At 44.2% G+C, this 55,208-nt stretch carries 71 protein-coding genes, 1 pseudogene and 2 other annotated features (1 of these 74 running past the window's edge); of the genes and pseudogenes, 1 reads left to right on the top strand and 71 read right to left on the bottom strand.

Annotated features, from left to right (window positions below; translation table 11 throughout):
- A protein-coding gene (locus AXI59_RS06040) for a YbaK family protein (protein WP_061521266.1) crosses the window boundary here: on the bottom strand, window positions 1-153 show its 5' end (the start). 291 nt of this gene lie to the left of the window's left edge; only the first 153 of its 444 coding nucleotides appear in the window; its start codon is at window positions 151-153; its stop codon lies off the left edge, out of view.
- Window positions 154-283: 130 nt separating this feature from the next.
- On the opposite strand from AXI59_RS06040, the gene AXI59_RS06035 reads away from it, so the two are divergent.
- Window positions 284-757, top strand: a complete 474-nt coding sequence (locus AXI59_RS06035) for a DinB family protein (protein ID WP_061521267.1) — start codon at window positions 284-286, stop codon at window positions 755-757.
- Between the two features lie 15 nt (window positions 758-772).
- Here AXI59_RS06035 and AXI59_RS06030 read toward each other — a convergent pair whose 3' ends face one another.
- From AXI59_RS06030 to ctsR, 70 genes and pseudogenes are all read right to left on the bottom strand, one after another.
- On the bottom strand, window positions 773-1,540 hold the full coding sequence (locus AXI59_RS06030) for a class I SAM-dependent methyltransferase (RefSeq protein ID WP_061521268.1): 768 nt from the start codon (window positions 1,538-1,540) through the stop codon (window positions 773-775).
- Window positions 1,541-1,678: 138 nt separating this feature from the next.
- Window positions 1,679-2,071: a 30S ribosomal protein S9 gene (rpsI, locus tag AXI59_RS06025; protein ID WP_061521269.1), complete on the bottom strand. Its 393-nt coding sequence runs from the start codon at window positions 2,069-2,071 to the stop codon at window positions 1,679-1,681.
- Between the two features lie 20 nt (window positions 2,072-2,091).
- Entirely contained in the window at window positions 2,092-2,529 is a 438-nt protein-coding gene (gene rplM / locus AXI59_RS06020) for a 50S ribosomal protein L13 (protein WP_013350824.1), read from the bottom strand.
- 159 nt (window positions 2,530-2,688) lie between these two features.
- Window positions 2,689-3,432: a tRNA pseudouridine(38-40) synthase TruA gene (truA, locus tag AXI59_RS06015; RefSeq protein WP_061521270.1), complete on the bottom strand. Its 744-nt coding sequence runs from the start codon at window positions 3,430-3,432 to the stop codon at window positions 2,689-2,691.
- 12 nt (window positions 3,433-3,444) lie between these two features.
- On the bottom strand, window positions 3,445-4,242 hold the full coding sequence (locus AXI59_RS06010; RefSeq protein WP_061521271.1) for an energy-coupling factor transporter transmembrane component T family protein: 798 nt from the start codon (window positions 4,240-4,242) through the stop codon (window positions 3,445-3,447).
- Window positions 4,239-5,108, bottom strand: coding sequence for an energy-coupling factor ABC transporter ATP-binding protein (locus tag AXI59_RS06005; RefSeq protein ID WP_061527652.1), 870 nt, complete (start codon window positions 5,106-5,108; stop codon window positions 4,239-4,241). The genes AXI59_RS06010 and AXI59_RS06005 overlap by 4 nt, the downstream gene beginning before the upstream one ends.
- Window positions 5,084-5,929 (bottom strand): energy-coupling factor ABC transporter ATP-binding protein, encoded by an 846-nt coding sequence (locus AXI59_RS06000; RefSeq protein ID WP_061521273.1) that lies wholly within the window; start codon window positions 5,927-5,929, stop codon window positions 5,084-5,086. The genes AXI59_RS06005 and AXI59_RS06000 overlap by 25 nt, the downstream gene beginning before the upstream one ends.
- 131 nt (window positions 5,930-6,060) lie before the next feature.
- Window positions 6,061-6,423: a 50S ribosomal protein L17 gene (gene rplQ / locus AXI59_RS05995; protein ID WP_003156550.1), complete on the bottom strand. Its 363-nt coding sequence runs from the start codon at window positions 6,421-6,423 to the stop codon at window positions 6,061-6,063.
- Window positions 6,424-6,500: 77 nt separating this feature from the next.
- The gene (locus AXI59_RS05990; RefSeq protein ID WP_003156549.1) at window positions 6,501-7,445 is read right to left on the bottom strand and encodes a DNA-directed RNA polymerase subunit alpha; all 945 of its coding nucleotides are present in this window, start codon (window positions 7,443-7,445) and stop codon (window positions 6,501-6,503) included.
- Window positions 7,446-7,621: 176 nt separating this feature from the next.
- The gene (gene rpsK, locus AXI59_RS05985; RefSeq protein WP_003156547.1) at window positions 7,622-8,017 is read right to left on the bottom strand and encodes a 30S ribosomal protein S11; all 396 of its coding nucleotides are present in this window, start codon (window positions 8,015-8,017) and stop codon (window positions 7,622-7,624) included.
- 20 nt (window positions 8,018-8,037) lie between these two features.
- Window positions 8,038-8,403, bottom strand: coding sequence for a 30S ribosomal protein S13 (rpsM, locus tag AXI59_RS05980; RefSeq protein ID WP_061521274.1), 366 nt, complete (start codon window positions 8,401-8,403; stop codon window positions 8,038-8,040).
- A gap of 22 nt (window positions 8,404-8,425) precedes the next feature.
- Entirely contained in the window at window positions 8,426-8,539 is a 114-nt protein-coding gene (gene rpmJ, locus AXI59_RS05975; RefSeq protein WP_003156543.1) for a 50S ribosomal protein L36, read from the bottom strand.
- Window positions 8,540-8,572: 33 nt separating this feature from the next.
- A complete protein-coding gene (infA, locus tag AXI59_RS05970) occupies window positions 8,573-8,791 on the bottom strand; it encodes a translation initiation factor IF-1 (RefSeq protein WP_003156508.1) in 219 nt (72 codons plus the stop codon).
- Window positions 8,769-9,089 (bottom strand): annotated as a pseudogene (locus AXI59_RS20305) (KOW domain-containing RNA-binding protein). Before AXI59_RS20305 ends, infA begins: the two are co-directional and overlap by 23 nt.
- Window positions 9,090-9,112: 23 nt before the next feature.
- The gene (gene map / locus AXI59_RS05965; RefSeq protein ID WP_061521275.1) at window positions 9,113-9,859 is read right to left on the bottom strand and encodes a type I methionyl aminopeptidase; all 747 of its coding nucleotides are present in this window, start codon (window positions 9,857-9,859) and stop codon (window positions 9,113-9,115) included.
- Window positions 9,856-10,509: an adenylate kinase gene (locus tag AXI59_RS05960; RefSeq protein ID WP_061521276.1), complete on the bottom strand. Its 654-nt coding sequence runs from the start codon at window positions 10,507-10,509 to the stop codon at window positions 9,856-9,858. Before AXI59_RS05960 ends, map begins: the two co-directional genes overlap by 4 nt.
- Window positions 10,510-10,562: 53 nt before the next feature.
- A complete protein-coding gene (secY, locus tag AXI59_RS05955) occupies window positions 10,563-11,858 on the bottom strand; it encodes a preprotein translocase subunit SecY (protein ID WP_061527651.1) in 1,296 nt (431 codons plus the stop codon).
- Between the two features lies 1 nt (window position 11,859).
- Window positions 11,860-12,300, bottom strand: a complete 441-nt coding sequence (rplO, locus tag AXI59_RS05950) for a 50S ribosomal protein L15 (RefSeq protein WP_061521278.1) — start codon at window positions 12,298-12,300, stop codon at window positions 11,860-11,862.
- 30 nt (window positions 12,301-12,330) lie between these two features.
- Window positions 12,331-12,510 carry a 50S ribosomal protein L30 gene (gene rpmD, locus AXI59_RS05945; protein WP_003156497.1) on the bottom strand — a complete coding sequence of 60 codons (180 nt, stop codon included), beginning with the start codon at window positions 12,508-12,510 and terminating at the stop codon, window positions 12,331-12,333.
- A gap of 13 nt (window positions 12,511-12,523) precedes the next feature.
- Window positions 12,524-13,024 (bottom strand): 30S ribosomal protein S5, encoded by a 501-nt coding sequence (gene rpsE / locus AXI59_RS05940; RefSeq protein ID WP_003328273.1) that lies wholly within the window; start codon window positions 13,022-13,024, stop codon window positions 12,524-12,526.
- Between the two features lie 24 nt (window positions 13,025-13,048).
- On the bottom strand, window positions 13,049-13,411 hold the full coding sequence (rplR, locus tag AXI59_RS05935) for a 50S ribosomal protein L18 (protein ID WP_061527650.1): 363 nt from the start codon (window positions 13,409-13,411) through the stop codon (window positions 13,049-13,051).
- A 32-nt stretch (window positions 13,412-13,443) separates the two neighbouring features.
- Window positions 13,444-13,983: a 50S ribosomal protein L6 gene (gene rplF / locus AXI59_RS05930; protein ID WP_061527649.1), complete on the bottom strand. Its 540-nt coding sequence runs from the start codon at window positions 13,981-13,983 to the stop codon at window positions 13,444-13,446.
- Between the two features lie 30 nt (window positions 13,984-14,013).
- Window positions 14,014-14,412: a 30S ribosomal protein S8 gene (gene rpsH / locus AXI59_RS05925; RefSeq protein WP_003156489.1), complete on the bottom strand. Its 399-nt coding sequence runs from the start codon at window positions 14,410-14,412 to the stop codon at window positions 14,014-14,016.
- Window positions 14,413-14,443: 31 nt separating this feature from the next.
- Complete coding sequence (gene rpsN / locus AXI59_RS05920; protein WP_003156488.1) at window positions 14,444-14,629, bottom strand: 30S ribosomal protein S14; 186 nt, start codon at window positions 14,627-14,629, stop codon at window positions 14,444-14,446.
- A gap of 22 nt (window positions 14,630-14,651) precedes the next feature.
- A complete protein-coding gene (gene rplE / locus AXI59_RS05915) occupies window positions 14,652-15,191 on the bottom strand; it encodes a 50S ribosomal protein L5 (RefSeq protein ID WP_061521281.1) in 540 nt (179 codons plus the stop codon).
- 26 nt (window positions 15,192-15,217) lie between these two features.
- Window positions 15,218-15,529, bottom strand: a complete 312-nt coding sequence (gene rplX, locus AXI59_RS05910) for a 50S ribosomal protein L24 (protein ID WP_003156486.1) — start codon at window positions 15,527-15,529, stop codon at window positions 15,218-15,220.
- Window positions 15,530-15,565: 36 nt separating this feature from the next.
- Window positions 15,566-15,934, bottom strand: coding sequence for a 50S ribosomal protein L14 (gene rplN / locus AXI59_RS05905; RefSeq protein ID WP_017695830.1), 369 nt, complete (start codon window positions 15,932-15,934; stop codon window positions 15,566-15,568).
- Between the two features lie 40 nt (window positions 15,935-15,974).
- Window positions 15,975-16,238: a 30S ribosomal protein S17 gene (gene rpsQ / locus AXI59_RS05900; RefSeq protein ID WP_016935900.1), complete on the bottom strand. Its 264-nt coding sequence runs from the start codon at window positions 16,236-16,238 to the stop codon at window positions 15,975-15,977.
- A gap of 22 nt (window positions 16,239-16,260) precedes the next feature.
- Window positions 16,261-16,461: a 50S ribosomal protein L29 gene (gene rpmC / locus AXI59_RS05895; RefSeq protein ID WP_003156482.1), complete on the bottom strand. Its 201-nt coding sequence runs from the start codon at window positions 16,459-16,461 to the stop codon at window positions 16,261-16,263.
- Window positions 16,451-16,885: a 50S ribosomal protein L16 gene (rplP, locus tag AXI59_RS05890; protein ID WP_003225801.1), complete on the bottom strand. Its 435-nt coding sequence runs from the start codon at window positions 16,883-16,885 to the stop codon at window positions 16,451-16,453. The genes rpmC and rplP overlap by 11 nt, the downstream gene beginning before the upstream one ends.
- A gap of 1 nt (window position 16,886) precedes the next feature.
- A complete protein-coding gene (gene rpsC, locus AXI59_RS05885; protein WP_003328281.1) occupies window positions 16,887-17,543 on the bottom strand; it encodes a 30S ribosomal protein S3 in 657 nt (218 codons plus the stop codon).
- A gap of 3 nt (window positions 17,544-17,546) precedes the next feature.
- Window positions 17,547-17,888, bottom strand: a complete 342-nt coding sequence (gene rplV / locus AXI59_RS05880) for a 50S ribosomal protein L22 (protein WP_003156475.1) — start codon at window positions 17,886-17,888, stop codon at window positions 17,547-17,549.
- Between the two features lie 16 nt (window positions 17,889-17,904).
- Window positions 17,905-18,183 carry a 30S ribosomal protein S19 gene (gene rpsS, locus AXI59_RS05875; protein WP_061521282.1) on the bottom strand — a complete coding sequence of 93 codons (279 nt, stop codon included), beginning with the start codon at window positions 18,181-18,183 and terminating at the stop codon, window positions 17,905-17,907.
- A 57-nt stretch (window positions 18,184-18,240) separates the two neighbouring features.
- Window positions 18,241-19,074, bottom strand: coding sequence for a 50S ribosomal protein L2 (rplB, locus tag AXI59_RS05870; RefSeq protein WP_061521283.1), 834 nt, complete (start codon window positions 19,072-19,074; stop codon window positions 18,241-18,243).
- Between the two features lie 31 nt (window positions 19,075-19,105).
- Entirely contained in the window at window positions 19,106-19,393 is a 288-nt protein-coding gene (rplW, locus tag AXI59_RS05865) for a 50S ribosomal protein L23 (RefSeq protein ID WP_003156467.1), read from the bottom strand.
- On the bottom strand, window positions 19,393-20,016 hold the full coding sequence (rplD, locus tag AXI59_RS05860) for a 50S ribosomal protein L4 (RefSeq protein WP_007615239.1): 624 nt from the start codon (window positions 20,014-20,016) through the stop codon (window positions 19,393-19,395). The genes rplW and rplD overlap by 1 nt, the downstream gene beginning before the upstream one ends.
- A gap of 27 nt (window positions 20,017-20,043) precedes the next feature.
- Window positions 20,044-20,673, bottom strand: coding sequence for a 50S ribosomal protein L3 (gene rplC, locus AXI59_RS05855; RefSeq protein WP_061521284.1), 630 nt, complete (start codon window positions 20,671-20,673; stop codon window positions 20,044-20,046).
- Window positions 20,674-20,712: 39 nt separating this feature from the next.
- On the bottom strand, window positions 20,713-21,021 hold the full coding sequence (gene rpsJ / locus AXI59_RS05850) for a 30S ribosomal protein S10 (protein WP_003156464.1): 309 nt from the start codon (window positions 21,019-21,021) through the stop codon (window positions 20,713-20,715).
- Between the two features lie 248 nt (window positions 21,022-21,269).
- Complete coding sequence (locus AXI59_RS05845; RefSeq protein WP_061527648.1) at window positions 21,270-22,235, bottom strand: alpha/beta fold hydrolase; 966 nt, start codon at window positions 22,233-22,235, stop codon at window positions 21,270-21,272.
- 102 nt (window positions 22,236-22,337) lie between these two features.
- Window positions 22,338-23,528, bottom strand: a complete 1,191-nt coding sequence (gene tuf, locus AXI59_RS05840; protein WP_061521286.1) for an elongation factor Tu — start codon at window positions 23,526-23,528, stop codon at window positions 22,338-22,340.
- Window positions 23,529-23,647: 119 nt separating this feature from the next.
- Window positions 23,648-25,726, bottom strand: coding sequence for an elongation factor G (gene fusA, locus AXI59_RS05835; RefSeq protein WP_061527647.1), 2,079 nt, complete (start codon window positions 25,724-25,726; stop codon window positions 23,648-23,650).
- Between the two features lie 53 nt (window positions 25,727-25,779).
- Window positions 25,780-26,250, bottom strand: coding sequence for a 30S ribosomal protein S7 (rpsG, locus tag AXI59_RS05830; protein WP_003156447.1), 471 nt, complete (start codon window positions 26,248-26,250; stop codon window positions 25,780-25,782).
- 43 nt (window positions 26,251-26,293) lie between these two features.
- Window positions 26,294-26,710 carry a 30S ribosomal protein S12 gene (rpsL, locus tag AXI59_RS05825; RefSeq protein ID WP_003156445.1) on the bottom strand — a complete coding sequence of 139 codons (417 nt, stop codon included), beginning with the start codon at window positions 26,708-26,710 and terminating at the stop codon, window positions 26,294-26,296.
- A gap of 116 nt (window positions 26,711-26,826) precedes the next feature.
- On the bottom strand, window positions 26,827-27,075 hold the full coding sequence (locus AXI59_RS05820; protein ID WP_061521288.1) for a 50S ribosomal protein L7ae-like protein: 249 nt from the start codon (window positions 27,073-27,075) through the stop codon (window positions 26,827-26,829).
- A gap of 169 nt (window positions 27,076-27,244) precedes the next feature.
- Entirely contained in the window at window positions 27,245-30,844 is a 3,600-nt protein-coding gene (gene rpoC / locus AXI59_RS05815; protein ID WP_061521289.1) for a DNA-directed RNA polymerase subunit beta', read from the bottom strand.
- 61 nt (window positions 30,845-30,905) lie between these two features.
- On the bottom strand, window positions 30,906-34,487 hold the full coding sequence (gene rpoB, locus AXI59_RS05810; protein ID WP_061527646.1) for a DNA-directed RNA polymerase subunit beta: 3,582 nt from the start codon (window positions 34,485-34,487) through the stop codon (window positions 30,906-30,908).
- A gap of 243 nt (window positions 34,488-34,730) precedes the next feature.
- Window positions 34,731-35,336 carry a class I SAM-dependent methyltransferase gene (locus AXI59_RS05805; RefSeq protein ID WP_061521291.1) on the bottom strand — a complete coding sequence of 202 codons (606 nt, stop codon included), beginning with the start codon at window positions 35,334-35,336 and terminating at the stop codon, window positions 34,731-34,733.
- Between the two features lie 91 nt (window positions 35,337-35,427).
- A complete protein-coding gene (rplL, locus tag AXI59_RS05800) occupies window positions 35,428-35,799 on the bottom strand; it encodes a 50S ribosomal protein L7/L12 (protein WP_061521292.1) in 372 nt (123 codons plus the stop codon).
- A gap of 42 nt (window positions 35,800-35,841) precedes the next feature.
- Window positions 35,842-36,342 carry a 50S ribosomal protein L10 gene (gene rplJ / locus AXI59_RS05795; protein ID WP_061521293.1) on the bottom strand — a complete coding sequence of 167 codons (501 nt, stop codon included), beginning with the start codon at window positions 36,340-36,342 and terminating at the stop codon, window positions 35,842-35,844.
- Window positions 36,343-36,405: 63 nt separating this feature from the next.
- Window positions 36,406-36,548: a sequence feature (ribosomal protein L10 leader region), on the bottom strand.
- Window positions 36,549-36,596: 48 nt separating this feature from the next.
- Entirely contained in the window at window positions 36,597-37,295 is a 699-nt protein-coding gene (gene rplA / locus AXI59_RS05790) for a 50S ribosomal protein L1 (RefSeq protein WP_061521294.1), read from the bottom strand.
- Window positions 37,296-37,389: 94 nt separating this feature from the next.
- Window positions 37,390-37,815 (bottom strand): 50S ribosomal protein L11, encoded by a 426-nt coding sequence (gene rplK / locus AXI59_RS05785; RefSeq protein ID WP_156476233.1) that lies wholly within the window; start codon window positions 37,813-37,815, stop codon window positions 37,390-37,392.
- Between the two features lie 167 nt (window positions 37,816-37,982).
- Window positions 37,983-38,516, bottom strand: coding sequence for a transcription termination/antitermination protein NusG (gene nusG / locus AXI59_RS05780; RefSeq protein WP_061527644.1), 534 nt, complete (start codon window positions 38,514-38,516; stop codon window positions 37,983-37,985).
- Window positions 38,517-38,681: 165 nt separating this feature from the next.
- Window positions 38,682-38,861 carry a preprotein translocase subunit SecE gene (gene secE, locus AXI59_RS05775; protein ID WP_061521295.1) on the bottom strand — a complete coding sequence of 60 codons (180 nt, stop codon included), beginning with the start codon at window positions 38,859-38,861 and terminating at the stop codon, window positions 38,682-38,684.
- A 34-nt stretch (window positions 38,862-38,895) separates the two neighbouring features.
- Complete coding sequence (gene rpmG, locus AXI59_RS05770; RefSeq protein ID WP_003156421.1) at window positions 38,896-39,045, bottom strand: 50S ribosomal protein L33; 150 nt, start codon at window positions 39,043-39,045, stop codon at window positions 38,896-38,898.
- Between the two features lie 89 nt (window positions 39,046-39,134).
- Window positions 39,135-39,791 (bottom strand): RNA polymerase sporulation sigma factor SigH, encoded by a 657-nt coding sequence (gene sigH / locus AXI59_RS05765; protein WP_061521296.1) that lies wholly within the window; start codon window positions 39,789-39,791, stop codon window positions 39,135-39,137.
- A 62-nt stretch (window positions 39,792-39,853) separates the two neighbouring features.
- Window positions 39,854-40,366, bottom strand: a complete 513-nt coding sequence (gene rae1, locus AXI59_RS05760; protein ID WP_061527643.1) for a ribosome-dependent mRNA decay endonuclease Rae1/YacP — start codon at window positions 40,364-40,366, stop codon at window positions 39,854-39,856.
- A gap of 6 nt (window positions 40,367-40,372) precedes the next feature.
- Complete coding sequence (gene rlmB / locus AXI59_RS05755) at window positions 40,373-41,122, bottom strand: 23S rRNA (guanosine(2251)-2'-O)-methyltransferase RlmB (protein ID WP_061527642.1); 750 nt, start codon at window positions 41,120-41,122, stop codon at window positions 40,373-40,375.
- Window positions 41,106-41,537: a Mini-ribonuclease 3 gene (locus tag AXI59_RS05750; protein WP_061521299.1), complete on the bottom strand. Its 432-nt coding sequence runs from the start codon at window positions 41,535-41,537 to the stop codon at window positions 41,106-41,108. Before AXI59_RS05750 ends, rlmB begins: the two co-directional genes overlap by 17 nt.
- 4 nt (window positions 41,538-41,541) lie before the next feature.
- A complete protein-coding gene (gene cysS, locus AXI59_RS05745) occupies window positions 41,542-42,942 on the bottom strand; it encodes a cysteine--tRNA ligase (protein WP_061527641.1) in 1,401 nt (466 codons plus the stop codon).
- Window positions 42,939-43,592: a serine O-acetyltransferase gene (gene cysE, locus AXI59_RS05740; protein ID WP_061521301.1), complete on the bottom strand. Its 654-nt coding sequence runs from the start codon at window positions 43,590-43,592 to the stop codon at window positions 42,939-42,941. The genes cysS and cysE overlap by 4 nt, the downstream gene beginning before the upstream one ends.
- A gap of 75 nt (window positions 43,593-43,667) precedes the next feature.
- Window positions 43,668-43,899, bottom strand: a binding site (T-box leader).
- A gap of 1 nt (window position 43,900) precedes the next feature.
- Window positions 43,901-45,352: a glutamate--tRNA ligase gene (gene gltX / locus AXI59_RS05735; RefSeq protein ID WP_061521302.1), complete on the bottom strand. Its 1,452-nt coding sequence runs from the start codon at window positions 45,350-45,352 to the stop codon at window positions 43,901-43,903.
- 91 nt (window positions 45,353-45,443) lie between these two features.
- Window positions 45,444-45,920, bottom strand: a complete 477-nt coding sequence (gene ispF, locus AXI59_RS05730) for a 2-C-methyl-D-erythritol 2,4-cyclodiphosphate synthase (RefSeq protein ID WP_061521303.1) — start codon at window positions 45,918-45,920, stop codon at window positions 45,444-45,446.
- Window positions 45,913-46,611 (bottom strand): 2-C-methyl-D-erythritol 4-phosphate cytidylyltransferase, encoded by a 699-nt coding sequence (gene ispD, locus AXI59_RS05725; protein WP_061521304.1) that lies wholly within the window; start codon window positions 46,609-46,611, stop codon window positions 45,913-45,915. Before ispD ends, ispF begins: the two co-directional genes overlap by 8 nt.
- 12 nt (window positions 46,612-46,623) lie before the next feature.
- Complete coding sequence (locus tag AXI59_RS05720; protein ID WP_061521305.1) at window positions 46,624-47,724, bottom strand: PIN/TRAM domain-containing protein; 1,101 nt, start codon at window positions 47,722-47,724, stop codon at window positions 46,624-46,626.
- A gap of 118 nt (window positions 47,725-47,842) precedes the next feature.
- Window positions 47,843-48,925 carry a DNA integrity scanning diadenylate cyclase DisA gene (gene disA, locus AXI59_RS05715; protein ID WP_061521306.1) on the bottom strand — a complete coding sequence of 361 codons (1,083 nt, stop codon included), beginning with the start codon at window positions 48,923-48,925 and terminating at the stop codon, window positions 47,843-47,845.
- 3 nt (window positions 48,926-48,928) lie between these two features.
- Complete coding sequence (gene radA / locus AXI59_RS05710) at window positions 48,929-50,308, bottom strand: DNA repair protein RadA (protein ID WP_061521307.1); 1,380 nt, start codon at window positions 50,306-50,308, stop codon at window positions 48,929-48,931.
- 94 nt (window positions 50,309-50,402) lie between these two features.
- Window positions 50,403-52,835, bottom strand: a complete 2,433-nt coding sequence (gene clpC, locus AXI59_RS05705) for an ATP-dependent protease ATP-binding subunit ClpC (protein ID WP_061521308.1) — start codon at window positions 52,833-52,835, stop codon at window positions 50,403-50,405.
- On the bottom strand, window positions 52,832-53,923 hold the full coding sequence (locus tag AXI59_RS05700; protein WP_061527640.1) for a protein-arginine kinase McsB: 1,092 nt from the start codon (window positions 53,921-53,923) through the stop codon (window positions 52,832-52,834). The genes clpC and AXI59_RS05700 overlap by 4 nt, the downstream gene beginning before the upstream one ends.
- Window positions 53,923-54,480 (bottom strand): protein-arginine kinase activator protein McsA, encoded by a 558-nt coding sequence (locus AXI59_RS05695; protein ID WP_061527639.1) that lies wholly within the window; start codon window positions 54,478-54,480, stop codon window positions 53,923-53,925. Before AXI59_RS05695 ends, AXI59_RS05700 begins: the two co-directional genes overlap by 1 nt.
- Window positions 54,481-54,493: 13 nt before the next feature.
- Window positions 54,494-54,958: a transcriptional regulator CtsR gene (gene ctsR, locus AXI59_RS05690; RefSeq protein WP_061521311.1), complete on the bottom strand. Its 465-nt coding sequence runs from the start codon at window positions 54,956-54,958 to the stop codon at window positions 54,494-54,496.
- Window positions 54,959-55,208 lie beyond the last annotated feature (250 nt).

Genomic DNA, 55,208 nt, shown 5'->3' with positions numbered 1-55,208 from the left:
TCCTTTTTCGTCTTGCAGAAAGGGGAATAACGGGGTCAGACACGCTTTAACGGATTGGATAATTTGCGTAAGTGAAAGTTCCTTGAGTAAATTTTTCTCAAGCTCAAAATCCTTCTGCCGTTTCACATCTGAAAAAGATAATACCTCTGCCATTGCCATGCACGCTCCTTTTTACTGTTATTTTGAAGTAAAAAGGAAAAAGCATGCTTTGTTGATAGTGGAAATCCTCCCAAATGAAGGAGTTTCATCATATATAACAGAATGAAGAGCGGAGGTGATGGTTATGAAAAAGCTGTTTCAATACAATTGGACGGTGCGTGATGAATGGTTTACGGTATGTGAGGAGCTGAGCCGAGAAGAGCTGACGAAACCGCGGACAGGCGGCATGGGCAGCATTTTGCGGACTTTGTTTCATATTATCGATGTGGAACTCAGCTGGGCGCGCGCGATTTTAGGTAAAGATGATGTTTCATTCGTTGAATCTGATTTTACAACCATTCAGGATCTCAGAAAGCTTTCTGAACAGTATCGGGAAGATGTCATTGATGCAGTTTCCGGGAGGGGAATTGATCTCGTGAAGCCGGGTTGGATGAATCAAACCTTTCCTAAAGAAGACATTCTCCGCCACATTCTTGCACATGAGATTCACCATATTGGACAGCTGTCGGTTTGGGCAAGAGAAATTGGCATAGAGCCGATTTCAGCTAATGTGGTCAGCCGCTCGCATCATAAAGCCGCAAAAAAACAGCACCTCTGAAGGGATGCTGTTTTTTTACATTTTTAAGCTTCTTGTCACGGAATACGTATTAATGTATTCATCCAATACAAAACCGCCCTTGTCCTCATAAAATCCGGAGACGATGAAGCCCGCATCAATTTGCCCCTTTATTTGATCTTCTAATGAATGGCCGAATTCAAGCGCTTCTTTATTTTCAATGAGTTCTTTTACTTTATCCTCAGTCAGATCCTTTTCGTCAGCAAATGGAATGGAATACTTTACTTTTAAAACACCTTCCTGCTCCAGGTCCATATCGAATAAAAACACGACTGGATTCACAAAACCGGAAACCAAAGTGCCGCCTTTTTTCAGCACACGATAGGCTTCTTTCCAGACGGGAAGAATATTGTCAATAAAGCAATTTGATACCGGGTGCACGATAAAATCAAATGTCTCATCATCAAAACAGCTGAGATCATTCATGCTGCCTTTCACAGTCCGGAGAGTAAGCCCGTCCCGCTCAGCGACCTTTCTGTCCTGCGCAAGCTGCTTCTCCGAATTATCGAATACGGTGACATCAGCTCCCGCAGCAGCCAGCACCGGGCCTTGCTGTCCTCCTCCGGAAGCGAGACAAAGAACTTTCAAACCATCTACAGAAGGGAACCACTCCATCGGAACATCCTTTCCGGGAGTCATTCTGATGCTCCAATTTCCCATTTTCGCATTTTCAATAATGTGCGAATCAACAGCAACCGTCCATTCATTGCCCAATTCCACTTTCTTATCCCACGCCTTGCTGTTATGTATGACTAACTTATTCATTTATAACTGCGCTCCTTAATCTTAATGAATAGGGTATAACAAACAATTCTAGAAAAACGTTGAATACCCTTTATGAAATGAGAAAAATATACAAAAAAAGCCACAACAATGAAGTTGTGGCTTTTGATTCCAAAACGATTAACGTTTTGAGAATTGAGGTGCGCGACGAGCGCCTTTAAGACCGTATTTTTTACGTTCTTTCATTCTTGAATCACGAGTAAGAAGTCCAGCGCGTTTAAGCGTCAAACGGTACTCCGGATCTGCTTCAAGAAGCGCACGAGCGATACCGTGACGGATAGCGCCAGATTGTCCGGCGAAGCCGCCGCCTTTAACGTTTACTAAAACATCATAGCTTCCAGCTGTTTCAGTAAGTGTTAACGGTTGTTTAATATCTTCGATTAATGCTTCAGATGGAATGAAATCAGTGATTTCACGATTATTAACGACGATACGGCCTTCTCCTGGAACTAAGCGAACACGCGCTACAGAGCTTTTACGACGGCCAGTACCGTAATATTGAACCTGTGCCAAATTGGTAACCTCCCTTTTAATTAACCGCGAAGTTCGTAAACTTCAGGCTGTTGTGCTTGGTGTGGATGCTCAGAACCACGGTATACGTTCAATTTCTTGAACATTTGACGACCTAGAGAACCTTTTGGAAGCATGCCTTTGATAGCAAGCTCAAGCATTTTCTCAGGGTAGTTTGTACGCATTTCAAGAGCAGTTCTTGATTTCAGACCGCCTGGGTGCATAGTGTGACGGTAGTAGATTTTATCAGTTAACTTTTTACCAGTTAACTCGATTTTTTCAGCGTTGATGATGATCACATGATCTCCAGTATCAACGTGCGGTGTGTAAGTCGGTTTGTGTTTTCCGCGAAGGATAGATGCAACTTCTGTAGAAAGACGTCCTAAAGTCTTGCCTGCTGCATCAACAACTAACCACTTGCGTTCAATAGTACTTGCGTTAGCCATAGGTGTTGTACGCATTTAATTCCCTCCTAAATGATCTGTCATTTTTTCATAAACTTCTGTTACGTTCTATTTCACAACACAATAAGTTCCGGGGCTTATCGTGGGGTTGAAATACATACCATATGATATCTTATAACTTTATGCAGACTCTGTCAAGAAAATGTTACACCTGGTTTAGTTGTCATAACAAACGCTCCATAAATACAGCCCGTGTCCCGGTGCGGTGCGCCCTGCGGCTTCACGATCCTTCGCTTCCAGCATCGCTTTTACGTCCTCAGGAGAAAATTTTCCAGCTCCTGTTTCCAGTAAAGTTCCGGCAATAATTCTGACCATATTATAGAGAAATCCGTTTCCCGTGATCCGCATTTGCAGGCCGTCCTCCGTTTCGGTCCAGTCCAGCTCATAAATTGTCCTGACTTTATCCTGAACCGCAGTGTCAGCCGCGCAAAAGCTTGTAAAATCATGTGTTCCTATGAGATAGCCCGAAGCCTCTCTCATTTTCTGCACATTGAGCTGATATGCAAAATGGTAAGCGTAATGCCGTTTAAATACGTCCGGGTGTTTCTCCGTATATACAAAATAGCGATATTCCTTTTGGACTGCGCTAAATCGTGCATGGAACCCATCATCCGCAATTTCTGCTGTTTTGACGGCAATATCATCAGGAAGCAGTGCATTCAGCGCAAACGGCCATTTCTCAGCCGGAATAGACAGCGGCGTATCAAAATGAATGACCTGTCCTTCTGCGTGAACATCGCTGTCCGTCCGCCCTGACGAGACGACAGGCACTCTGTCATCTGATTTGTGAATCACGGCCAGCGCCTTTTCGAGTTCATTCTGAACGGTCCGTTTTCCGGGCTGAATCTGATATCCGTTAAATAAATGCCCGTCATAAGCAATGGTACATTTCATTCTCATACAGCAGCACCTCTAACTTCTTAAGAAAAACAATAAAGCGGCTAATACAATAAAGATCAGGATCGCTCCGGTATCCTTTCCGCTCCAGACAAGCTTTCTGTACTTCGTTCGTCCTTCGCCGCCCTGATATCCTCTCGCCTCCATGGCGACCGCAAGTTCTTCCGCCCGTTTAAAGGCGCTGACAAAAAGCGGGACCAGCAGCGGAACAACCGCTTTTATCCTGTCTTTCACCGGGCCGCTGGTGAAATCTGCTCCCCTCGCCATTTGCGCTTTCATGATCTTATCTGTTTCTTCCATCAGCGTCGGGATAAACCGCAATGAAATCGACATCATCAGAGCGAGCTCATGAACGGGAAGCTTCACCTTTTTAAAAGGGTTCAACAGCTGTTCCATACCGTCGGTGATCTCGATCGGCGTCGTTGTTAACGTCAGCAGCGTGGTCATGAAAATGAGGTAAACAAAACGGAGAGAAATAAATATCCCCTGAACAAGTCCTCCCTCATATACTTTAAACCAGCCAAACTGAACAATCACGGGACCTTCATGCGTCATGAAAATATGCAGTAAAAACGTAAACGCTACAATCCAGATAATCGGCTTAAGCCCCTTCAGCAAAAATCCGAACGGCACACGTGTTAAAGCGATAACTCCGAATGTGAATAAACCAAGCAAGGCGTACGTCTGCACATTGTTTGCCAAGAAAACGATACATACAAACAGAAAAATGCTGACAAGTTTTGTTCTCGGGTCCAAGCGGTGAATAAGCGATGATCCGGGAACATACTTACCGATAATCATGCTATCCATCATTGGTCTTTTTCCTCCTGAAAGAGAGCCTTAATTTGAGCCGCAGCATCTTGAAGCGTCAGCATGGGCTCCTTAAATGTCATTCCCAGAGAGGCCTCCAGCCGTCTCTGAAATTTGATCGTTTCAGGGAGATCCAGACCCATCTCAGCCATTTCTTCATCATTGGCAAACAAATCACGCGGACTTCCCGTCGCTTTAATGGTTCCTTTATGCATGACAATCATCTCGTCAGCGTAGCGGGCCGCGTCCTCCATACTATGGGTAACGAGGACGGTTGTCAGATTGCCTCGCTGATGAAGCTCATAAAACATGTCCATAATCTCCTGGCGCCCTCTCGGATCAAGGCCTGCCGTCGGCTCGTCCAAAACCAGAACTTCCGGTTCCATCGCGAGAACGCCGGCGATCGCAACTCTGCGCATCTGCCCTCCGCTTAATTCGAACGGAGACCGATCCAAGATCTCAGCAGGAAGACCCACAAGCTGCAGCATCTCTTTTGCCTTCCGTTCAGCCACTTCTTTTTTTACTCCGAAATTAATAGGGCCGAACGAAATGTCCTTCAGTACGGTTTCCTCAAACAGCTGATGTTCGGGGAATTGGAAAACGATTCCGACTTTTTTTCGCAAAGCCTTCAGGTCTTTATTCTTTTTACCGGCTTCCAGCGTCGTGCTGCCAAGCTCAAGCTGTCCTTTTGTAGGTCTCAGCAAACCGTTTAAATGCTGCAGAAGCGTTGATTTACCCGACCCTGTATGGCCGATGACGGCAACATAGCTGCCCTCTTTGATTACGGCATTGATATCATACAAAGCGAGACGTTCAAACGGCGTCTTGATTTGGTAGCGGTGTTCTACATCTTTGATTTTAATGTCCACAGCTCATTCACCAGCCCTTCCTGAGTCAGATGGTTTTCTTTCAAAGCCAGTCCGCTTTCTTTCAAAAGCAGGCTGAGCTGGAATGAGAAAGGCAAATCAAGACCGATTCGAACCAGGTCTTCATTTAATTGAAAAATCTCTTCAGGCGAACCCTCGGCATACTTCCTGCCGCCATTCATGACAATGATTCTGTCCGCCTTTGCGGCTTCATTCAGGTCGTGTGTAATCGAAATGACGGCGGCCATGCCCTGATCCTTTAAGCGTCTTACAGTATCAAGGACTTCTTCTCTCCCGACCGGGTCAAGCATTGATGTCGCTTCATCCAAGATGATAATATCAGGACGCGCAGCAATAACTCCTGCAATCGCAACTCTTTGTTTTTGGCCCCCGGAGAGATGGTGCGGCTCTTGATCGAGAAAATCCTGCATATTTACTTGTTTGATTGCCCAGTCTACTCTCTCAATCATTTCTTCGCGCGGGACACCATTGTTTTCTAAACCAAAAGCCACATCATCGCGAACCGTTGTTCCGACAAATTGGTTATCGGGATTTTGGAAGACCATCCCTATCTTTTTCCGGACATCCCATACGGAATCCTCCGTCAGTTTGATGCCGCCGACCTGGATGTCTCCCGCCTCAGGCAGAATCAAGCCGTTCAGCGCCCGGGCCAGTGTCGACTTCCCTGAACCGTTATGACCTACGATGGCAAGCCATTCTCCTTCATATACCTGCAAAGATACACCGTCAAGCGCCGGTCTTTCTGCGTCTTTGCGGTATCGGAATATGATGTCCTTTACTGATATGAGCTGTTTTTGATCCATGGGTGCCTGACCTCCTCTCAGCTATAGCTCTGCTTTTCTATCTCTTTATAAAAAGTTCTTGTATCTAAAAAAAGGGCATAGATCCAGTTAGAAACTGTCCCGCCCTTCTTTAGATACACAAAAATATGTGATTAAACCAATTCGATGATTGCCATTGGTGCACCGTCACCACGGCGAGGACCAAGCTTCATAATACGTGTGTATCCGCCTTGGCGCTCCTCGTAACGAGTTGCAATGTCAGAGAATAATTTTTGAAGTGCATCTTGGTTATTTTCTTCATTAGCAACCTCGTTGCGAATGTATGCAGCTGCTTGACGACGAGCATGCAAGTCACCGCGCTTACCAAGAGTGATCATCTTTTCAACAACAGAGCGAAGTTCTTTCGCACGTGTTTCTGTTGTTTCGATTCTTTCGTTGATGATCAAATCTGTTGTAAGATCACGAAGCATAGCTTTACGCTGTGAACTCGTACGTCCTAGTTTTCTGTATGACATGTGATGTCCCCTCCTTTAATGGAATGCTGTTTCTAAATAAAAAACACACGAAAATCCTAGTTCACATGGAAACTAGATCAATCGTCTTTGCGAAGGCCGAGTCCAAGTTCTTCAAGTTTCGCTTTCACTTCTTCAAGTGATTTGCGTCCCAGGTTGCGAACTTTCATCATATCTTCTTCCGTCTTGTTCGCAAGTTCTTGAACCGTGTTAATGCCCGCACGCTTCAAGCAGTTGTAAGAACGGACAGAAAGATCGAGTTCCTCAATCGTCATTTCAAGAACTTTTTCTTTTTGATCCTCTTCTTTTTCAACCATGATTTCAGCATGCTGAGCTTCGTCAGTTAAACCAACGAATATATTAAGGTGTTCAGTTAAAATCTTTGAACCGAGTGCAATTGCTTCCTTCGGTCCAGTGCTTCCGTCAGTCCAAACATCAAGTGTAAGTTTGTCATAGTTTGCAACCTGGCCTACACGAGTGTTTTCTACTTGATAAGATAAACGAGAAACTGGCGTAAAGATTGAATCGATCGGAATCACGCCGATTGGCTGATCGTCTCTTTTGTTTGAATCAGCAGGTGTATACCCACGTCCTCTTTGAGCGGTAAGGCGAACTCGGAAACTCGCATTCTCACCAAGAGTCGCAATATGAAGATCCGGATTCAGGATTTCCACATCACTATCGTGTGTAATATCAGCTGCTGTTACAGTTCCTTCGCCCTGTACATCAATTTCAAGCGTCTTCTCTTCATCAGAGTAGATTTTCAATGCAAGCTTTTTAATGTGCAAGATAATCGTTGTAACATCTTCCACAACGCCTTCGATTGTCGAGAATTCGTGCAGTACACCATCTATCTGGATCGATGTTACAGCGGCACCAGGGAGTGAGGATAAGAGGATACGACGTAAGGAGTTACCCAGAGTTGTACCATATCCACGCTCAAGCGGCTCTACGACAAACTTACCAAATTTGGCATCGTCGCTGATTTCAACCGTTTCGATTTTTGGTTTTTCAATCTCGATCATTACTTAAAACCCTCCTTCAAAACGTCGAAACCTCGAATAGAATCATATGAGATTCCATCCGAAATTCCCCATTGTTTAGTCCCGTATGTGCTCAGGCAACGAGTCGGTGCATTCGTTTCATAAATAACTGTATCATAACCCATTATTGACAGGGACACAAAATCTATACAAACAAATTACACGCGGCGACGTTTTGGTGGACGGCATCCATTATGAGGAACAGGAGTTACGTCTCTGATAGCTGTAACTTCAAGTCCGGCAGCTTGTAGAGCGCGGATTGCAGCTTCACGGCCAGAACCTGGTCCTTTAACAGTTACTTCAAGAGTTTTAAGTCCGTGTTCGATTGAACCTTTAGCAGCAGTTTCAGCAGCCATTTGCGCAGCGAAAGGAGTAGATTTACGAGAACCTCTGAATCCTAGAGCTCCGGCACTTGACCAAGAAATAGCATTACCATGAGTATCAGTGATCGTAACGATCGTGTTGTTGAAAGTTGAACGAATATGAGCGATTCCAGACTCAATATTCTTTTTCACGCGGCGTTTACGCGTGTTTTGTTTACGAGCAGCAGCCATTGTTTAGGTACCTCCCTTACTTATTTTTTCTTGTTAGCTACAGTACGACGCGGACCTTTACGAGTACGCGCATTGTTTTTAGAGTTTTGTCCGCGAACAGGTAAGCCGCGACGATGACGGATTCCGCGGTAGCTTCCGATTTCGATCAGACGCTTGATGTTAAGAGAAACTTCACGGCGAAGGTCACCTTCTACTTTCAGTTTGTCAATAACATCACGGATTTTACCAAGTTCTTCTTCAGTAAGATCACGCACACGAGTATCTTCTGAAACACCAGCCTCTTTCAAGACTTGCTGAGCCGTTGTGCGGCCAATTCCGAAGATATATGTTAAAGAAATAACAACACGTTTGTCACGTGGGATATCTACACCAGCAATACGAGCCATTCTCTGGGCACCTCCTTATTAATTATCCTTGTTTTTGTTTATGCTTTGGATTTTCACAGATCACCATTACTTTTCCTTTTCTGCGAATAACTTTACATTTTTCGCAGATTGGTTTAACTGATGGTCTCACTTTCATGTGTTTCCAACCTCCTTCAGTTTCCGGAGTGCTTTATTTGTAACGGTACGTAATCCTGCCACGAGTTAAGTCATATGGAGATAATTCTACCGTAACTTTGTCTCCAGGTAAAATGCGAATGAAGTGCATGCGGATTTTACCAGATACGTGAGCCAAAACCGTATGGCCGTTTTCAAGTTCAACTTTGAACATCGCGTTCGGCAACGTTTCGACTATCGTACCTTCCACTTCAATTACATCGTCTTTCGCCATTCAAGTGTTCTCCCTTCTTCAAATCAGTAACTTGCTCTCTGACAAATTTCAAAAGAGAAAATCTCAGTTATCCGTTTGTCACACGCCCTGTTTCGTTTATACTGTTCTGAACTTCCGGAGATACGCAATCATAAGGGTTAATGATTGATATTCTTTTTCTAAGGAGAATGAAATGTACGCTTTTCTCCGTCTGCTATTAGTACATGCGATGAATATACATTCCAATGACAGCAGCTAGCTGATTTTTCTTCCGACCAATTGTAAATGTACAATCTGCCCCGGTGCGGAGAGAAAACATGTGTCATGGAAATCATTCATCACCTAGACTTTTGTCAGTATATCAAAACCCGTTTCCGTAATCGCAATCGTATGTTCAAAATGAGCACACTTTTTCCCATCTACCGTTACAACCGTCCAGTTATCAGCCAATGTTTTCACATAACGGCTGCCAGCGTTAACCATCGGTTCTATAGCGAGAACCATACCAGGCTTCAGCCTAGGTCCTTTGTTTGGCGGACCGTAATGAGGAATTTGCGGATCCTCATGCAAGTCTTGACCAACACCATGTCCGACATACTCCCTAACAACTGAAAACTGCTCATTTTCGACATACGTTTGTATTGCGTGGGAAATATTCGACAAACGTTCACCTGGTTTTGCTTCCTTCAAGCCTTTATATAAAGACTCCTCTGTCACTTCCAGCAGTCGTTTATCATCATCACTGATGTTTCCTACCGGATAAGTCCAAGCAGAGTCACCATGATAACCATTTAATTTAGCACCGATATCAATGCTGATAATGTCACCGTCACGCAAAACCCGTTTACCGGGAATTCCGTGAACGAGCTCTTCATTAACTGATACACAGATGCTCCCGCGAAACCCATTATACCCCTTAAAAGATGGGATTGCACCCTGCTTCTGAATAAAACGTTCGGCAATTTGATCCAATTCTTTTGTCGAGATTCCTGGTTTAATGTGCTTTTTCATCTCTTCATGAGTCAAAGCTACGATTCGCCCTGCTTCCCGCATGATACCAAGCTCACGAGGGGTCTTACAGATAATCATTTGCTCAATCCTCCAAGAAGCTCCTTCACATCTTTATAAACGTCATTAATGTCCTGCTGGCCATTGACGTTGACAAGATACCCTTTCTCAGAATAGAAATCGAGTAAAGGCTGAGTTTGCTTCATGTTGACCTCAAGCCGTTTTGAGACGGTTTCCTCATTATCATCTGCCCGTTGATAAAGGTCTCCTCCGTCTTTATCACAAATACCCGGCGTTTTCGGCGGATTAAAGACTAAATGATAGGTTGTGCCGCAAACACTGCAAATTCTGCGTCCAGTCAAACGTTCCATTAAAGAGTCTTTATCTACTTTAATGTTAATGACATAATCAATCGGTTTGCCGTATTCCTCAAGAATTGCTTCAAGAGCTTCAGCTTGAGCGACTGTTCGCGGAAATCCGTCCAGAAGAAAACCTCTTTCACAATCATCTTTGCCAAGTCTTTCTTTGACAATGCCGATTGTGACTTCATCAGGTACGAGCTCTCCCTTATCAATATAAGATTTTGCTTCGAGTCCGAGTGGCGTTTCTTCTTTCATAGCAGCACGGAACATATCTCCTGTTGAGATATGAGGTATCCCATAATCCTCAACAATTCGTTCTCCCTGCGTGCCTTTGCCGGCTCCAGGAAGTCCCATTAAGACTAAGTTCATTTCGGATTTCCCCCGTCCTCTCTTATTTAGAGGAATGGATAAAACCAGTTCCTCTAATTTTTCATAAATCCTCGGTAATTACGTTTCACCAACTGGCTCTCCAGCTGCTTCATTGTCTCCAAGGCTACCCCGACGACAATTAACAATGATGTTCCGCCAATTTGTGCACTTTGAGGCAATCCAGCGAATTGAATGAAAAAGATAGGAAGAATGGAAATCACGGCTAAGAATATAGAACCCACAAACGTAAGTCGATACAAAATGCTCGTAATTCTATCTTGAGTCATTTTCCCTGGACGAACCCCCGGGATATAGCCACCCTGTTTTTTAAGGTTATCAGCCATTTGTTCAGGATTTACCTGCACAAAAGCATAGAAGTACGTAAAGGCAATAATTAAGACGACATAAACCGTCATACCCACCGGATGTGTGTTGTCAAAGTTGGCTTGAATCCACTTTGTCACATCGTTTGTTCCGAAAAATGACGCGATCGTACGCGGCGTTATAAGAAACGCAACCGCAAAGATTACCGGAATAACCCCTGCCGGATTCACTTTAAGCGGAAGGTGTGTTGACTGGCCTCCGCCAGCAGGTGAACGACCTGTGCCTTTTGCATATTGAATTGCGATTTTACGGACGGCTTGCTGAATGAAAATAACTCCAACAATAACGGCCAGGATCGCAATCACCAATAAAGCGACTTTTACAATATGAATAAACAGCTGATCGCTGCTGCCGACAAACTGAGTCTCATAAATTTGCCCAACAGTTTTCGGAATACTAGCCACAATCCCCGCGAAGATGATGATCGAAATTCCGTTACCTACTCCATTAGAAGTAATTTGTTCTCCAAGCCACATTAAAAAAGCAGTTCCGCCAGTGAGTACTAAAGCAATAATCAGATATGTCGATATGCCGGATTTTTCAATCAGCATACCGTTCGCCAGGTTGTTAAACCCGTATGACATACCCAACGCCTGGATAAATCCAAGCACAATCGTAAAATATCTCGTGAACTGAGCTAATTTACGGCGGCCTACTTCACCTTGCTTAGACCACTCGGTAAACTTCGGCACCACATCCATCTGAAGCAGCTGAATGATGATGGAAGAAGTGATGTAAGGCGTAATTCCCATTGCGAAAATGGAGAATTGATAAAGCGCACCGCCGCCAAATGTATTAAGGAGATCAAAAACCCCCATTGAACTCTGTGTCTGTAACGCCTGAGCGTTAACGTAAGGCACAGGGATAAACGCACCTATGCGAAAGACGATAAGCATGAGTAATGTAAATATGATTTTATTCCGAATATCACTCACACGCATAAAGTTGGAGATTGTCTTAAACAAGTTAGATCACCTCAGCTGTACCGCCAGCAGCTTCAACAGCTTCTTTCGCAGAAGCAGAGAATTTATTGGCTTTTACAGTTAATTTTTTCTCTAATTTACCGTTGCCAAGAATCTTTACTCCTGCTTTAAGTTTGCTAATAACACCAGTCTCAAGAAGAAGTTCAGGAGTGACTTCCGTTCCTTCCGCAAAACCGTTCAATTTGTCTACGTTCACTACAGCGTATTCCTTACGGTTGATGTTTGTAAAACCGCGTTTAGGAAGACGTTGGAATAAAGGCATTTGTCCCCCCTCGAATCCTGGGCGTACACCGCCGCCAGAACGAGCGTTTTGACCTTTGTGACCTTTACCAGCTGTTTTACCGTTACCAGAACCAATACCACGACCTACGCGATTGCGCGTTTTACGTGAACCTTCTGAAGGCTTTAATTCATGAAGTTTCATTAGGACACCTCCTTAGCCTATAGTTTATTTTTATTGTTCTTTAACAGAAACTAGATGAGATACTTTATTAATCATACCGCGGATCGCAGCGTTATCTTCGTGAACAACAGTTTGGTTTGTTTTCTTTAAACCTAGTGTTCTCACAGTAACGCGCTGATCTTCCGGACGACCGATTACACTGCGTTTGAGGGTAATTTCTAATTTAGCCATTAATGTTCCCTCCTTATCCTAACAGTTCTTCTACTGATTTTCCACGAAGCTTCGCAACGTCTTCGGCACGTTTAAGCTCACTTAAACCTTGAAGTGTTGCACGGATCATGTTGATCGGTGTGTTAGAACCTAAAGACTTAGAAAGGATATCAGCTACGCCAGCAAGCTCAAGTACCGCACGTACAGGGCCTCCAGCGATAACTCCAGTACCTTCAGAAGCAGGTTTCAACAAGATATTGCCTGCACCGAAACGTCCGATGATTTCGTGTGGAATCGTAGTTCCAACCATTGGTACTTCAATCAAATTCTTTTTCGCATCTTCAACAGCTTTGCGGATTGCTTCAGGTACTTCTTGTGCTTTACCAGTACCGAAACCTACGTGACCGTTTTTGTCACCGACAACGACTAGAGCTGCGAAACGGAAACGACGACCACCTTTAACAACTTTCGCTACGCGGTTAACCGTAACTAAGCGTTCTTCTAACTCTAATTTGCTTGGGTCAATACGACGCATAATCATGTGTCCCTCCTTTTTTTATTAAAATTTCAGTCCGGCTTCACGAGCTGCATCGGCCAGAGCTTTTACACGTCCATGGTATAAGTATCCGCCGCGGTCAAATACTACGTCAGAAACGCCTTTTTCAGCAGCGCGTTTCGCAACCAGTTCACCGACTTTAGCAGCAGCAGCGCTGTCTCCAGTGCTTTCCACGTTCAAATCTTTATCGAGAGTAGACGCACTAACAAGTGTAACGCCGTTTGCATCATCGATGATTTGAGCATAAATGTGTTTGTTTGAACGGAACACATTCAGACGAGGTCTTTCAGCTGTGCCTGAAAGTTTAGCACGAACACGAGCATGTCTTTTTTGACGAGCAGCATTTTTGCTAGTTTTCGTAATCATCTAGGTCACTCCTTTCTTCACTTTAAGCGGTCTTACTTAGCAGATTTACCTTCTTTACGGCGAACAACTTCACCTTCGTAGCGAATTCCTTTACCTTTGTAAGGCTCTGGAGAACGTACAGCGCGGATGTTAGCAGCGATAGCTCCTACGCGTTCTTTGTCTGTACCTTTTACAACTACTTTTGTTTGAGAAGGAACTTCGATTTCGATGCCCTCTTCAGGAACGATTTCAACCGGGTGAGAGTATCCAACGTTTAAAACAAGTTTGTTACCGGATTTAGCCGCACGATAACCGACACCGACTAATTCCAAACCTCTTTCAAATCCTTTAGATACGCCTTCAACCATGTTTCCAAGCAGACTGCGAGTCGTACCATGCAAAGCACGGTGCTCCTTATGATCAGAAGGACGAGTGACTGTAAGCACGTTGTCCTCAATTTTGATTTCCATATCAGGATGGAATGTACGAGTTAATTCTCCTTTTGGTCCTTTCACAGCTACAGTGTTGCCAGCGTTCAGCGTTACTGTAACTTCTGAAGGGATCTCAAGCAGTTTCTTACCTACACGAGACATACTAAAACACCTCCATTCTTGTTAAACTTCTTACCAAACGTATGCTAGTACTTCTCCACCAGCTTGTTTTGCACGGGCTTCTTTGTCCGTTAAAACACCTTGTGATGTAGAAATAATCGCGATTCCAAGACCGTTAAGTACGCGAGGTACTTCATTTGATTTAGCGTATACACGCAAACCTGGTTTGCTGATTCTTTTAAGACCAGTGATAACACGCTCGTTGTTTTGTCCGTATTTCAAGAAAACGCGGATGATGCCTTGTTTGCTGTCTTCTACGAACTCAACGTCACGAATGAAACCTTCACGCTTTAAAATGTCAGCAATTTCTCTTTTCAATTTAGAAGCAGGAATTTCAAGCTTCTCATGACGTACCATGTTTGCATTACGAATACGAGTCAGCATATCTGCAATTGGATCTGTCATAACCATTATATAATTACCTCCTTCCCTTTCTTGGGGATTACCAGCTGGCTTTTTTCACGCCAGGAATTTGTCCTTTATATGCAAGCTCACGGAAACAAATACGGCAAAGTTTAAATTTACGAATGACTGAGTGCGGACGTCCGCAGCGTTCACAGCGAGTGTACTCTTGCACTTTAAACTTTGGTGTACGTTGTTGTTTCGCAATCATTGACTTTTTAGCCACGATTTCGCCTCCCTTTCATTGATTATTTCTGGAACGGCATACCTACTTGAGTTAATAGCTCACGAGCCTCTTCGTCAGAGTTAGCAGTCGTTACGATAACGATGTCCATTCCGCGAACCTTTGTTACTTTATCGTAGTCAATTTCAGGGAAGATTAACTGTTCTTTAATACCAAGAGTGTAGTTGCCGCGACCGTCGAAAGATTTCTTAGAAATCCCGCGGAAGTCACGTACACGCGGTAAAGATACAGAAATAAGTTTATCAAGGAAATCATACATGCGCTCTCCGCGAAGAGTTACTTTCGCACCGATAGGCATTCCCTCACGAAGACGGAATCCAGCAATTGATTTCTTCGCACGAGTAACGACAGGTTTTTGACCTGCGATAAACGTTAATTCTTCAACAGCACTGTCGATTGCTTTCGCGTTTTGAACAGCATCACCAACACCCATGTTGATTACGATTTTTTCGATTTTTGGCACCTGCATAACAGAGTCGTAGTTGAACTTCGTCATTAAAGCAGGTAAAATTTCTTTATTGTACTTTTCTTTAAGGCGGTTCATGAGATAGACCTCCCTTCCTTTAAATACTATTTATCTAAGACTTGCCCAGATTTTTTTGCTACACGAACTTTTTTGCCATCTTCCACTTTGTATCCTACGCGAGTCACTTCACCTGTTTTAGGATCGAGCGGCATAACGTTTGATACATGAATTGGCGCCTCTTGATTAGAAATACCGCCTTGAGGGTTTGCTTGAGTCGGTTTAGAGTGTTTCTTCACCATGTTCACACCTTCAACTAAAACGCGGTCCTTTTTAGGGAAAGCAGCAAGGATCGTACCTTGTTTGCCTTTATCTTTACCAGAGATAACCATTACTTTATCGCCTTTTTTCACATGCATCCTGATCGCACCTCCTTGACTAAGGCATTTATTTCATTAGATAACTTCTGGAGCTAGAGAAACAATTTTCATGAAGTTGTTTTCACGTAATTCACGAGCAACCGGTCCGAAGATACGTGTTCCACGCGGGCTCTTGTCGTCACGGATGATAACACATGCATTCTCATCGAAGCTGATGTATGATCCGTCAGTTCTGCGCGCTCCGCTTTTTGTGCGAACGATAACAGCTTTTACGACTTCACCTTTTTTGACAACGCCTCCAGGTGTTGCTTGTTTAACCGTGCAAACAATTACATCACCAATGTTAGCCGTTTTGCGTCCAGAACCGCCAAGAACTTTAATAGTCAGTACTTCACGTGCACCAGAGTTGTCAGCTACTTTTAAACGAGTCTCTTGTTGAATCATTTTTTGTTACCTCCCTTCGGAAAAAGAATTCCGAACTTTATTAGATAATAACAGCTTCTTCGACAACTTCTACTAGACGAAAACGTTTAGTCGCAGATAATGGACGAGTTTCCATGATCTTTACGATGTCTCCGATTTTAGCTTGATTATTTTCATCATGTGCTTTTAATTTCTTTGAGTATTTTACGCGTTTACCGTAAATAGGGTCTTTCTTGTATGTTTCAACAACAACAGTGATGGTTTTATCCATTTTGTCAGAAACAACACGGCCTTGGTAAACTTTGCGTTGGTTACGTTCGCTCATGCTCACGACCTCCCCTCAGTGATTATTTGTTAGCAGCAATTTCTCTTTCACGAATCACAGTTTTCATGCGCGCGATAGCTTTGCGCACTTCACGAATGCGAGCAGTGTTTTCAAGTTGTCCTGTCGCTAATTGAAAGCGAAGATTGAAAAGTTCTTCTTTAAGAGACTTTACTTTTTGTTCAATTTCAGCAGTGGTAAGGTCACGAATTTCATTAGCTTTCATTTGATTCACCACCAATTTCTTCACGTTTTACGAACTTCGTTTTAATTGGCAATTTGTGAGATGCAAGACGAAGAGCTTCACGAGCTACCTCTTCAGACACACCAGAAATTTCAAATAAAACTTTGCCCGGTTTTACAACAGCTACCCAGCCTTCAGGAGCCCCTTTACCGGAACCCATCCGTACCTCAAGCGGTTTAGCAGTGTAAGGTTTTGAAGGGAAAATTTTAATCCAAACTTTACCGCCACGTTTCATGTAACGAGTCATCGCAATACGTGCAGCTTCGATTTGGCGGTTAGTGATCCATGATGCTTCAAGAGCCTGGATACCGAACTCACCAAAATGTACTTCAGTACCGCCTTTAGCGCGACCGCGCATTTTTCCGCGATGCTCTCTGCGATATTTAACGCGTTTTGGTAATAACATATTATTTTCCTCCTTCCTCAGTTTTCTTCTTAGTAGGAAGAACCTCTCCACGATAGATCCAGACTTTTACACCGAGCTTACCGTAAGTTGTGTCAGCTTCAGATGTTGCATAGTCAATGTCAGCACGCAATGTGTGCAATGGAACAGTTCCTTCACTGTAGTATTCAGAACGAGCGATATCAGCTCCGCCAAGACGTCCGGAAACCATTGTTTTCACACCTTGTGCTCCAGCACGCATTGTGCGTTGGATTTGTTGTTTCTGCGCACGGCGGAAAGAAATACGGTTTTCTAGTTGACGAGCGATGTTGTCAGCTACTAGCTGAGCATCAAGATCAGCTCTTTTAATTTCAAGAATGTTAATGTGTACACGCTTGCCAGTAAGGCTGTTAAGGGCTTTACGAAGTGCTTCAACTTCAGATCCGCCTTTACCGATTACCATACCAGGCTTAGCAGTGTGGATCGTAATGTTAACGCGGTTTGCTGCACGCTCGATTTCTACTTTAGAAACAGAAGCGTCAGAAAGGCGTTTGCTAATGTATTCACGAATTTTTAAATCTTCGTGCAGGAAGTCAGCGTAATCTTTACCAGCGTACCACTTAGATTCCCAATCACGAATGACTCCGATACGAAGACCGACTGGATTTACCTTTTGACCCACTACTTATCCCTCCTTCTTTTCTGATACAACGATTGTAATGTGGCTCGTACGTTTGTTGATTTGGCTCGCACGTCCCATAGCACGCGGGCGGAATCTTTTTAACGTTGGGCCTTCGTCAACAAATGCTTGAGAAATAACCAGATTGTTAGCGTCCATTTCGTAGTTGTGCTCAGCATTTGCGATAGCAGATTTTAAAACTTTTTCGATGATTGGAGAAGCAGCTCTCGGAGTTAAGTTCAAGATAGATACTGCTTCGCCTACTTGCTTACCTCGAATCAGGTCCATTACTAGACGTGCTTTACGAGGAGCAATACGGACTGTTCTTGCAACAGCTTTAGCTTGCATTTAAAAGCCTCCTCTCTTAGCGTCTTGTTTTTTTATCGTCACTAGCGTGGCCTTTGTACGTACGAGTTGGAGCGAATTCACCCAACTTGTGGCCTACCATATCTTCAGAAATGAATACAGGCACGTGTTTACGTCCGTCATAGACTGCGATTGTGTGACCGATAAATTGTGGGAAAATAGTAGAACGGCGAGACCAAGTTTTTACAACTTGTTTCTTGTCCGTTTCATTTAATTTCTCGATTTTTGCCATCAAGTGTCCATCGACAAATGGTCCTTTTTTCAAGCTGCGAGCCATTTTGGAACCTCCCTTCGTGATTGCACTACGGTCCGATATGAACCGTAGACAACCCCGTTATTTATTTTTACGACGACGTACGATAAATTTATCAGATTTGCTCTTTTTCTTACGTGTCTTGAATCCAAGAGTCGGTTTGCCCCATGGAGACATTGGTGATTTACGTCCGATTGGCGCGCGTCCTTCACCACCACCGTGCGGGTGATCGTTAGGGTTCATTACAGAACCGCGGACTGTAGGGCGGATGCCTTTCCAGCGAGAGCGTCCTGCTTTACCAATGTTGATCAGTTCGTGCTGTTCGTTACCTACTTGACCGATAGAAGCGCGGCAAGCAGAAAGGATCATGCGAACTTCACCAGAGTTAAGACGTACAAGAACGTATTTACCTTCTTTACCAAGAACCTGAGCAGATGTACCAGCAGAGCGTACAAGCTGTCCGCCTTTACCAGGTTTCAATTCAATGTTATGCACAACTGTACCAACAGGGATGTTGATAAGCGGAAGTGCGTTACCTACTTTGATGTCAGCTTCTGGGCCAGACATGATTTCAGTACCTACTTGAATTCCTTTAGGAGCAAGAATGTAACGTTTTTCTCCGTCTACATAGTTGATTAGTGCGATGTTAGCTGAACGGTTTGGATCGTATTCAACTGTAGCAACGCGTCCAGGTATACCATCTTTATCGCGTTTGAAGTCGATAACACGGTATTGGCGTTTGTGTCCGCCACCTTGGTGACGTACAGTCAATTTACCTTGGTTGTTACGTCCGCCTTTTTTATGAAGGGGAGCAAGCAAGGATTTTTCCGGCTGGTCAGTCGTGATTTCAGCAAAATCTGAAGTTGTCATGCCACGACGTCCGTTAGAGGTCGGTTTATACTTTTTAATCGCCATTTTGAATTTCCCTCCTTCTTTTTACAGATAATTAAGCTTCAAAAATTTCGATTTCTTTGCTGTCTGCAGTAAGTTTTACGATCGCTTTTCTGCGACGGCTAGTCATACCAGTGTAGCGGCCGACACGTTTTGATTTCCCTTTGTAGTTCATGATGTTGACTTTGTCAACTTTCACTCCAAAGATACTTTCAACTGCATCTTTCACTTCTGTTTTATTAGCTCTAACATCAACTTCAAAAGTATATTTTTTTTCAGTCATTAAATCAGCAGAACGTTCAGTAATGACGGGGCGCTTAAGAACATCACGAGGATCTTTCATTATGCAAGCACCTCCTCTACTTTTTCAACCGCAGCTTTCGTAATCAGAAGCTTCTCGTGGTTGACAACGTCTAACACGTTGATTCCGTTAGCTTGAACAACAGTAACTCCAGGGATATTACGAGCAGAAAGAGATACTGCTTCGTTTGCATCCGCAGTTACGATTAAAGCTTTTTTCTCAACAGACAGTCCTTTAAGGATAGCTGCCATTTCTTTTGTTTTAACCGTATCAAGAGTAAGATCTTCAAGAACAATGATGTTGTTGTCATTCACTTTAGAAGACAATACTGATTTGATTGCCAAGCGGCGAACTTTTTTAGGTAATTTATAAGAATAGCTGCGTGGTGTTGGGCCGAATACGACACCACCTCCGCGCCATTGCGGTGAACGGATAGAACCTTGACGGGCACGACCTGTACCTTTTTGACGCCATGGTTTACGACCTCCGCCGCGTACTTCAGAACGATTTTTTACTTTGTGAGATCCTTGACGTAAGGAAGCTCTTTGCATAAGAATAGCGTCGAATACTACGCTCTCATTTGGCTCAATTCCAAATACAGAAGCGTTTAATTCGATATCACCAGCAGTAGAACCGTTTTGGTTGTATAATGCTACTTTTGGCATGATCAATTTCCTCCTTTCCTAAGAGACTTATTTAGATTTAACAGCACTTTTCACAGTGATTAAAGCTTTTCTCGCACCAGGTACGTTACCTTTAATCAAAAGAAGATTGCGCTCAGCATCTACTTTTACGATTTCAAGGTTTTGGACAGTGATTTGATCTCCGCCCATGCGTCCAGGTAATAATTTACCTTTGAATACACGGTTAGGATCTACAGGTCCCATTGAACCAGGACGACGGTGGTAGCGTGAACCGTGAGACATAGGTCCGCGAGATTGTCCGTGGCGCTTGATTGCACCTTGGAAACCTTTACCTTTAGATACTCCTGTTACATCTACGATTTCTCCTGCAGAGAAAATTTCAACCTTGACTTCCTGACCAACTTCATACGCATCCATTTCCACTCCGCGTAATTCTTTAACGAAGCGCTTAGGAGCAGTCTCCGCTTTTGCAACGTGGCCTTTTTCCGGTTTGTTTGAAAGCTTTTCGCGCTTATCGTCAAAACCAAGCTGAATGGCTTCGTAGCCGTCGTTTTCAGCTGTTTTCTTTTGAAGAACAACGTTTGGAGCTGCTTCAATAACAGTTACCGGGATAAGATCACCGTTTTCTGCGAATACTTGCGTCATACCAATTTTTCTTCCTAAGATTCCTTTGGTCATTCGTCACACCTCCTATTAAGATCATTCTATATTTTAGAATTAAAGTTTGATTTCGATATCGACACCAGATGGTAAATCTAATCGCATGAGAGCATCAACAGTTTGTGGTGTTGGGTTCACAATGTCGATTAAACGTTTATGTGTACGCATTTCAAATTGCTCACGAGAATCTTTGTATTTGTGCACCGCACGAAGGATTGTGTAAACTGATTTTTCAGTCGGCAACGGAATCGGACCAGATACGCTGGCACCAGAACGTTTTGCCGTTTCAACAATCTTCTCTGCAGATTGATCAAGGATTCTATGATCATATGCTTTTAAACGAATACGAATTTTTTGTTTTGCCATTATTTTCCCTCCTTTTCGCCTACATCACGTTAGACAGTTCTCCGTGAGAAAAACCTGATCACCTTGCCATGGCAAAGCGGCCGGGTGTGTCAGCAACCTCTCACTTCATCGCAGTCAAAGACCAACATACACCATTATACAGAAAATAGACGTATGTTGCAAGGTATATTTGAATAACCTTGTGGTTTTCACACTTTGATTATTATACAGGTGTTATTAGTAATAATCAAGGATATGCCGTTTTCTTATCAGAGATGGAATGTTGCGAAGCGGCTGAGAACCTCGGCGAACAAGTCCGGCTCTTCCAAATGAGGAGAGTGGGCCGAGTTTTCAAACCAAAACCATTCTTTATACGGGGCCTTCACCTGTTTATAAAAACCGTGCGATATACTTCCCGGAACGGTCAGGTCAAATCGCCCCGATATAAAACAACATGGTACTTTAATAGAAGAAACTGATTCTTCGGCATCAAACCGGAGTAGTTCCCCCCACAAATGCTTCAGGCTGAACATTTGGCCGCGGGCAGCTAAAAGGCTCCCTCTTACGCCATATGGTTCACCAAACAGCATACGGCTGCCCACTTTGAGTACCGCCAACCGTTTATGGGTAAAGCCTCCCCCCTTCATTTCAATGCCAAACAGAAATAATGCCTGCTTCAGCTGTCCGTTCCAAGGAGGAGGGCCAATAAACCGAAGCAGCTTGTCCAGCATCCGATGTTTGTTTTCTCTGCTCCATGTTGTAAGCTGCCGGTAAGCTTCCATTTCTTCTTTTTGAATATTTACCACCTGACTGATGCCGATATACGCGTGATACAGATCAGGTCTCAGCTGCAGGACGTTAAGCGCCAGCACTGAGCCCCATGAATAGCCGACGACATATATTTTCTGTTTACTGAACTGTTTGCAGAGACGTTCCGTCACATCAATGGCGTCGGCAGTCATTTGTGCCATGGTCATGGATGAGCCGGGTATCTCCCTTGAATATGAGAGCCCCGCCCCTCTCTGATCCCAGTTCACTACAGTGAAATGCTTTTCCAGCTCTTTCTGGTATCTTCTTGCGTAGCCGATTTGCGGAGTTCCCGGCCCGCCATGCAGAAACAAAAGCAGCGGATTTTTCTTGTCATTGCCGTTAATCATGATTGTTTGTTCACTATCGTTTATCTTCAATTGTTGCAAAAGTGAAATACGATCGTTCGTACCATAATTGTCACTCATAGCTTTGCTCCTAAAATTTGTATAACTTCTATTATACAATGATTTAAGCAAGAAACAAAAAACGAGGCCCCATATGGGACCCCGCATTAATGAACGAATCGATTATTCAATGATTGTAGAAACAACGCCTGAACCAACAGTACGTCCGCCTTCACGAATAGAGAAACGAGTTCCTTCTTCGATAGCGATTGTTGAGATAAGTTCAACGTTCATTTCAGTGTTATCTCCAGGCATAACCATTTCTACGCCTTCTGGAAGATGGATGATACCAGTTACGTCAGTTGTACGGAAGTAGAACTGAGGACGGTAGTTAGAGAAGAATGGAGTATGACGTCCACCCTCTTCTTTAGAAAGAACGTAAACTTCAGCTTTGAATTTGCTGTGTGGAGTGATTGTACCTGGTTTAGCAAGTACTTGTCCACGTTGGATATCTTCACGAGCTACACCGCGAAGAAGGGCACCGATGTTGTCACCAGCTTCAGCGTAGTCAAGAAGCTTACGGAACATTTCAACACCTGTAACAGTTGTTTTGCTGTTTTCTTCTTGAAGACCGATGATTTCAACTTCATCACCGACTTTAACTTGTCCGCGTTCTACACGGCCAGTAGCAACTGTACCACGACCAGTGATTGAGAATACGTCCTCAACTGGCATCATGAATGGTTTTTCAGTGTCGCGTTCTGGAGTTGGGATGTACTCGTCAACTGCAGCCATAAGTTCAAGAATTTTTTCTTCGTACTCAGCGTCTCCTTCAAGAGCTTTAAGAGCAGAACCTTTAACAACTGGTACATCATCACCAGGGAAGTCATATTCGCTAAGAAGATCGCGAACTTCCATTTCAACAAGTTCAAGAAGCTCTTCGTCGTCTACCATGTCGCATTTGTTAAGGAATACAACGATGTAAGGTACACCAACGTTTTTAGAAAGAAGGATGTGCTCACGAGTTTGCGGCATTGGGCCATCAGCAGCAGATACTACAAGGATAGCTCCGTCCATTTGCGCAGCACCAGTGATCATGTTTTTAACATAGTCAGCGTGTCCTGGGCAGTCTACGTGTGCATAGTGACGAGTGTCAGTTTCGTACTCAACGTGTGCAGTAGAGATTGTGATACCGCGCTCACGTTCTTCTGGAGCACCATCAATTTGATCGTACGCCATAGCTGTACCTTTACCAGATTTCTTATGAAGTACTGTTGAGATAGCAGCAGTTAATGTTGTTTTACCATGGTCAACGTGTCCAATTGTACCGATATTGGCATGTGATTTGGAACGGTCGAATTTTTCTTTAGCCATTCTAAAATCCTCCTTAAGAGCTTTTAATTAGTGATGTATAGAGTGATAGAAAGTGAAAGCTTGCTTTCACTTCCTCATCTTACAATAGTAGTTATACTTGAGTTAAGTGGCAAAATCAATTATTCGCCTTTATTTTTTTTGATAATTTCTTCAGCGATGCTCTTCGGCACTTCTTCGTAGTGGTCCATGTGCATAGTGAACGTACCGCGGCCTTGCGTGTTAGAACGAAGGGCAGTAGCGTAACCGAACATTTCAGCAAGAGGAACCATCGCACGCACTACTTGTGCGTTACCGCGAGCTTCCATACCTTCTACGCGTCCGCGACGAGATGTAATATCGCCCATGATGTCTCCCATGTATTCTTCAGGAATAACCACTTCAACTTTCATGATTGGTTCAAGAAGAACAGGGTTACATTTGCTGACTGCATTTTTCAATGCCATAGAAGCAGCGACTTTAAACGCCATTTCGTTTGAGTCAACATCATGGTAAGATCCATCAAAAAGTTTCGCCTTGATGTCGATTAGCGGGAATCCAGCTAGGACACCATTTTCAAGAGAGTCTTCAAGACCTGCTTGTACGGCTGGGATGTATTCACGAGGAACAACACCACCGACGATTGCGTTTTCGAATTCAAAGCCAGCGCCTTCTTCGTTCGGTTCGAATTCAATCCAAACGTGACCGAACTGACCGCGTCCGCCTGACTGACGTACGAATTTACCTTCAACTTTTGCACTGCTGCGGAAAGTCTCACGGTATGCTACTTGAGGAGCACCTACGTTAGCTTCAACTTTGAATTCACGCTTCATACGATCAACAATGATGTCAAGGTGAAGTTCACCCATACCAGAGATGATTGTTTGACCAGTTTCCTGGTTTGTTTGTGTACGGAATGTAGGATCTTCTTCAGCAAGTTTTGCCAAAGCGACACCCATTTTATCTTGGTCAGCTTTTGATTTAGGCTCAATCGCTACGTCGATAACCGGTTCTGGGAATTCCATTGATTCAAGGATTACAAGATCCTTTTCATCACATAGAGTATCTCCAGTAGAAGTATCTTTTAGACCTACAGCAGCTGCGATGTCCCCTGCGTATACAGTAGAAATCTCTTCACGGCTGTTAGCGTGCATTTGAAGGATACGTCCTACGCGCTCACGCTTGCCTTTAGTAGAGTTTTTCACATATGAACCGGAATCAAGTGTTCCGGAATATACGCGGAAGAATGTCAGCTTACCGACATATGGGTCAGTCATAACTTTAAATGCAAGTGCCGAGAACGGCTCTTCATCAGAAGAATGACGAACAATTTCTTCATCAGTGTCAGGACGTACACCTTTGATTGCAGCAACGTCAGTCGGTGCAGGAAGGTAGTCAAGAACGGCATCAAGTACAAGCTGAACACCTTTGTTTTTGAAAGCAGAACCGACAAGTACAGGGTAGAATTCAACATTCAGTGTACCTTTACGAATAGCAGCTTTCAGCTCGTCGATAGAAATTTCTTCACCTTCAAGGTACTTTTCCATAAGCTCTTCATCAAGCTCAGCCACAGCTTCAATCAGGCTGTTGCGAAGCTCTTCAGCTTGCTCTTTGTACTCTTCAGGGATTTCTTTCGCATCAGAACGAGTTCCAAGGTCATCTTCATAGAAATACGCAACGTTTTCTACTAAGTCAATGATACCTTCGAAGTTGTCTTCAGCACCGATCGGCAATTGGATTGCATGAGCGTTTGCTTGAAGACGGTCTCTTAAAGTTCCTACAGAGTAAAGGAAATCTGCGCCGATTTTGTCCATTTTGTTGACAAATACAATACGCGGCACTCCGTAAGTTGTTGCTTGGCGCCATACTGTTTCTGTTTGAGGCTCAACGCCTGATTGTGCATCAAGCACGGCAACCGCACCATCAAGTACACGAAGTGAACGTTCAACTTCAACTGTGAAGTCTACGTGTCCCGGTGTATCGATGATGTTTACACGGTAACCTTTCCACTGTGCAGTTGTAGCTGCGGAAGTGATCGTGATACCGCGTTCTTGTTCCTGCTCCATCCAGTCCATTTGCGAAGCTCCTTCGTGAGTTTCGCCAATTTTGTGGATACGGCCTGTGTAGAACAAGATCCGTTCTGTAGTTGTCGTTTTACCGGCATCGATGTGAGCCATGATCCCGATATTACGAGTTTTTTCTAAGGAGAACTCTCTTGCCATTGGGTAATTTCTCCTTCCTTATTAGGAAATTGTGTTTTTTAAATATAAGAATCCTACCAGCGGTAGTGAGCAAACGCTTTGTTCGCTTCAGCCATCTTGTGAGTGTCTTCACGTTTCTTAACGGCAGCACCAGTGTTGTTAGCTGCATCAAGAATTTCGTTAGCCAGGCGCTCTTCCATTGTTTTTTCTCCGCGAAGACGCGCATAGTTAACCAACCAGCGAAGACCAAGAGTTGTACGGCGTTCTGGACGAACTTCTACAGGCACTTGGTAGTTAGCTCCACCTACACGGCGTGCTTTAACTTCAAGTACAGGCATGATGTTTTTCAATGCTTGTTCGAAAACCTCCATTGCATCATTGCCAGTGCGTTCTTTAATGATATCGAATGACTTGTATAGGATTGTTTGAGATTTACCTTTTTTACCGTCAATCATCATTTTGTTGATAAGACGGGATACAAGCTTAGAGTTGTATAACGGATCAGGTAAAACGTCTCTTTTTGCTACAGGACCTTTACGTGGCATCTGTATATCCTCCCTTCATTAATTTTAATGATTTATGATTTTATTACTTTGCTTTAGGGCGTTTTGTTCCGTATTTAGAACGGCCTTGCGCACGGTTTTCTACTCCGGCAGTATCAAGCGCACCACGGACGATGTGGTAGCGTACACCCGGTAAGTCTTTTACACGTCCGCCGCGGATCAGTACAACGCTGTGCTCTTGCAGGTTATGACCGATACCAGGAATGTAGGCAGTAACCTCGATTCCGTTAGTTAAACGAACACGAGCATATTTACGAAGTGCTGAGTTCGGTTTTTTCGGTGTCATTGTACCGACACGAGTACATACCCCGCGTTTTTGTGGAGAAGATACGTTAGTGTGCTCTTTTTTAAAGCTGTTGTATCCTTTGTTTAGTGCAGGTGACTTAGAGTTTTCAACTTTGCTCACGCGTCCCTTGCGAATTAGCTGATTAATTGTAGGCATATTGTGTTCCTCCCTTCATTACGTTTTATAACCCACATACCCAGGTGGTTCATCATTAGGCAAAAAACAATGTCTTTACACAAGAATAATTTCTTACGTAAAAACAAAAAAGTACGCTATAACATAATGGCAACAGCTGCTGCTCCCACTTCAATTCCGCAGGCTTTGCCGAGCTTTTTCATGGATTCCACCATACAGACCGCGACATTTTGGTTCTTCGCAAGCTGAATAACGCCTGCCGTAAGAACTGAGTCCGCGTCTTTTGCCACGACGACTTCCTTTACTGAACCTCGTTTTAGAGCTTTCACTGTTTGCTTCGTACCAATAATAATTGATTTGGCCTGTGATACTTTATCATAAGACATAAACATATCCTCCAAAGTAACAGGTTTTATTTCGAGCACCTTGGTTATATTATCACTCTGTGAGACGGATGTCAACAACGTATGACATTTTTTAGTGCCGTCCGTCACCAGAATATTAATAAGACTGCGGAAAAGCTGTCGAAACAGCCTTTCCTGCAGCAGTTTTCAACTATTCAACCGGAACCATATCTTCAGACGGCTGAACGTTAGAAACAGGTTTTACTTTTCTATAATTCATCATACCGGTACCGGCCGGAACCAGTTTACCGATAATAACATTTTCTTTCAGGCCGAGAAGTTCATCGCGCTTGCCTTTAATTGCAGCGTCTGTAAGAACACGGGTCGTTTCTTGGAATGACGCAGCAGACAAGAATGAATCTGTCTCAAGAGAAGCTTTTGTGATACCGAGAAGAACAGGACGGCCCGTAGCAGGTCGGTTGCCTTCAAGCAGCACTTTTTTGTTCGCTTCTGTGAATTGGTGAATGTCAAGCAATGTGCCAGGAAGCACATCAGTGTCTCCGGCATCGATCACACGTACTTTGCGAAGCATTTGGCGAACCATTACTTCAACGTGTTTATCGCCGATTTCAACACCCTGCATACGGTAAACCTTTTGAACCTCGTGAAGAAGATACTCTTGAACCGTTGTCAGGTCAGTGACTTTAAGAAGCTCTTTCGGATCGATAGAACCTTCAGTCAGTACTTGACCGCGAGTAATCTGATCTCCTTCCGCTACTTTTAAGCGTGAGTTGTAAGGTGCCGTGTATGAACGGGTTTCAACAGCGCCTTGAACAACGATTTCCTGCTGTTTATCGCGGACTTCGTTGATTTCGGCAATTGTACCGTCAATTTCAGAAATCGTCGCTTGACCTTTCGGATTACGCGCTTCGAAAAGCTCTTGGATACGCGGAAGACCTTGTGTGATATCGTCTCCGGCAACCCCGCCTGTATGGAACGTACGCATCGTTAACTGCGTACCAGGCTCACCGATTGATTGGGCAGCGATAATACCGACCGCTTCTCCGACTTCAACATCGGTTCCGGTCGCAAGATTTCGGCCGTAGCATCGTTTACACACACCATGAGGCGTATTACATGTGAAGGCAGAACGAATCCACACTTCTTCAATACCGGCTTCAACGATTTCAAGCGCCTTATCCTCATCGATCAATTCATTTTCGTTAATGAGCACAGCACCCGTTTCAGGATGTTTGATCTGTTTTCTGGAGAAACGGCCGATTAGGCGCTCTTCCAGGCGCTCAATGATTTCCGTGCCTTCTCTGAGCGGTTTAGCGAGAATACCGCGGTCAGTTCCGCAATCTGTTTCACGAATGATAACATCCTGCGCCACATCGACAAGACGGCGTGTAAGGTAACCTGAGTCAGCTGTTTTCAGGGCGGTATCGGCAAGACCTTTACGCGCACCGTGAGTGGAGATAAAGTACTCCAATACCGTCAGACCTTCACGGAAACTTGATTTGATCGGCAACTCAATGATTCGTCCAGCCGGGTTGGCCATCAGACCGCGCATACCCGCAAGCTGCGTAAAGTTAGATGCGTTACCACGGGCTCCTGAGTCACTCATCATGTAGATCGGGTTGACTTCGTCTAATGATTTCATCAGTTTGCCTTGGATGACGTCTTTGGCTGAACTCCAAATTGAGATGACTCTCTCATAGCGTTCTTCTTCGGTGATTAGACCGCGTCTGAACTGTTTCATGACATTGTCAACTTTGCTTTGTGCTTCTTCAAGGATTTCTTGTTTATCATCGAGAACGACGATATCAGAAACCCCAACTGTGATACCGGCTTTCGTTGAATATCTGAAACCAAGGTTTTTCATGCGGTCAAGCATTTTAGACGTTTCCGTGATGTGGAATCGTTTAAAGATTTCCGCGATGATTTTACCCAGAATACCTTTTTTAAACGGTGCATTAATTGGCTGCTCTGCAATCACAGCTTTAACGTCAGCACCTTTATCTAAGAAGAAACGGTCAGGTGTTTTCTCTTCAATGTTGCTCTTCGTTGGTTCATTCATATAAGGGAATGACTCAGGAAGAATTTCATTGAAAATGAGTTTACCGACTGTTGTGATTAACAGTTTAGAACGCTGCTCATCAGTAAATGTCACATTCTTCAGGGAGTTCGCCGCAACGGCCACTCTCGTATGAAGGTGGACATATCCGTTTTGATAAGCAAGAAGCGCTTCATCTGTATTCTTGAATACCATACCTTCGCCGACAGCTCCGGCACGCTCAAGCGTCAGGTAGTAGTTTCCTAATACCATATCCTGAGACGGCGTTACAACCGGTTTACCATCTTTAGGGTTCAAGATGTTTTGCGCTGCAAGCATCAGAATGCGCGCCTCAGCTTGAGCCTCCGCTGATAAAGGTACGTGAACCGCCATTTGGTCACCGTCAAAGTCAGCGTTATAGGCTGTACATACGAGCGGGTGAAGACGGATTGCGCGTCCTTCTACAAGCGTCGGTTCGAAAGCCTGAATACCTAATCTGTGAAGCGTAGGGGCACGGTTCAATAAGACCGGATGCTCCTTAATAACAGATTCAAGTACATCCCAAACTTCAGGCTGTACGCGCTCGATTTTGCGTTTCGCGCTCTTAATGTTGTGCGCAAGGCCTTTTTCAACAAGCTCTTTCATGACGAAAGGCTTGAAGAGCTCAAGCGCCATTTCCTTCGGTAATCCGCACTGGTACATTTTCAGATGCGGTCCTACTACGATAACAGAACGGCCGGAGTAGTCTACACGTTTACCGAGAAGGTTCTGACGGAAGCGTCCTTGTTTCCCTTTCAGCATGTGAGAAAGAGATTTTAACGGACGGTTACCCGGACCTGTTACAGGACGGCCGCGGCGTCCGTTGTCAATCAGAGCATCGACAGCTTCCTGAAGCATACGTTTTTCGTTCTGAACGATGATGCTCGGAGCGCCGAGATCCAACAGACGTTTTAAACGATTGTTACGGTTGATGACACGACGGTAAAGGTCATTCAGGTCAGACGTCGCGAAACGTCCGCCGTCAAGCTGAACCATCGGTCTTAACTCAGGAGGAATAACCGGAAGCACATCAAGGATCATCCAAGACGGCTTGTTTCCTGAATTACGGAAGGCTTCCAATACTTCAAGGCGTTTGATCGCACGTGTGCGCCGCTGTCCTTGAGATGTTTTCAGCTCTTCTTTTAACATATCAACTTCTTTGACAAGGTCGATGTCTTGAAGAAGTTTATTAATGGCTTCCGCACCCATAGAGGCTTGGAATTTGCTGCCGTATTTATCAAGATACGCACGGTATTCCTTCTCAGATAAAAGCTGTTTCTTTTCAAGCGGTGTATTAGCCGGATCGGTTACGACGTAAGAAGCAAAGTAAATCACTTCTTCTAACGCACGCGGTGACATATCCAATACGAGGCCCATACGGCTCGGAATACCTTTGAAATACCAAATGTGAGAAACCGGGGCAGCCAGTTCAATATGCCCCATTCTCTCACGACGGACTTTAGCCCGCGTTACTTCAACTCCGCAACGGTCACAAACTACGCCTTTATAACGAACCCGCTTGTACTTGCCGCAATGACATTCCCAGTCCTTTGTCGGTCCGAAAATGCGTTCGCAGAACAGGCCGTCCTTTTCAGGTTTTAACGTACGATAGTTTATCGTTTCAGGCTTTTTCACTTCACCAAAAGACCATGAACGGATTTTATCCGGTGAAGCAAGACCGATGTTCATATACTCAAAATTGTTCACATCCAGCAAGGGGCCTACCTCCCTTTTTATCTTCGGATTAACCGATGTCACTTGCTTTATCAATCAGAGACTATTCTTTTGTTACTACATCACGTTCAACGTCTGGAGATGCTGCTTCTTCCGGCGCTTCATCACCTGATAATGCAAGACCGTCAGCTTGTTTGCCATCTTCCTCGTCTTCTAGATCTCTCATTTCTATCTCTTCTTCATCGCCTGAGAGGATTTTCACGTCCATACCTAAGCTTTGAAGCTCTTTGATTAATACTTTGAATGATTCCGGAACACCAGGTTCTGGAACATTATCGCCTTTCACGATGGCTTCGTATGTTTTCACACGTCCAACCACGTCATCGGACTTCACGGTCAGGATTTCTTGAAGCGTGTAAGCCGCACCGTAAGCTTCAAGCGCCCAAACCTCCATCTCACCAAAACGCTGTCCTCCGAATTGAGCTTTACCTCCAAGAGGCTGCTGCGTAACAAGTGAGTAAGGTCCTGTAGAACGGGCATGAAGTTTATCATCAACCATGTGAGCAAGTTTGATCATGTACATGATTCCGACAGATACACGGTTGTCGAACGGTTCTCCCGTACGGCCGTCATAAAGAACTGTTTTAGCGTCTCTTGACATGCCTGCTTCTTCAAGCGTTTCCCATACGTCTTCTTCACGCGCGCCGTCAAATACAGGTGACGCGATGTGAATGCCGAGGTAACGGGCAGCCATACCCATGTGAAGCTCTAATACCTGCCCGATGTTCATACGTGAAGGTACGCCCAGCGGGTTAAGCATGATATCGATCGGCGTGCCGTCAGGAAGGTAAGGCATATCTTCTTCAGGAAGAATCTTAGAGATAACCCCTTTATTTCCGTGACGTCCGGCCATTTTATCTCCTTCAGAAATTTTACGTTTCTGAACGATATATACGCGTACAAGCTGGTTCACACCCGGAGGAAGTTCGTCTCCGTCTTCACGGTTAAAGACTTTTACGTCGTGGATAATTCCGCCGCCGCCGTGAGGCACACGCAGAGAAGTATCACGAACCTCGCGGGCTTTTTCTCCAAAGATCGCATGAAGAAGGCGTTCTTCCGCAGTAAGCTCAGTGACGCCTTTAGGCGTTACTTTACCGACGAGAAGGTCTCCGTCATTGACTTCCGCACCGATACGGATAATTCCGCGGTCATCAAGGTTGCGAAGCGCGTCTTCTCCGACGTTTGGAATGTCGCGAGTGATCTCTTCAGGTCCAAGCTTTGTATCACGTGCTTCTGATTCATATTCTTCAATGTGAATGGATGTATATACATCATCTTTCACAAGGCGTTCACTCATGATGATGGCATCCTCATAGTTGTAGCCATCCCATGTCATAAAGCCGACCATTACGTTGCGGCCGAGCGCAAGCTCCCCAAGCTCCATAGAAGGACCGTCAGCAAGGATTTCCCCTTTGACTACTTCATCGCCGACACTTACAATCGGACGCTGGTTGTAGCACGTACCTTGGTTGGAGCGGACAAATTTCAGCAAGCTGTATTTATCCAGGTTGCCTTTTACTTTCTGGCCGTCAATTTCTTCGTAGCGGCGCACCCATACGCTTTTCGCTTCTACACGCTCAACGATACCAGGGTGTTTACAAATAACAGCTGCCCCAGAGTCTTTACCGGATACATATTCCATACCCGTTCCGACAATCGGCGCTTCCGGCTGCATCAAAGGCACAGCCTGACGCTGCATGTTCGCTCCCATGAGGGCGCGGTTTGAGTCATCGTTTTCCAAGAAAGGAATGCATGCTGTCGCAGCAGATACAACCTGTTTAGGAGATACGTCCATGTAATCCACGCGGTTGCGGGCAACAACGGTGTTCTCCCCTCTGAAACGGGCTACAATGCTGTCATCAATGAATGAACCGTCATCGCTCAGCTTTGCGTTTGCTTGAGCTACGACATAGTTGTCTTCTTCATCGGCAGTCAAGTAATCAATTCTAGGCGTTACTTTGCCTGTTTCAGGGTCGACACGGCGGTATGGCGTCTCAATGAAACCAAAGCGGTTTACTTTCGCAAATGATGACAATGAGTTAATCAAACCGATGTTCGGGCCCTCAGGCGTTTCAATCGGACACATACGGCCGTAGTGAGAGTAGTGTACGTCACGCACTTCCATTCCGGCGCGTTCACGAGTCAATCCGCCCGGTCCGAGAGCTGACAGACGGCGCTTATGAGTTAATTCAGCAAGCGGGTTCGTCTGATCCATGAATTGAGAAAGCTGTGAGCTTCCGAAAAACTCTTTAATGGACGCGATAACAGGTCTGATGTTAATCAGCTGCTGCGGCGTGATGGTATTCGTGTCTTGAATGGACATTCTTTCACGAACGACACGTTCCATCCGGCTTAAACCAATACGGAATTGGTTTTGTAAGAGCTCGCCTACAGAACGCAGACGGCGGTTTCCGAGATGGTCGATATCATCTGTGTCGCCTACGCCGTGCAGAAGGTTGAAGAAGTAGCTGATAGAAGAAATAATATCAGCAGGCGTAATGTTTTTAATCGCTTCTTCAATGTAAGCATTGCCGATCACATTGATCGTCTGCTCTCCTTCTTGGTCAGTAGGAGCAAAGATTTTAATGGATTGAAGCATCACTTCATCCTCGACTACGCCGCCGTTAGGATAAAGCTTTCTGAAGCCTATCCCATTTTCTAAGTATGGCAGGACTTTATCGAGTGTTCTTCTGTCAAGAATCTGCCCTTTTTCAGCGAGAATTTCACCGGTTTCAGGATCCACCAGTGTTTCTGCAAGCCGCTGGTTAAACAGACGGTTCTTGATATGAAGCTTTTTGTTAATTTTATAGCGTCCTACATTCGCAAGATCGTAACGCTTCGGATCAAAGAAACGGGAATCCAGCAAGCTTTTTGCGTTTTCTACAGTAGGAGGCTCTCCCGGACGGAGGCGCTCATAGATTTCAAGAAGCGCTTTATCACTGTTTTCAGTGTTGTCTTTATCAAGCGTGTTGCGAAGATATTCGTTCTCGCCAATGAGATCGAGAATCTCTTGATCGGAGCCGAAGCCGAGAGCACGCAAAAGAACCGTAACCGGCAACTTACGTGTGCGATCAATGCGGACATACACAACATCTTTCGCATCAGTTTCGTATTCTAACCATGCGCCACGGTTTGGAATGACAGTAGCGGTAAAACCTTTTTTACCGTTTTTGTCTACTTTACCACTGAAATATACACTTGGAGACCGAACAAGCTGAGATACGATAACACGTTCTGCACCGTTGATGATAAAAGTACCTGTATCTGTCATAATAGGGAAATCACCCATGAAGACATCCTGGTCTTTTACCTCTCCAGTTTCTTTGTTAATTAAACGAACCTTCACTCTTAGCGGAGCTGAGTAAGTCACATCACGTTCTTTTGATTCTTCTACAGGATACTTAGGATCTCCTAAACTGTAGTCAATGAACTCAAGAGAGAGGTTACCAGTGAAATCCTCAATTGGCGATATGTCTTGAAACATCTCTCTAAGACCCTCATCAAGAAACCACTGATAAGAAGAGGTTTGAATTTCAATGAGATTTGGTAATTCTAACACTTCGCTAATGCGAGCATAGCTTCTGCGCTGGCGGTGTCGTCCATACTGAACTAGTTGACCTGTCAACTGATTCACCCCTCAAATCATGCGTATTATATGTGTAATAAGCATTCCTTACAGTAAAGAAATACTTTTACAAGACAAAAGAAAAAAGGGTTTCTAATTAAGAAAACCACATCCAAAAACAAATACCGATTTTATTAGCATTTCCATGTTTGTATAATTTATACATGCACTATGATTACTCAGCATATCATGCAAAATATATACATTGGCATTTTACAATATTAACATAGCCAAAAATTCAAGTCAAACTTTTTTTGCTTTTATGATATAATAGCCTTTCTTTTTTTGAACGACAGAAACTTCGTCAAAAAGTTCCTTCAGTTTTTCAATGGCAGAAGGCCCGCCCTGTTTTTTCTGTATGACGATCCACAACTCACCTGAAGTCCTTAAATGTTCAGCGCTTTTTTCAAAAATGGCATGGACAACTTTTTTTCCGGCGCGGATTGGGGGGTTTGTAATAATAGAAGCAAATGTTTGAGCAGAATCAATATTTGAAAATAAATCACTTTGGTAAATACGTACGTTTTTTATTTCGTTTTTTTCTGCATTTTCATTTGATAGCTCTACGGCTCTTTCATTCACATCAACCATGTGGATTGTCCGGTCTGTAAATTCACCTGCAAGCGATAAACCGATCGGGCCGTAACCGCACCCTACATCCAGAAAGTCGCCATCCGTTTCCGGCTCTTGGAACGCTTCAATTAAGACACGAGATCCGAAATCAACTTCCTTTTTCGAGAAAACGCCGCTGTCACTTGTGAATGTATACGTTTTATTCCGCAGTGTAAATGACCATGTTTGCTTATTGCTTTTAACTGAAGGTTTTTCTGAATAATAGTGTTCACTCATTATTAGAACCTCCTCATATCATTTCGCTTAAAGAAAAGCAAAGAAAAAGCCCGCCTCATAAAAGCGAGCTTCCCCTACAGGCAAGTGAAGATTACTTAACTTCTACAGAAGCGCCAACTTCTTCAAGTTTAGCTTTAAGCTCTTCAGCTTCTTCTTTCGCAATACCTTCTTTAAGTGGTTTTGGAGTGTTGTCAACAAGTTCTTTAGCTTCTTTCAAGCCAAGACCAGTGATTTCACGTACAACTTTGATAACTTTGATTTTTTGTCCGCCTGCACCAGCAAGGATGAGGTCGAATTCGCTTTGCTCTTCAGCAGCTCCGCCAGCAGCAGCTCCGCCAGCTACAGCTACAGGAGCAGCAGCAGTTACGCCAAATTCTTCTTCGATTGCTTTTACTAGGTCGTTCAATTCAAGTACAGTTGCTTCTTTAACGGAAGCAATGATTTCTTCGATATTTAAAGCCATTTGTAATTCCTCCATTTGTTTTTATTTTAGATACAAATCAGATTAAGCGCCTTGTTCTTCCTTTTGATCTGCAACTGCTTTAGCTGCAAGAGCAAGGTTGCGAACTGGAGCTTGAAGTACGCTAAGCAACATAGAAAGCAAGCCTTCGCGTGATGGAAGTTCAGCAAGAGCTTTCACTTCTTCAACAGAAGAAACTTTACCTTCGATAACGCCCGCTTTGATTTCAAGAGCTTCGTGTTTTTTCGCAAACTCGTTAAGAACTTTTGCCGGAGCGACAACATCTTCAGTACTGAATGCGATCGCATTCGGTCCAGTTAAGACATCGTTCAAACCATCAAGTTCAGCTTGTTCAACCGCACGGCGAGTCATTGTGTTTTTGTACACTTTGAACTCAACGTTAGCTTCGCGAAGCTGTTTACGGAGTTCAGTTACTTCAGAAACGTTAAGTCCGCGGTAGTCAACGATGATCGTTGATTTGCTTTCTTTCAGTTTAGAAGCAATCTCTTCAACAACAACTTTTTTTGTTTCAATTGCGCTGCTCATGGTTACACCTCCTGTAGATTTTGTGTAACACTTATACCGCTAGGTGATCACGACTGTGACGACGATTCCATATAAAAAGCCTCCATGTGACATGGAGGCTGTATATACAAGCATACGTAACGTAATAGCTGTGATATATATACACCTCGGCAGGATATTAAGCCTTTAACGGCCCCTGCTGTCTACGGTATAAATGACATATTATATTTTACAACATTTTGAATCATATCAGAATGCTGATGTAAAGTCAAATATTATTTTACGTTGAAAGTAGAAGCGTCTACTTTGACACCAGGGCCCATAGTAGAAGTAACAGCAACGTTTTTCACGTAAACACCTTTAGCCGCAGCCGGTTTTGCTTTCAGGATTGTTTCATACATTGTTGTGAAGTTCTCAACAAGTTTTTCATCCTCGAAAGAAACTTTTCCGATTGGAACGTGGATGTTTCCTGCTTTATCAACGCGGTATTCAACTTTACCAGCTTTGATTTCGCCGATTGCTTTTTCCACTTCAAAAGTAACAGTTCCTGTTTTAGGGTTTGGCATAAGACCTTTTGGTCCAAGCACACGTCCGATTTTACCGACTTCACCCATCATGTCAGGAGTCGCAACGATTACATCAAAATCGAACCATCCTTGTTGGATTTTCGTGATGTAATCAGAATCGCCAACGTAATCTGCACCGGCAGCTTCAGCTTCTTTTGCTTTTTCGCCTTTAGCGAATACAAGCACGCGCTGAGTTTTACCAGTTCCGTTAGGAAGAACTACAGCTCCGCGGATTTGTTGGTCGTTTTTACGAGGGTCAACCCCTAAACGAAATGCAACTTCAACTGTAGCGTCGAATTTAGCTGTATTCGTTTTTTTAGTAAGCGCCACTGCTTCAGCGACGTCGTAAGCTTTCGCACGGTCTACAAGCTTCGCAGCTTCAACGTACTTTTTACCTTTTTTAGCCATTTTAAAATTTCCTCCTTATGTGGTTATAGCGGAATAACCTCCCACGAATAAGGGTTGCGAACTTGTGAAAACTCGCAACCCGACAAGAAACAAATTAATCCTCGATAACAATACCCATACTGCGGGCAGTACCTTCAACCATGCGCATTGCCGCTTCAACGTTTGCTGCGTTTAAGTCAGGCATTTTCGTTTCAGCGATTTCGCGTACTTTATCGCGCTTAACGGTTGCCACTTTATTACGGTTTGGTTCACCAGAACCAGACTCAATTCCAGCTGCTTTTTTAAGCAATACTGCAGCAGGCGGAGTTTTTGTAATAAATGTAAATGAACGGTCTTCGTAAACCGAAATTTCAACAGGAATGATTAAACCAGCTTGGTCAGCTGTACGAGCGTTAAACTCCTTACAGAATCCCATGATATTTACACCGGCTTGACCTAGTGCAGGTCCAACTGGCGGCGCTGGGTTAGCTTTTCCAGCAGGAATTTGCAATTTTACAACTTTTACTACTTTTTTAGCCACGAGACACACCTCCTTAAGTCCGTGATGTGGTAATAGGGTAAACCCTCCCACTCAAGGTTTCATTCTTTATATGAATGACGAAATATCAAGCTAGCTGCCTTGGATTAGTCCAAGACGTACCTTTGCTATATTATCATTAATGTATATCAATTTCAAGTTTTTTCACATTACAATTTGTCGATCTGGGTAAATTCCAGTTCAACCGGCGTTTCCCGGCCGAACATGTTCACAAATACCTTCACTTTGCTCTTATCATAATCAATCTCTTCGATAGATCCGGTAAAGTTGGCAAATGGTCCGTCTATGACTTTGACTGTCTCTTTCAATTCAAAATCAATGTCGGTTTTTCGTTCATCCATTCCCATCCGTTTCAAAATGGTTTCCACTTCGCCCGGCAGAAGAGGAGTCGGCTTTGAGCCTGATCCAGCTGATCCGACGAATCCGGTAACGCCCGGCGTATTGCGGACCACATACCATGAATCATCGGTCATGACGATTTCAACAAGCACGTAGCCGGGGAATACTTTCTTTTTAACTACTTTTTTCTTACCGTTCTTAATATCCGTTTCTTCTTCTTCAGGAACGACTACGCGGAAAATTTTATCCTGCATTCCCATCGATTCCACACGTTTTTCAAGGTTTGCTTTTACTTTGTTTTCATAACCGGAATACGTATGAACAACATACCAATTCTTTTCCATTCTATCAGGACTATGCAGTCCTTCCCTCCCCGCATTTAAAAAATGAGTGTAAAACAAAAAATAGGCACAGAGCCTATGAATCCTTTTTTTCAACACAATAAAAAACCCGCTGAACGGGTTTTGGCAAACGATATTATGATCTATTATAGCACGTATTGCTGATCATTATTCAACTATTAAACGAATTAATTGAGAAATTCCTGTATCAAGGAGGGCAAAAAAGATAATAAAAAAGATAACTGTTGAAATAACCGTGATCGTATAACGCGTTAACTCTTTACCTTTAGGCCAGCTAACCTTTTTCATTTCTTTCCCAACATCTTTAAAGAAACTCATCATACGCATGTAAAAGACCTCCACAATTTAAAAAGCGAGAACACTATTTTGTTTCTAAATGAGCTGTATGTGAATTGCAAGTGCTGCAGTACTTCTTAACTTCTAACCGCTCAGCCGCTGATGCAGAGCTTTTCATTGTCGTATAATTACGATTTCCGCATGTTTTGCATGCCAGCGTAATCTTTTTTCTCATGTCGTTACACCTTTTCCTAAATAGACATTCATTTATCTTAATAAAATATCACAGACAGAAAAATTCTGTCAATATCACATAGAAACCAGCTATAAACTGATTTCTCTTATTTCTAAATACTTCTCAAGCTTGCGCTTCACGCGCTGCAGCGCATTATCGATTGATTTTACGTGCCGGTTTAAGTCATCTGAAATCTCTTGGTAACTTCTTCCGTCAAGATACAAAACAAGCACCTTTCTCTCTAGATCGCTTAACAATTCTCCCATTTTCATTTCAATATCATCAAATTCTTCTTGATTAATAATCATTTCTTCAGGATTTAACGTTTTTGCGCCCGAAATGACGTCAAGCAGCGTGCGGTCTGATTCTTCATCAAAAATAGGCTTGTCTAAAGAGACATAGGAATTTAAAGGAATGTGTTTCTGGCGAGTAGCTGTCTTTATTGCGGTAATAATCTGGCGGGTAATGCACAATTCTGCAAAAGCTTTAAATGAAGTAAGCTTGTCCTCTCTAAAGTCACGTATAGACTTATATAAGCCTATCATCCCTTCCTGTACAATATCTTCCCTGTCCGCCCCTATTAAAAAATAGGATCTGGCTTTTGCCCGTACAAAATTACGGTACTTCGTAATCAAGTAATCTAACGCATCACTATCCCCAACATGAACCTTTTCAATAACCTGCTCGTCCTCCAACTGGCAAAACTGCACTTTGTTGAATTTTCCCTTGTTGTTCTGTAGATTCACTGCGATCCCCCCGGCGCACGTAGATAGAAATATTATACATTAATGGGCGAAAAAGCGTCAACCTAATCCAGGTCGCCCCGCCGCCACTTTTCAAACGTTTTCAAAACCTCTTCGGACAGCTCAATTTTACCCGGGGGTTTTTCGGAAGTGATTTTAGAAACCCGCCTTTGAATGCGGCGTTCAATGGCATCCACTTCCCGCAACAGCTCCCGGGCGGACTTTCGGAGGGCCCCTTGTCCGAAAATCGCCCATTGCTCGGTGTAATCAGAGGTGGCGACGTGAATCTGTGTCGCAATGTTATTCAGCGCTTGGGCGAGCTTTTCGATCCGCTCATCCGCCGTCTCGTTCTCCCTTGTAAAAATGACTTCGACCCTGTAATTGGTTTGCTTTTTCTCTATCCCTTTTACAAGATGCGCATCAAAAACAACAATGACTTTGATTCCTGTATATGACTGATATTCTGCCATTTTCTGAATCAGTACATCTCTCGCTTCTTCAAAACTGTTCGCTTTTAAATCCTTTAGCTGCGGCCAGGCTCCTATCATGTTGTATCCGTCTACTAATAGGATGTCCATCTGTCTTTATTCCCCTAGAGGTTTGCGTTTCCTGTAGACTTCATACATCAAAAGGCCGGCCGCTACCGACGCATTCAGAGATGTTACTTTTCCCGCCATCGGAAGTTTGATGAGGAAATCGCATTTTTCTTTTACAAGACGGCCCATTCCTTTGCCCTCGCTGCCAATGACTAAGGCCAGAGGCATCTTGCCGTCCATTGTGCGGTAATCCTCCCGCGCGGACGCATCTGTTCCGACTACCCAAATGCCCCGCTCCTTCATTTCATCGAGCGTCCGGGCAAGGTTTGTGACCTTAACGACCGGGATATGCTCAATGGCTCCCGTTGACGCTTTTGCGACCGTCGCCGTCAGCCCGACTGCTCTGCGTTTCGGTATGACGATGCCGTGCGCGCCCACCGCGTCAGCCGTTCTCATAATGGAGCCGAGATTATGAGGGTCTTCCAGTTCATCCAATATGAGAAAGAAAGGCTGTTCATTTCTTTCTTCCGCTCTTTTATATAAATCGTCTAATTCTGCATACTCATATGCCGCCACCTGTGCGACGACCCCCTGATGCTGTCCCTCCACCATCTGGTCGAGCTTTTTTCTCGGTACAAATTGGATGGTGATGCCTTGTTTTTTCGCAAGCTCAATGACTTGCTGGGCTTGTCCTTTTACTGTGTTCTCGGCCATCCATAATTTATATAGCTTCCGGTCTGACTTTAATGTCTCGATAACCGCATTTTTTCCTATGACGTAATCATGTTGCTGACTCATTTGTTTTCCTCCCTGACGTCCCGGCTTGTATAGCTTCAGCAATCAGCTGATTCAGTCTTTCTTCTTTTTTCTCAAGAAAAAGATATCCGAGTAAAGCCTCAAAAGCCGTGCTATAGCGGTACGTCTGTACATCTGTGTTTTTAGGGGTTGTTCCCGATTTGGCATTTCTGCCCCTTCTCAGTACGGCTTCCTCTTCCTCCGTAAAAAAGGATTCCTCTTGAAGATGAAAAAGAATATCCGCCTGGGATTTTGCCGATACAATCCGGCTTGCCTTCTTATGAAGGTCATTCGGCTTCGTATAGCCCTGCTTAAGCAGGTGATGCCTGACGTATATTTCAAAAATGGCATCACCCATATAAGCAAGCGCAAGACCGTTTAACTGCTTTGAATCTTTGACTTGATCAAATTGAAGCATCCGCTTACTCTCCCCGCTTCCAGCGAGTTCCCTGAGCCGTATCTTCAAGAATGATATTCATGCTTTTCAGCTGATCGCGGATCTGGTCTGATAAAGCAAAGTCGCGATTGCGGCGGGCTTCATTTCTCTTCTCAATCAAGTCTTCAATCTCTTGGTCGACAAGTTCTTCTTCGCCCAGCGTAAGCCCCAGTACAGAGCCGATTCTGTCGAACATTTCGATAAAGGCTTTGATGACATGATCAGCCGTATGGTCTTCCTGCAAGTAGTAATTGGCATGCTTCGCTAAATCGAACCAAACGGAGATCGCATTTGCCGTATTAAAATCATCATCCATCGCTTCTTCAAATGCGGTGCGGTGTTCTTCGATTTTAGCGAGCCACTCATCATCATTTTCAGTCAGATTCGTGCTGCTGTTCAAACGATGGTTTAAATTGCTGTAAGCCGTCTTCAGGCGGTTAAACGCGTTTTTCGTTTTTTCAAGCAGCTCTTCCGAATAGTTGATCGGATGGCGGTAATGCACGGACAGCATGAAAAATCTCAGCAGCTGCGGATCATATTTCTTAATGATATCGTGCACCAGCACAAAGTTCCCGAGCGATTTTGACATTTTTTCATTATCTATATTGATATAGCCATTGTGAAGCCAGTATTTTGCGAATGTCTTGCCTGTTAATGCTTCAGATTGGGCAATTTCATTTTCATGGTGAGGGAATGTGAGATCCTGCCCGCCGGCATGAATATCTATTTCGTCGCCTAAATACTTCTTCACCATTGCAGAGCATTCGATATGCCAGCCCGGGCGTCCTTTTCCCCAAGGGCTATCCCATGAAATTTCCCCGTCTTTGGCAGCCTTCCACAGCGCAAAGTCCAAGGCGTCCTCTTTTTTCTCGCCTACCCGGATACGGGCGCCTGATCTGAGCTCATCTATTGATTGCTGAGAAAGCTTTCCGTAGCCCTCAAACGCTCTTGTTTTGAAATAAACGTCGCCTTCTGATTCATAGGCGTAGCCTTTTTTCATCAGCTCACTGATAAAATCAATAATGACATCCATATTCTCCATGACCCGCGGATGAAGATCAGCTTTTCGGCATCCAAGCGCGCCTACATCTTCAAAGTAGGCTTTAATGAACCGCTCAGAAACGGTCGGGACATCCTCACCGAGTTCATTTGCGGCCTTGATCAGTTTGTCATCAACATCGGTGAAATTTGATACATATTGAACGTCATACCCTTTGTATTCCAAATAGTTGCGGACCGTATCGTACACAATAGCCGGACGGGCATTTCCAATGTGAATATAGTTGTATACAGTCGGGCCGCACACATACATTTTCACTTTGCCCTCCTCAAGGGGTACAAACGTTTCCTTTTTCCTTGTCAATGTATTATAAAGTGTAATGGTCATTTTTGGTTTATCCTTTCTTTTTTATCTTCCAGTTCAGCCTGCAGTTCAAGAATCTGCTGCTCCAATGCTTTAAATCGGTCAGCCACCGGATCGGGCAGGTCTTGATGATTGAGGTCGCGCTTAATCTTTCTTCCATTTTGAATGACGACCTTTCCCGGTATGCCGACGACGGTTGAATAGTCGGGCACATCACGCAGGACAACGGAGCCAGCGCCTATTTTAGAGCCTTGGCCGACAGTAATGGAGCCGAGCACCTTTGCTCCCGTTGCGATTAAAGCGTCGTTTTTAATGGTCGGATGCCGCTTCCCCTTTTCTTTTCCCGTTCCCCCGAGAGTGACACCTTGGAAAACCGTGACATTATCACCGATTTCACAAGTTTCCCCAATGACTACGCCCATGCCGTGATCAATGAAGAATTTTCTCCCGATGGTCGCGCCGGGGTGGATTTCAATACCGGTAAAGAAACGGGCAATTTGTGATATAAGGCGTGCAAGGAAATAAAATCTCCTTTTATATAAAGCATGTGCAATCCGATGCGCCCATATAGCATGTAAACCAGAATAAGTTAAAATGACTTCGAAATAGCTTCTTGCTGCAGGATCTTGATCGAACACTGTGTCTATGTCTTCTTTAAGCATTTTAAAAAACACATGCTTCCCCCCATTCTCTCCCCGCACCAGTCATCCTTTTTCAGCTAATTAAAAAACGCCTCTGCATGTAAACATGACAGAGACGCTTTCACCGCGCGGTTCCACTCTGTTTGAAAAACAAATGGCTGTTTTCCCAACTCAGCCGATAACGGCGGCGGCCGCCTTTAAATACTGATTTCCGCAGAAATGTTCTTTAAAGGTCTTAAGGGCGCACTTCTAAAACAAGACACATGAATCTCTCTCAGCCGATGAAGATTCTTTCTGTAATGGTCATTTGTTTTATACTCTTCCCTGTCAACAATCGTATATTAAATGCTTTTCAGGCGTTTCACAGCAGTTTCTCTGCCGATCAGCTCAATTGCCTGCGGCAGCTCCGGACCGTGGGTCTGACCTGTAACCGCAACACGAATCGGCATGAACAGCTTTTTGCCTTTGTGCCCTGTTTCTTTCTGCACTGCTTTAATTGAGGCTTTGATCTGCTCCGGCGTAAATTCTTCAAGCTCTTCCAGCTTCGCAGCAAATACGCTGAGCACTTCAGGAACCTGTTCTTCTTCCAGAACAGCCTTTGCCTCTTGATTATACTCGATCTCTTCCTTAAAGAACAAATCTGTCAGCTCGACAATTTCAGCGCCGTAGCTTAATTGTTCATGATAAAGAGAAATTAACTTGCGCACCCACTCCTGCTCTTTTGCAGAAAGCTCAGTGCCGACTTTACCGGCCTTTTGCAAGTGCGGAAGCGTAAGCTCGACAACTTGATCAAGATCCAGCGCTTTTACGTATTGGTTGTTGACCCATTTCAGTTTATGCATATCAAACAGAGCCGGTGACTTAGATAAACGATTCACATCAAAAATTTCAATAAATTGTTCCTTAGTGAAAAGTTCTTCTTCACCGACAGGCGACCAGCCGAGAAGGCCGATGAAGTTAAACAGCGCTTCAGGCAGGTAGCCCAGCTCTTCATACTGCTCAATAAACTGAATGATTGATTCATCACGTTTACTTAGTTTTTTGCGGCTTTCGTTCACGATAAGCGTCATATGGCCGAAGACAGGAATATCCCAGCCGAAAGCCTGGAAGATCATAATCTGTTTCGGTGTATTTGAAATATGGTCCTCACCGCGGAGCACATGCGTCATTTTCATTAAGTAATCATCGATCGCTACGGCAAAGTTATACGTCGGTGTCCCGTCTTTCTTAACGATGACAAAGTCGCCGATGCCGTCTGATTCAAAAGAGATCTCGCCTTTTACGATATCGTCAAAAGCAATGATTTTCCCTTCAGGCACACGGAAACGGATGCTCGGCTGTCTGCCTTCGGCTAAAAACTTCTCCTGTTCTTCTTGCGTCAGGTTTCTGTGTTTGCCGGAGTAGCGCGGCATTTCTCCGCGTGCAATTTGTTCTTCACGCTCTTTCTCAAGCTCTTCTTCCGTACAGAAACATTTATAAGCAAGCCCCTTTTCAAGAAGCTCTTCATAGTATACTTTGTAAATATCGTTACGCTCAGACTGGCGGTACGGGCCGTATTCTCCGCCGACATCCACACTCTCATCCCAGTCCATGCCAAGCCATTTTAAGTAATTAAGCTGGCTTTGCTCTCCGCCTTCAATATTCCGCTTTTTGTCGGTATCCTCAATCCGGATAATAAATTTCCCGCCTTGGCTGCGGGCAAATAAATAGTTAAAAAGCGCTGTTCTGGCGTTACCGATATGCAAATGTCCGGTCGGACTCGGTGCATAACGAACGCGTACTTCATTTCCCATATTCAAATACTTCCTTTCATCTCGTCTGTAGCCTCAAGCCGAATATATGTATCTATTCTACCACCAAATAGACCGGGCATCAAAGCAATGATCAGGCTTTTTGGATCAGTACAGTCGCCTGCGCCGCAATTCCCTCGGCTCTGCCTGTAAACCCGAGCTTTTCTGTTGTCGTTGCTTTTACGTTAATCTGAGAGACGTCTGCCTCAAGGCCTTCTGCTATTCTCATTCTCATATCATCAATATACGGGGCCATTTTCGGCTTTTGCGCAATAATCGTGCAGTCTACATTTCCGAGTACATAGCCTTTTTCTTTTACAATGTTCCAGACATGCTGAAGCAGCTTAAATGAATCTGCATCCTTAAACGCCGGATCAGTATCCGGGAAATGCTTTCCGATGTCCCCTTCGCCTACAGCTCCGAGACACGCGTCAGCTACTGTATGCAGCAAAACATCAGCATCGGAATGTCCGAGCAGCCCTTTTTCATAAGGAATTTCAATCCCGCCGATGATAAGAGGGCGGCCTTCCGTTAACTGATGCACGTCAAATCCTTGTCCGATTCTAAACATTATGATTCCCACTTTCCGCTTTCATGATTGCTTCCGCTGATATTAGATCATCAGGCGTTGTCAGCTTTATATTGGTATAGGCGCCTTCCACGACATGCACCGAACAGCCGTCAAGCCGCTCGACAAGGCTGGCGTCATCCGTACCTAAAAACCCTCTGCTTTCTGCTTCTTTATGCGCCTTCTTTAATAAAGAAAGACGAAAAGCTTGCGGCGTTTGGACGGCCCACAAGCTTGAACGGTCAAAGGTCTCCGCCACTTGGGAGCCTTCAATCCGCTTTATCGTGTCTTTCACAGGAACAGCCAGGACAGCCGCTCCCGTCTGCTCTGCTGTTTCAACGAGCTTATCAATATGTTCATGTCTGACAAACGGGCGCGCCCCGTCATGAACAAGGACGACAGACTCCCTATCAATCGCTTTCAGCCCTTCGTATACACTGTGCTGACGCTCTTGCCCCCCAGCGACAAGCTCAATCTCCGTTCGGATCGGAAACTGAGCAAGCAGATGCTGAAAATCTTCACGTTCACTCTCATTTATCGCCAAAATGATTTTCTTACATGGGCTGTGGCTTTCAAATACCCGTAATGTGTGAATGATAACGGGCGTTCCTTTTAAGCTGATCAATAGCTTATTTTTCCCAGCCTTCATCCGTTTCCCTTGTCCGGCGGCCGGGATGACTACTACATACTCCATCATTTTCTCCCTCTAAAGAGCCTTCTCCAGCAGCTTAGGCTTGGCAAAAATCATTCGTCCAGCCGCTGTCTGCAGTACGCTGGTTACGAGCACATCAATATGCTTCCCAATATAATTGCGGCCCTCTTCAACAACAATCATCGTTCCGTCATCTAAGTAAGCCACGCCTTGATTATGCTCTTTCCCGTCCTTAATCACTTGCACGTTCATCTCTTCACCCGGAAGCACAACCGGCTTCACCGCGTTTGCAAGGTCATTAATATTCAGTACTGCCACCTTCTGAAGCTCACATACTTTATTTAAGTTAAAATCATTCGTCACAACGACGCCGGATGTCAGCTTCGCAAGTTTGACAAGCTTGCTGTCAACCTCTTGAATGTCTTCGAAGTCACCCTCATATATTTCGACCGTAATATCCAGCTCTTTTTGAATACGATTCAAAATATCGAGGCCGCGGCGTCCTCTATTTCGTTTTAATACATCTGAAGAATCGGCGATATGCTGTAATTCCTCAAGCACAAACTGAGGAATGACAATGACTCCTTCTAAAAAGCCTGTCTGGCAAATATCTGCAATTCTCCCATCAATAATAACACTTGTATCCAAGATTTTCAGCCTTTTCTCCTGTTCCTCCTGCTCCTCGTCGGCAGTCCCCTTTTTCTTCTGCATTCTTGAAGAAATGGAGAATAGGGTAATTAGCTCATCCTTTTTCTTAAATCCGACCTGGAAGCCTAAATAACCGAGAAAGAAAGCCAAAAAGACCGGTATGCTGGTGCTAAATATGCGGTACGGAATATTGTCAAGCGGAATCACGTTTACAATGAGAAATGCAATGATAAGTCCAAAAACCAATCCGAGACTTCCAAATAACAGATCCGGCACAGGGGCTCTCAGCAAAGAGTCTTCAATCCATTTTACCCAATTAATCACATATTCCGTCGTCCATATACTGATGAGAAAAAAGATGATAGCACCAATTGCCGCAGACGTATATGCGTTTGTTATTAAAGGTATGTCCTGTATATTTGACAGTACAAACAATTCAGGTATTAAAAAGATACCAACAACGCCGCCAACAATAATGAAGAACGCCTGAACTATTCGTTTTAACATACCTCCACCTCCTTTTAAGAAACTTTTTTTATGAAGGCTGTCGAAGCCTACAAATATCAGAATAAACAAAAACTAACAATAATATACCCGTATCCAAACAGGTTTAACCGAAACTCACTCAAAGCTGTCTGTCGATATAATGTTTCTCTTGCAGACGTTTTAAGCCCTTTTTGATTTTTTTGGCCCGCACCTCGCCTATACCCTCCACATCATCCAGCTCTTCCACGCTGGCTTCCGTAATACTAGGCAGAAATCCGAACGCCTCTACCACATTTTCTACAATCGGCATCGGCAGACGCGGTATTTTATTCAGCAGCCTGTACCCTCTAGGCAGCACATAGTCATCGAGATTAGTAGAGGCCGGATATCCGAGCAGCTTAAACAAAATGGAATCATCAAGCAGATCGTAGCTGGACATATCCTGAAGCTCTTTTAAAAGGACGAATGGGTCCTTAATTTTTTCTTTGACATAATCCTTAATGAAGAGAGCCGCTTCTTCCTCCATATCTGTAATCAGCTCAATCAACTGCAAGCGGATTAAATGGCCTTCCGTTCCCAGCTCTTTAATATACATATTGATTTCATTTTTAATACGGAGCACCATTTCATAACGGTGCATGACAGACAGCACGTCACTGAACGTCACAAGCTCCTCGAATTCTAAAGCGTTTAAAGCCGTGATCGTTTTGTCTAAAATGGTTTTATACTTCTCAAGCGTTTGAATGGCTTGATTTGCTTTTGTTAAGATGAAACCGATATCCTTTAATGTATACTTCATGCTTTCCTGATATAGCGTGATGACGTTTCTGCGTTCAGAGATCGCGATGACCAGACAGCCCGTCTGCTTTGCTACACGCTCCGCCGTACGGTGCCTCATTCCTGTTTCTGAAGAAGAAATCGTCGCCTCCGGCATAAGCTGCGTATTCGCATACAGGATTTTCTGACCGGAATCGCTTAAAATAATGGCTCCGTCCATTTTGGCCAGCTCGTATAAATGAGCGGGCGCGAATGATGTATTAATATGAAAGCCGCCATCCACTACTTCTTTTACTTTATCGTTGTATCCGACAACAATCAGGCCGCCTGTGTTTGCCCGCAGAACATTTTCTATCCCGGCTCTGAGCGGTGTTCCCGGTGCAACAAACTGCAAGATTGCAGACAGGTCGAGCTCTTGTTTCGCCCCTTTTTTCTCTTTTTCCATCTATTATGATCCTCCTAATGAAGTACGAAGCGCTTCGGCAACATTTGCTACTCCGACAACCTCAATCCCTTTTGGTTTTGTCCATCCATCTACATTCGCCTCAGGTATCACCATGCGTTTGAAGCCCAGCTTGGCCGCTTCTTTTACGCGCTGTTCAATTCTTGATACCCTGCGGACTTCTCCTGTCAGACCTACTTCACCGATAAAGCAATCTGCAGGATTCGGCGGTGTGTCTCTAAAACTGGAAGCGATGCTGACGGCCACGGCCAAGTCAATCGCCGGTTCATCCAGTTTCACGCCGCCGGCGACTTTTAAGTATGCATCTTGATTTTGAAGCAGGAGACCCACTCTTTTCTCCAGCACAGCCATTAATAGGGACACCCTGTTATGATCAATCCCTGTAGCCATGCGGCGCGGGTTTCCAAAACTGGTCGGTGAAATCAGCGCCTGGATTTCGACCAAAATCGGTCTCGTTCCTTCCATAGACGCTACGATACTGGAACCGGAAGCCCCGGCAGAACGCTCTTCCAAGAAAATTTCAGAAGGGTTCAGAACTTCCGTAAGCCCCTCTTCCCGCATTTCAAAGATGCCCATTTCATTTGTTGAACCGAAACGGTTTTTGACAGCCCGCAAAATACGGAATGTATGATGACGTTCTCCTTCAAAGTATAGAACGGTATCAACCATGTGCTCAAGCAATCTCGGTCCTGCGATAGATCCTTCTTTTGTGACATGGCCCACGATAAAAATGGGTATGCTGTTTGTCTTCGCGATTTTCATCAATTCAGCGGTACACTCTCTTACTTGTGATACGCTTCCGGGAGCTGACGTAATATCGCTTTGATAAACGGTTTGAATGGAATCAACGACAACAAATGCAGGTTTCATCTCTTGTATAGCAGACGAAATATACTCCATATCGGTTTCAGATAAAACATGTAACAATTGGCTGTTGATCCCAAGCCTGTCAGCGCGAAGCTTCGTTTGTTTCACAGATTCTTCACCTGAAATGTAAAGCACGCTGCCAGCTGTGTCTGCTAACTGAGCAGATACTTGAAGAAGGAGCGTTGATTTTCCGATCCCGGGATCGCCGCCGATTAACACAAGCGACCCTTTCACAACGCCGCCGCCAAGCACTCTGTTGAATTCGCCAAGCTTGGTTTGAACACGGGGTTCTTCAGATGTTTCGATTGATGTAATGGGTGATGGTTTTTGTACGGTTTGAACTGAGTGTGAGAAGGCTGCCCGCCGATTCGCCGGCGCTTTTTTAATGGTCTCTTCGACCATTGTATTCCAAGCTCCGCAGCCGGGGCACTTTCCCATCCATTTTGCGGACTCATAACCGCATGAATGGCAGATGAATTTAGTTTTTGATTTAGCCATATATGATGTAAAACCTCTTCCTTATCAAATATTTCTCTATATAACAAAGTGAGGCATACACTTGCTTACTGTATGCCTCATGTTTGTCACTATATTAGTTCGTTTTAGCAGTCGTTTTTACGACAAATTCGCCATCCTCAACATCAAGAACGATGTGTTGGCCTTTATCAATATTACCTCTGAGCAGCTCTTCTGATAAACGGTCCTCTACATGCTTTTGAATCGCTCTTCTTAACGGACGTGCGCCGTATTCCAAATCGACGCCCTCATCTGCTATTTTGGCTTTCGCAGCCTCCGTCAGCTCAATAGAGAGATCTTGTTCTTTCAAGCGTTTTGTTAACTGGTCAGACATAAGTGACACAATATCTATAAGATGTTTTTTCTCAAGAGAATGGAAGACGATGATTTCATCGATCCGGTTGATAAACTCCGGTCTGAAGGCGCGCTTCAGTTCTCCCATGACTTTGTCTTTCATGTCTTTATGGTTTTGCGTCTCATCCTGGACGTTAAAGCCGACGTATTTATTGCGTTTCAGCTCACTCGCCCCGACGTTTGAAGTCATAATGAGAATCGTATTGCGGAAATCAACGGTGCGTCCTTTTGAATCAGTCAGACGTCCGTCTTCAAGCACTTGCAGAAGAATATTGAAAACATCAGGATGCGCTTTTTCAATTTCATCAAGCAGTACGACAGAGTAAGGTTTTCTTCTCACTTTTTCTGTCAGCTGACCGCCTTCATCATAACCGACATATCCCGGAGGAGAACCGACAAGGCGTGAAGTCGAGTGTTTCTCCATGTATTCGGACATATCAACTCTGATCATCGCTTCCTCATCACCGAAAATCGATTCCGCCAGAGCTCTCGCCAGCTCTGTCTTACCTACCCCTGTAGGGCCTAAGAAGATAAATGAACCAATCGGGCGCTTCGGATCTTTCAGCCCCGCTCTGGCGCGTCTGACAGCTTTCGCAACCGCTACAACGGCTTCATCTTGGCCAATGACGCGGGAATGAAGAATATTTTCCATATTCAGAAGCTTATCTGTTTCCGTTTGCGCAATTTTAGAAACCGGTACACCGGTCCAACTTGACACAACCATTGCGATATCTTCAACAGATACTTCGGAGTTTTCCTGGCCTTGTTTTTCTTTCCATGTCTTCTTCGTATCTTCCACTTGTTCTCTCAGACGCTGCTCAGTATCACGAAGCGAAGCGGCTTTTTCAAACTCTTGGCTTTGTACGGCAGCATCTTTCTCTTTGCGTACTTCATCAAGCTTCTGTTCAAGCTCTTTTAAGTTCGGCGGCGTTGTGAAGGAACGGAGACGCACTTTCGAACCTGCTTCATCAATTAAATCGATTGCTTTATCCGGGAGGAAGCGGTCTGAAATATAACGGTCTGACAATTTGACCGCCGCTTCAATCGCTTCATCTGTAATAGACACGCGGTGGTGCGCTTCATAACGGTCACGCAGGCCTTTCAAGATTTGAATGCTTTCGTCCACTGATGGCTGATCAACTTGGATCGGCTGGAATCGGCGCTCTAAAGCGGCATCTTTCTCGATGTATTTGCGATATTCATCAAGCGTTGTCGCGCCGATGCACTGAAGCTCTCCGCGTGCCAGCGAAGGTTTTAAGATATTTGACGCATCTATCGCACCTTCTGCTCCTCCCGCTCCGATCAGCGTGTGGAGTTCGTCAATGAATAAAATAATATTGCCGGCCTGGCGTATTTCATCCATCACCTTTTTCAAGCGGTCTTCAAACTCGCCGCGGTATTTCGTACCGGCTACAACTGTTCCCATATCTAAGGTCATCACGCGTTTATCGCGTAAAATTTCCGGAACTTCGTTATTAATGATTTGCTGCGCAAGTCCTTCAGCAATCGCTGTTTTACCGACTCCGGGCTCCCCGATCAATACAGGGTTGTTTTTCGTTCTGCGGCTCAGCACTTCGATCACGCGCTGAATCTCTTTGCTGCGCCCGATAACCGGATCAAGGCTGTCTTCTTTTGCAATCGCAGTTAAATCACGCGCTAAGCTGTCAAGTGTCGGAGTGTTCGCATTGCTGTTCGCACCTGCGGCAGATGATCCCGTCTCGTTGCTTCCGAGCAGCTGAAGCACTTGCTGTCTTGCCTTGTTCAAGCTGACACCGAGATTATTCAGAACCCTTGCTGCCACGCCTTCACCTTCACGAATCAGTCCAAGCAGAATATGCTCTGTGCCGACATAAGAATGGCCTAGTTTTCTCGCTTCATCCATGCTTAGCTCAATGACCTTTTTTGCCCTTGGCGTATAATGAATCGTTTGAGACATCTCCTGTCCCCGTCCGATTAAGCTTTCTACTTCTTTTTGTATTTTATCTGAACCAAGCCCAAGTGCTTGGAGCGCTTTTGCCGCAATCCCTTCACCTTCGCGAACCAGGCCTAACAAAATATGTTCAGTACCGATATTGTTATGACCTAAGCGAAGTGCTTCTTCCTGTGCTAATGCCAATACCTTTTGCGCTCGCTCTGTAAATCTTCCAAACATCATATCGAATCATCCTCCTGTCTATTTGCGCTCGTTTCTAAATGCAGCCTTTCCCTGATAAGAGCCGCTCTTCTCACGTCTCTTTCGTTCGGCCTTAATGCCCCGCCCGAATATAGCTGCAGAAAACCAGGCTGAGTCAAAATCATCAGTTCATTAAGTATATTGCTGGATAGGTCTTTAATGATACCCAAGTCTATCCCCAGCCGAACGTCAGAAAGGCATTTTGCCGTTTCCTTCGATTCAATCATCCGGCAGTTGGATAAAACTCCGTATGATCTGAATACCTTATCCTCCAATTCAATCTTAGAGGTTTGATAAAGTGCTTCTCGGGCAGACCGTTCCTGCTCAATCAGTTGGGCAGCCACACTGTTCAAATCATCGACAATATCCTGTTCTGATTTTCCGAGTGTGATTTGATTTGAAATTTGAAAGATATTTCCTAATGCTTCGCTGCCTTCACCGTAAATTCCTCTTACAACTAAGCCTAATTGGTTAATTGCCGGTATAATTCGATTCATTTGCCTAGTTAATACAAGCCCAGGCAAATGCATCATGACCGAAGCCCTTAATCCCGTCCCTACATTTGTAGGACAGCTCGTTAAGTATCCTCTCTTTTCCCCAAAGGCATAATCTACTTTCTCCTCAATCCAGTCATCAACCTGGTTTGCTGCCTTAATGGCATTGAGAAGCTGAAAGCCGGGGAAGAGGCATTGAATTCTAATGTGGTCTTCTTCATTTAACATGACGCTGACTTCTTCATTTTCAGACAGCAGGCAGCCGCCGAAAGGGGATTCGATTAAGTGCGGGCTGATGAGATGCTTTTCCACCAGCACCCGTTTCTCCAAAGGCTGCGCCTCACTCATTCTGATTAAAAGAAATTTACCGATATCAGGCAGTTCTTTTCCTGAAAAATGTTCTTCAAATTGCTGAATAATGGACGAGGCTTCTTCATTTGTATATCGGGCAGGAAACCTTATATTTTCAAAGTTTCGGGCCAACCGTATACGGCTGCTGAGTACAATGTCACTTTCAGGCCCCTTCTGCTTCATCCAACTGCTTAATGCGTCCTGAATAAAATGCTGGAGCGACATTACCCTTGTTCCTCCTCACTGTGTGTGCTTTTTAATGCATGCTCTAATGAACGGATCTGATCCCTTACTTGCGCGGCTTTTTCAAACTCTTCATGGTGTATCAATGATTCGAGTTCCTTTTTCAACATTTCCATTTGCCGTCTCACATGTAGATTCCCGCCTATGCGTTTGGGAATTTTCCCGGCATGAACCGTATTCCCGCTGTGGACTTTGCGCAATATCGGAGTAATTTGACTGTAGAATGTGTTATAGCATTCAGCACAGCCGAACCGCCCTGTTTTTCTCAATTGCTGAAAGGTCATACCGCACTTTTTACAAGCTGAACCGTGCTCTGGGTAGCTGAACATTTGGGAGCCTGTATTTTGAAATGAAGACTCCATATTCAGCAGTCCTGATAATAAATTATGAATCGAGAACCCTTGATTTCCACTTATCCCGTATGAATCACTATTTTCTTTTGCACATTGTTCACAAATATGCACTTCTTGTTTTTCTCCGTTAACAACTTTCGTAAAGTGAAAAGTGGCTGGTCTCTCATTGCACTCTTGACAAATCAATCTTTTCACCCGCTTACTTTAGTTTTAAAGATGTCAGCATTGCTTTCATCATTCTGGCTCTTAGTTCATCCCGTTCCGGCAGATCAATATATAAAACTGAGCGATCCATTACACTCACCATCATTTTGGCTTCTCTTTCCGAAATAACCCCGTCCTCTAACAGTCTGAGAATAATGTCATCAGAGGCTGCTTGAGACAAATGGGTGTGAATCTGCGAAATAATATTATTGATGAGGACGACTTCGTTATTCATTTTAACTTTAATAATCCGAATATAACCGCCGCCTCCCCGTTTACTTTCCACAATATATCCTCTTTCGCTTGTGAATCTGGTGTTGATGACATAATTAATTTGGGAAGGAACACACTGAAATTTATCCGCAATTTCACTGCGTTTGATCTCTAAAATTTCCCTGCCATTTTGATCTAATACTTGCTTTAAGTACTGTTCAATGATGTCAGAAATATTATGTCCCACTCAACCCCCTCCTTTATTGACTTTGACTATATTTGACTTTAATCTTAACTATAAGGTGTTTCTGAAGATTTTTCAACTGTATCGCTCTATCTCTATTATTTCCACTTTGCCCAAACATAAACCTGCTTTTACAAAATGAGCTTTGATCATTTTTATATTATTATATATCGAATGACCAATTTCTGTTGCAGAAAAAAACAAAAAAGACAGCTCACAATGAGCTGCCTTTACGATTGCTTGGCGGCGTCCT

This window comes from Bacillus nakamurai, from assembly GCF_001584325.1.
Taxonomy (GTDB): Bacteria; Bacillota; Bacilli; order Bacillales; family Bacillaceae; genus Bacillus; species Bacillus nakamurai.
Note: the sequence above shows the minus strand (reverse complement) of the source record. Positions and strands in the feature narration are given on the sequence as shown.

Excerpts from the sequence above, each read along its gene's own strand:
- AXI59_RS06035 (WP_061521267.1), top strand. The coding sequence starts at position 284 with ATGAAAAAGCTGTTTCAATACAATTGGACGGTGCGTGATGAATGGTTT.
- AXI59_RS06030 (WP_061521268.1), bottom strand. The coding sequence starts at position 1,540 with ATGAATAAGTTAGTCATACATAACAGCAAGGCGTGGGATAAGAAAGTG.
- rplM (WP_013350824.1), bottom strand. The coding sequence starts at position 2,529 with ATGCGTACAACACCTATGGCTAACGCAAGTACTATTGAACGCAAGTGG.
- truA (WP_061521270.1), bottom strand. The coding sequence starts at position 3,432 with ATGAGAATGAAATGTACCATTGCTTATGACGGGCATTTATTTAACGGA.
- AXI59_RS06010 (WP_061521271.1), bottom strand. The coding sequence starts at position 4,242 with ATGATGGATAGCATGATTATCGGTAAGTATGTTCCCGGATCATCGCTT.
- AXI59_RS06000 (WP_061521273.1), bottom strand. The coding sequence starts at position 5,929 with ATGGATCAAAAACAGCTCATATCAGTAAAGGACATCATATTCCGATAC.
- rplQ (WP_003156550.1), bottom strand. The coding sequence starts at position 6,423 with ATGTCATACAGAAAACTAGGACGTACGAGTTCACAGCGTAAAGCTATG.
- AXI59_RS05990 (WP_003156549.1), bottom strand. The coding sequence starts at position 7,445 with ATGATCGAGATTGAAAAACCAAAAATCGAAACGGTTGAAATCAGCGAC.
- rpsK (WP_003156547.1), bottom strand. The coding sequence starts at position 8,017 with ATGGCTGCTGCTCGTAAACAAAACACGCGTAAACGCCGCGTGAAAAAG.
- rpsM (WP_061521274.1), bottom strand. The coding sequence starts at position 8,403 with ATGGCTCGTATTGCTGGTGTAGATATCCCACGTGACAAACGTGTTGTT.
- rpmJ (WP_003156543.1), bottom strand. The coding sequence starts at position 8,539 with ATGAAAGTGAGACCATCAGTTAAACCAATCTGCGAAAAATGTAAAGTT.
- infA (WP_003156508.1), bottom strand. The coding sequence starts at position 8,791 with ATGGCGAAAGACGATGTAATTGAAGTGGAAGGTACGATAGTCGAAACG.
- map (WP_061521275.1), bottom strand. The coding sequence starts at position 9,859 with ATGATTATCTGTAAGACCCCTCGTGAGCTTGGTATCATGCGGGAAGCA.
- AXI59_RS05960 (WP_061521276.1), bottom strand. The coding sequence starts at position 10,509 with ATGAACTTAGTCTTAATGGGACTTCCTGGAGCCGGCAAAGGCACGCAG.
- rplO (WP_061521278.1), bottom strand. The coding sequence starts at position 12,300 with ATGAAACTTCATGAATTAAAGCCTTCAGAAGGTTCACGTAAAACGCGC.
- rpmD (WP_003156497.1), bottom strand. The coding sequence starts at position 12,510 with ATGGCTAAATTAGAAATTACCCTCAAACGCAGTGTAATCGGTCGTCCG.
- rpsE (WP_003328273.1), bottom strand. The coding sequence starts at position 13,024 with ATGCGTCGTATTGACCCAAGCAAATTAGAGTTAGAAGAACGCTTAGTT.
- rplR (WP_061527650.1), bottom strand. The coding sequence starts at position 13,411 with ATGATTACGAAAACTAGCAAAAATGCTGCTCGTCAAAAAAGACATGCT.
- rplF (WP_061527649.1), bottom strand. The coding sequence starts at position 13,983 with ATGTCTCGTGTAGGTAAGAAACTGCTTGAGATCCCTTCAGAAGTTACA.
- rpsH (WP_003156489.1), bottom strand. The coding sequence starts at position 14,412 with ATGGTTATGACAGATCCAATTGCAGATATGCTGACTCGTATTCGTAAT.
- rplE (WP_061521281.1), bottom strand. The coding sequence starts at position 15,191 with ATGAACCGCCTTAAAGAAAAGTACAATAAAGAAATTTTACCTGCTTTA.
- rplX (WP_003156486.1), bottom strand. The coding sequence starts at position 15,529 with ATGCATGTGAAAAAAGGCGATAAAGTAATGGTTATCTCTGGTAAAGAT.
- rplN (WP_017695830.1), bottom strand. The coding sequence starts at position 15,934 with ATGATTCAACAAGAGACTCGTTTAAAAGTAGCTGACAACTCTGGTGCA.
- rpsQ (WP_016935900.1), bottom strand. The coding sequence starts at position 16,238 with ATGAGCGAACGTAACCAACGCAAAGTTTACCAAGGCCGTGTTGTTTCT.
- rpmC (WP_003156482.1), bottom strand. The coding sequence starts at position 16,461 with ATGAAAGCTAATGAAATTCGTGACCTTACCACTGCTGAAATTGAACAA.
- rplP (WP_003225801.1), bottom strand. The coding sequence starts at position 16,885 with ATGTTATTACCAAAACGCGTTAAATATCGCAGAGAGCATCGCGGAAAA.
- rplV (WP_003156475.1), bottom strand. The coding sequence starts at position 17,888 with ATGCAAGCTAAAGCTGTTGCAAGAACAGTCCGTATTGCTCCTCGTAAA.
- rpsS (WP_061521282.1), bottom strand. The coding sequence starts at position 18,183 with ATGGCTCGCAGCTTGAAAAAAGGACCATTTGTCGATGGACACTTGATG.
- rplB (WP_061521283.1), bottom strand. The coding sequence starts at position 19,074 with ATGGCGATTAAAAAGTATAAACCGACCTCTAACGGACGTCGTGGCATG.
- rplW (WP_003156467.1), bottom strand. The coding sequence starts at position 19,393 with ATGAAAGATCCTCGTGATGTTCTTAAGCGCCCCGTCATTACTGAACGT.
- rplD (WP_007615239.1), bottom strand. The coding sequence starts at position 20,016 with ATGCCAAAAGTAGCATTATACAACCAAAACGGTTCTACTGCTGGTGAT.
- rplC (WP_061521284.1), bottom strand. The coding sequence starts at position 20,673 with ATGACCAAAGGAATCTTAGGAAGAAAAATTGGTATGACGCAAGTATTC.
- rpsJ (WP_003156464.1), bottom strand. The coding sequence starts at position 21,021 with ATGGCAAAACAAAAAATTCGTATTCGTTTAAAAGCATATGATCATAGA.
- AXI59_RS05845 (WP_061527648.1), bottom strand. The coding sequence starts at position 22,235 with ATGAGTGACAATTATGGTACGAACGATCGTATTTCACTTTTGCAACAA.
- tuf (WP_061521286.1), bottom strand. The coding sequence starts at position 23,528 with ATGGCTAAAGAAAAATTCGACCGTTCCAAATCACATGCCAATATCGGT.
- fusA (WP_061527647.1), bottom strand. The coding sequence starts at position 25,726 with ATGGCAAGAGAGTTCTCCTTAGAAAAAACTCGTAATATCGGGATCATG.
- rpsG (WP_003156447.1), bottom strand. The coding sequence starts at position 26,250 with ATGCCACGTAAAGGTCCTGTAGCAAAAAGAGACGTTTTACCTGATCCG.
- rpsL (WP_003156445.1), bottom strand. The coding sequence starts at position 26,710 with ATGCCTACAATTAATCAGCTAATTCGCAAGGGACGCGTGAGCAAAGTT.
- AXI59_RS05820 (WP_061521288.1), bottom strand. The coding sequence starts at position 27,075 with ATGTCTTATGATAAAGTATCACAGGCCAAATCAATTATTATTGGTACG.
- AXI59_RS05805 (WP_061521291.1), bottom strand. The coding sequence starts at position 35,336 with ATGAGTGAACACTATTATTCAGAAAAACCTTCAGTTAAAAGCAATAAG.
- rplL (WP_061521292.1), bottom strand. The coding sequence starts at position 35,799 with ATGGCTTTAAATATCGAAGAAATCATTGCTTCCGTTAAAGAAGCAACT.
- rplJ (WP_061521293.1), bottom strand. The coding sequence starts at position 36,342 with ATGAGCAGCGCAATTGAAACAAAAAAAGTTGTTGTTGAAGAGATTGCT.
- rplA (WP_061521294.1), bottom strand. The coding sequence starts at position 37,295 with ATGGCTAAAAAAGGTAAAAAGTACGTTGAAGCTGCGAAGCTTGTAGAC.
- nusG (WP_061527644.1), bottom strand. The coding sequence starts at position 38,516 with ATGGAAAAGAATTGGTATGTTGTTCATACGTATTCCGGTTATGAAAAC.
- secE (WP_061521295.1), bottom strand. The coding sequence starts at position 38,861 with ATGCGTATGATGAGTTTCTTTAAAGATGTTGGGAAAGAAATGAAAAAG.
- rpmG (WP_003156421.1), bottom strand. The coding sequence starts at position 39,045 with ATGAGAAAAAAGATTACGCTGGCATGCAAAACATGCGGAAATCGTAAT.
- rae1 (WP_061527643.1), bottom strand. The coding sequence starts at position 40,366 with ATGGACATCCTATTAGTAGACGGATACAACATGATAGGAGCCTGGCCG.
- rlmB (WP_061527642.1), bottom strand. The coding sequence starts at position 41,122 with ATGAGTCAGCAACATGATTACGTCATAGGAAAAAATGCGGTTATCGAG.
- AXI59_RS05750 (WP_061521299.1), bottom strand. The coding sequence starts at position 41,537 with ATGCTTCAATTTGATCAAGTCAAAGATTCAAAGCAGTTAAACGGTCTT.
- cysS (WP_061527641.1), bottom strand. The coding sequence starts at position 42,942 with ATGACCATTACACTTTATAATACATTGACAAGGAAAAAGGAAACGTTT.
- gltX (WP_061521302.1), bottom strand. The coding sequence starts at position 45,352 with ATGGGAAATGAAGTACGCGTTCGTTATGCACCGAGTCCGACCGGACAT.
- ispF (WP_061521303.1), bottom strand. The coding sequence starts at position 45,920 with ATGTTTAGAATCGGACAAGGATTTGACGTGCATCAGTTAACGGAAGGC.
- ispD (WP_061521304.1), bottom strand. The coding sequence starts at position 46,611 with ATGGAGTATGTAGTAGTCATCCCGGCCGCCGGACAAGGGAAACGGATG.
- AXI59_RS05720 (WP_061521305.1), bottom strand. The coding sequence starts at position 47,724 with ATGTTAAAACGAATAGTTCAGGCGTTCTTCATTATTGTTGGCGGCGTT.
- disA (WP_061521306.1), bottom strand. The coding sequence starts at position 48,925 with ATGGAAAAAGAGAAAAAAGGGGCGAAACAAGAGCTCGACCTGTCTGCA.
- radA (WP_061521307.1), bottom strand. The coding sequence starts at position 50,308 with ATGGCTAAATCAAAAACTAAATTCATCTGCCATTCATGCGGTTATGAG.
- clpC (WP_061521308.1), bottom strand. The coding sequence starts at position 52,835 with ATGATGTTTGGAAGATTTACAGAGCGAGCGCAAAAGGTATTGGCATTA.
- AXI59_RS05700 (WP_061527640.1), bottom strand. The coding sequence starts at position 53,923 with ATGTCGCTCCAGCATTTTATTCAGGACGCATTAAGCAGTTGGATGAAG.